Here is a 56,834-nt window from a genome sequence, read left to right on the forward strand (position 1 = left end):
AAGCGGCGGTTGGTGCGGAAGGCGTCGCCCTCGCCGGCGAACATGCGGGTCGGATCCTCGCCCTCGCGCTTGAACGCGAAGACGCCGGCGAAGAGGTGCTGCACCTCGATCACGCCGCCCTCGTCGGCCAGGATCACGCCGCGCTCGATCATGTTCTCCAGCTCGCGCACATTGCCGGGCCAGTCGTAGTCGTGCAGCGCGCCGGCGGCCTGCGGGCTCAGGCCCTGCAGCGTCTTGCCGAAGCGCCGGCTGCTGCGGGCCAGGAAATGCGCCACCAGCAGCGCGATGTCCTCCGGGCGCTGGCGCAGCGGCGGAATCTCGATCGGGAAGACATTGAGGCGGTAGAACAGGTCGCGGCGGAAGCGCCCGGCCGCCACCTCCTCGCGCAGGTCGACATTGGCCGCGGCAACGATGCGCACGTCCACCCGGCGCAGCTCGGTGCCGCCGACCCGCTCGAACTCGCGCTCCTGCAGCGCGCGCAGCAGCTTGCCCTGCGCCGCCAGCGCCAGGCTGGAGACCTCGTCGAGAAAGAGCGTGCCGCCGTGCGCGCGCTCGAAGCGGCCCGGGCGCGAACGCTCCGCGCCGGTGTAGGCGCCGCGCTCGACGCCGAACAGCTCGGCCTCGACCAGATCGGGCGGAATGGCCGCACAGTTCACCGCGATGAAGGGGCCGGCCGCACGCGGGCTCACCCCGTGCAGCGCACGCGCGAAGCATTCCTTGCCGACGCCGCTCTCGCCGCGGAACAGCACGGTCGAGTCGGTCGGCGCGACCTTGCGCACCAGATGCGCGACCGCGTTGAAGCCGGCCGAGGCGCCGACGAAGCCCGCCAGCCCGGGCGCGGCCGCGCCGGTCGTGTCCGGCGCGCTGACGAAGCTGTCGGCGCGCAGGTAGGCGCCGGGATCGGCCTCGGCGTCATGCGCCTGCCAGTCGGCCAGCGTGCGGCCCTCGACCCGGCAGCAGGCATGGCCCGTCGCGACGCACTCGACCTCACGCCAGTGGATCGGCACGCCGGTCACCGCGGTGCTGTAGCCGTCGGCATAGCCGGTCACCGTCCAGCAGGCCGGCTCGCTGCCCGGGCCGCAGTGCGCCAGATGCGCCTGCGCCTCCCAGCTGTCGTGCCACAGGAAGTCGCCCCAGAAGCGGCCGTGCTCGACATCGAGCTGCATGGCCTCGACCGGCTGGTGGCGCACGAAGCCCTCGATCTCGCGCAGGCGCGGCCCCATCGCCAGCGCCTGCGCCACCGCCTGCGGCGTGCGCGCGTCCATGCGCTGGCGCACCCGCTGGCCATCCTCGAAACCCTGCTGCCAGCCCATGCGCATCAGCAGCTCGCGGGCCTGCGCCAGCCCCAGCCGCGCCACCAGCTCGCGGCGCAGCCCGGCCAGCGCGTCGGCATGCATCAGCAGCATGCGCTGGTCGAACAGCCGGATGTGGCCGGACTCCGGCGCGAAGTGCAGATGGGCCGCCAGCGCGCGGGTGTCGTCGCTGGGCGTGATGGCTCGGATCATCGTCGGGGGGCCTTGCTTGGATTCATGAAACGCCGGCGGGCCGCGGCTGCGCCAGATCATGAAACGCGGCCGGCGCCGCGGCCATCCGCACTGCTCCTCATGTCCGGAAATCGACAGCGGCGGCCCGGCTCGCCCCGCTGGCCCGCGGCTTGCAGAAGAACGGACACACCGGAACACCGGGACCCCTGACGGAGACAAGCCCATGCCCCTCGATCCAGCGCAGACGCTGACGCTGCGCGTCAGCCGGCGCGAGCCGCTCTGCGACGGCATCGTCGCCTTCGAGCTGCGCGCGACCGACGACCGGCCGCTGCCCGCCTTCGACGCCGGCGCGCACATCGACCTGCACCTGCCACCGGCCCGGCCGGGCGAGGCGCCACGCCGGCGCAGCTACTCGCTGTGCAACCCGCCGGACGAGCGCGACCGCTACCTGATCGCGGTGCAGCACGAACACGCCGGCCGCGGCGGCTCGGCCTGGCTGCACGCGCAGCTGCAGCCGGGCGACCGCATCGACGCCAGCGCGCCGCGCAACCTCTTCGCGCTGCAGCCCGCGCCCCACACCCTGCTGCTGGCCGGCGGCATCGGACTGACACCGCTGCTGGCGATGGCCGAGACGCTGTGGGCGCAGGACCGCAGCTTCACGCTGCAGGTGCGGGTGCGCAGCCGCGCCCGGCTGCCCTTCGCGCGCCGGCTGCAGGAAGCGCCCTGGGCGCAGGCGGTGCAGGTGCTGGCCGACGACGAGGCACAGGCCGACACGGAGACGCTCGACCGGCTGATCGCCGCGCAGCCGGCCGGCACCCGGATCTGGACCTGCGGCCCGGCCGGCTTCATGGCGGCGGTGCGCGCGGCCGCGACACGCGCCGGCTGGAGCGCCGACCGGGTCGTCACCGAGCATTTCGCTGCACCGGCACCGGTGCCGGCGCTGGAGCCGCGCGACCGGATCGCGCCCGGCGGCTTCGAGATCGACTGGGCGCCGAGCGGCCAGCGCCTGGCGGTGGCCCCTCACCAGAGCGTCGCACGGGTGCTGCAGGCCGCCGGCATCGCGGTGGCGCTGAGCTGCGAGCAGGGCATCTGCGGCCAGTGCTGCGTGCAGCACCTCGACGGCCCGGCCGATCACCGCGACCTGGTCTACGGCGCGCACGAGCACCAGGTCGAGCGCCGCTTCACGCCCTGCTGCTCACGCGCGCCCGCCGCCAGCCGGCTGGTACTGGCGCCGCTCGGCTGGACCCCGGCCACCTGAATTTTCTCACCCCGATGTCCAGGAAGACATCACCCATCACGAAGGAGACAGACGATGACGACCCCCACCGATGCCGGCACCGCCACGGCGCGCATCCTGCTGCACCCCTCGGGCAGCCCGGTCGGCAAGCCGGACACGCCTTATCTGCTGAACTGCTGGTATGCGGCGGCGCTGTCGCGCGAGATTCCGGCTGAAGGCCTGCTCTCGCGTCAGCTGCTCGACACCGGCGTGCTGCTCTACCGCCGCGCCGACGGCACGCCGGTGGCGCTGCACGACCGCTGCCCGCACCGCTTCGTGCCGCTGTCGATGGGCCGACGCGAGGGCGACGAGGTGGTCTGCCGCTACCACGCGCTGCGCTTCGACTGCAGCGGCGCCTGCACCCACAACCCGCACGGCCATGGCCGCATCCCGGCCGCGGCCCGGGTGCGCAGCTTCCCGCTGCTCGAGCGCTGGGGCTTCGTGTGGATCTGGATGGGCGACGCGCCGGCCGATCCGGCGAAGCTGCCGGACTTCAGCCCGCTCGACGACGGACCGGCCAGCGGCATCGGCCACACCAGCATGTCGATGAAGGCGAACTACGAGCTGATCATCGACAACGTCATGGACCTCAGCCATGTCGACCATGTGCACGGCGAGATCATCTCCACCCGCGGCCAGCTTACGCCGCAGATCCCGGCGGTGAAGGAGGAGAACGGCAGCGTCAGCGTGCGCTGGGAATGGCAGCAGACGCCGCCGATCCTGATCCTGGCGAACTTCCTGCCGGAGCCGGCCGCCGCGGCGCGCCACTTCGTCACCGTGACCTGGCATGCGCCGGCGACCATCCAGCTCAGCATCGGTGCCACCCAGGACGCCGACGCTCCGCTCGACCTGGCCCACACCCAGGGCCAGTACGACCTGCACACCTGCACCCCGGCCAGCGCCACCGAGACGCACTACTTCTTCGCCACCCGGCGCAACCATCTGGTCGACGACGAGGCCTACAACCAGATGAAGATCGAGGCGATGCACGGCGCCTTCGTCGGCGAGGACGGCCCGATCATCGAGGCCGCCCAGCGCGAGATGAACACCCGCGACTTCTTCGCGCTCGACCCGGTGCTGATCACCAGCGATGTCGCGCCGGTGCGGGTGCGCCGGCTGCTGGCGCGCCTGATCGAGCAGGAGGGGCGCCACGCCTGACGGCGGCGCTCGCGCATCGCCGGGAGCAGGCCGCACGGCCGCGCAGGAATCCACAGCCGCCGCCCCCGGAACTGGCGGATTCCAGACACCCCGCCCTCGCTGCCGTGCCGCACACCGACGCCAGGGCGCCCACGCGCGGCCGCCACAGGCCGCCTGACTCGGGATCTACCCTGATCTCTGCCCGATTGGCGGCCTTCTCGCCACGTTCTGGCACGGCCTTCGCACAGGAAGGCCTTGCCGGGCGCGCTGCATCAGCTTCGACAGCCCCCCCGCCCGGCGTCCGAGACGACACGACCGGAACCCTGGAGACCCCCGATGCCTGACCCGATCGCCCCCGACCTGACCCGCTGGGTGCGGGTGATTGAGCGCCGACCCGACGGCTTCGTCGAGTTCGCGTTCTCGATCGGCGACCCGGCGCTGGCCGTCGAGCTGATCCTGCCCGAACCGGCCTTCACCGCGTTCTGCGCCGAGCAGCGCGTCCGGACCTGGAACCTGAACGACCACCGCGAGGAGACACGCCCATGACCGTCGAGATCCGGGTGCAGAGCGTCAAGCCGCTGCGCCACACCTTCGGCCACATCGCCCGCCGCTTCGGCGACAAGCCGGCCAGCCGCTACCAGGAGGGCACCTACGACCTCCAGTCGGAGGTCAACCACCACTACAAGCCGCTCTGGGATCCGGAGCGCGAGATCTACGACACCCGCCGCACCGCCATCGTGATGCGCGACTGGTACGCGCTGAAGGATCCGCGCCAGCACTACTACGGCAGCTGGACCATCGCACGCGCACGCCAGCAGGAATCGGCCGAGCGCCAGATCGAGCTGGTGCGCGAGCACGACTGGCTGCGCCGGCTCGGCGACGAGGCGCGCCAGGGCGTGATCCTGGGGCTGCTGCCGCTGCGCCATGTCGAGTGGGGCGCCAACACCAGCCTCGGGCTGGTCGCCGCCTACGGCTACGGCACCGCGCTGACCCAGGCCGCGGCCATGGGCATGATGGACCGGCTCGGGCTGGCGCAGCATCTCTCGCGCATCGGCCTGCTGCTCGACGGCCAGACCGGCGCCAGCCTGAAGGCCGCGCGCACCGCCTGGCTGGAGGACGCGGCCTGGCAGGACCTGCGCCGCGAGGTCGAGAACCTGTTCGTGCGCCGCGACCCGATCGAGGTGCTGGTGGCGCAGTCGCTGGTGCAGGACGCGCTGGTCGACGCGCTGGTGCTGCGCCGCTTCGAGCCGGCCTGGAGCGGCGCGGGCGGCGACGCCGCGGTGATGGCGATGCTGCTGGACTTCCCGCTGCGCTGGCACGAGGAATCGGCGCGCTGGGTCGACGCGGTCGTCAAGGTGATGGCCGCCGAGAGCGAGTCCAACCGCGCCCTGCTGCGCGGCTGGGCCGACGCCTGGCGCCGCGCCTTCGCCGCCGCGCTGCGCCCGCTGGCGCGCCGGGTGCTGGGCGAGGCGGCCGGAGATGCGGCACTGCGCCAGGCCGAAGACGCCCTGCAGACCCGGCTGGTCCGCCTGGGCTTGGCGCCGGGCGCCCGCTGAGCCGTTTCGAGGAGCCCTGATGGACACGCTCGCCCACCCCACCACCCCCGCACCCGACACCCCCCGCGCCCCGGTCTTCATCGCGCTGCAGGCCAACCACGACACGCTGCCGATCGTCGAGGCGATCCGCGCCGACAACCCGCACGCCGAGGTGCTCGAGTACCCCGGTATGGTCAAGATCAACGCGCCCGGCGTGCTGGTGATCCGGCGCGAGTCGATCGAGGAACAGATCGGCCGCGACTACGACCTGCGCGAGATGCAGCTCAACCTGATTTCCCTCTCCGGCGAGGTCGACGAGACCGAGGACCGCTTCACGCTCGAATGGAAGAACGCATGACCGCCACCGTCGCCCCCACCGCCCAGGCCACCCCGGCCGCCGCCCCCACCCGCAAGCTCGGCCTGAAGGAAAGCCACGCGCTGCTGACCCAGGACCTGGGCTGGACGCCGAGCTACCAGCCGCCCGAGGCGGTCTACCCGCTGACCGCCTTCGAGGGCATCCGCATCCACGACTGGAGCGGCTGGGAAGACCCGTTCCGGCTGACGATGGACGCCTACTGGAAATACCAGGGCGAGAAGGAGCGCAAGCTCTACGCCATCATCGACGCCTTCCAGCAGAACAACGGCCAGTTCAACGTCAGCGACGCGCGCTACATCCAGGCGCTCAAGCTCTTCGTCAACGGCGTCATCGGGCTGGAATACACCGCGCACCGCGGCTTCGCGATGATCGGGCGCGAGCTGCCGGGCACCGGCGCGCGCATCGCCGCGCAGATGCAGTCGATCGACGAGCTGCGCCATGCGCAGACCCAGATCCATGCGCTGTCGCACTACAACCGCTTCTTCACCGGGATGGCGGAGTTCCCGCACCAGTTCGACCGCACCTGGTACCTGTCGATCCCGAAGTCCTTCTTCGAGGACGCGATCAGCGCCGGGCCGTTCGAGTTCATCGTCGCGATCAGCTTCTCCTTCGAGTACGTGCTGACCAATCTGGTGTTCATGCCGTGGATGTCGGGCGCGGCCTACAACGGCGACCTCTCGACGGTGAGCTTCGGCTTCAGCGCGCAGAGCGACGAGGCGCGCCACATGACGCTGGGCATCGAGGTGATCAAGTTCCTGCTCGAGCAGGATCCGGCCAACGTGCCGATCGTGCAGGGCTGGATCGACAAGTGGTTCTGGCGCGGCTACCGGCTGCTGACGCTGGTGGCGGCGATGATGGACTACATGCTCCCGAAGCGCGTGATGAGCTGGCACGAGGCCTGGGAGATCTACTTCGAGCAGAACGGCGGCGCGCTCTTCAAGGACCTGGCGCGCTACGGCATCCGCATGCCGGTGCACTGGGAGGTCACCGTCGAGGAGAAGACGCACGCCAGCCACCAGCTCTGGAGCACCTTCTACCAGTACCGCCACGCGGCGGGCTTCCCGGTGTGGCTGCCTTCGGCCGAAGAGATGGACTGGCTGTCGGCCAAGTACCCGGACAGCTTCGACCGCCTCTACCGGCCGCGCTACGAGCACTGGGCGCGCATGGCCGCCGAGGGCCGGCCCTTCGTCAACGGCACGCTGCCGCAGCTCTGCCAGGTCTGCCAGTGGCCGATGCTGTTCACCGAGCCGGGCGACCCGACGCAGATCTGCCACCGCGAGGAGAAGTACCTCGGCGAGACCTTCCACTGCTGCTCCGACGGCTGCCGCGACATCTTCCGCCACGAGCCGGAAAAGTATGTGCATGCGCATCTGCCGGTGCACCAGATCTACCAGGGCACGCAGTTCCATCCGGACAGCGACCCCGGCGCACCCGACTTCAACCCGCATGTGGCGGCACTGCGCTACATGGGCATCGAGCCGGGCGTGGACGGCGGCGACTTCGACACCCACGCCGACGCGCGCCACTGGACCGAATGGACCGGCCGCCCGGCCAGCCTGCACGGACCGGCCGCCTGAGCGCCGCCCCGAACGACACGCCACCGACACGCCAGAAGGAGACACGAATGAGCGTCAAGGCGATCCGCCCCGACTACCACGGCGACATGAAGGACAGCGCCGACCACTACCGCGGCCAGCAGCTGCTCTACATCGGCTGGGACCGGCATCTGATGTTCGCCGCGCCGCTGTGCATTCCGGTGCCGCCCGAGATGCCCTTCGGCGCGCTGCAGGAGGCGGTGCTGCCGGGCCTCTACGGCCAGCACCCCGACTTCGCGCGCATCGACTGGGGCCGGGTGGAATGGCTGCGCGGCGGCCAGCCCTTCATGCCGGACCCGGCGGCCAGCCTGGCGGCCAACGGCATCGGCCACAAGACCTCGCTGCGCCTGCGCACGCCGCAGCTGCCGGGCCTGGCCGGCGCGGCCTTCTGAGCACGCGCAGGAGCCTGATCCATGAGCTTCGAGCTGCGCATCGAACCGACCGGCCAGACCCTCGAGGTCGCGCCGGACCAGACCGTGCTGGACGCCTGCCTGCGCGCCGGCCTCTGGCTGCCCCACGCCTGCTGCCACGGGCTGTGCGCCACCTGCAAGGTGCGCGTGCTCGACGGCGAGGTCGACCACGGCGAGGCCTCACCCTTCGCGCTGATGGACTTCGAGCGCGAGGAGGGCCGGACGCTGGCCTGCTGCGCGACGCTGCAGTCCGACGCGGTGATCGAGGCCGATCTGGAGGTCGACGCCGACGCGCGCGTCATCCCGGTCGAGGACTTCCGCGCCACCGTGCTGGCCCGCCAGGCGCTGACGCCCACCATCCTGGGCCTGACGCTGCAGCTGGACCGGCCGATCGACTTCCAGGCCGGCCAGTACATCAACCTGGCGATCCCGGAGCTGGCGTCGCGTCGCGCCTTCTCGATCGCGTCGCCGCCGTCGCTCTCGCGCGACGGGGCGCGCATCGCGCTGCAGGTGCGCCGCGTGCCCGGCGGCGCGGGCACCGGCTGGCTGCACGACACGCTGCGCCCGGGCATGGCGCTCGATCTCGCCGGCCCCTACGGCCGCTTCTTCGTGCGCACCTCGGCGGCACGGCCGATGCTCTTCATCGCCGGCGGCTCCGGCCTGGCCAGCCCGCGCAGCATGATCCTGGATCTGCTCGAACAGGGCGACGGCCCGCCGATCACGCTGGTGGTCGGCCAGCGCTGCCGCGAGGAGCTCTACGAGCACGAGGACTGGATCGCGCGCGCCGAGGCCGATCCGGCGCGGCTGCGCTACCTGCCGGTGCTCTCGCACGAGCCCGAGGGCAGCGCCTGGCGCGGCCTGCGCGGCTGGGCGCACGAGGCCGCGCGCGACCTGTTCGACGGCGACTTCCGCGGCCTGAAGGCCTATCTCTGCGGCCCGCCGGCGATGGTGGAGGCGGCGGTGTCGACGCTGATGCAGGGCCGGCTGTTCGAGCGCGACATCCACACCGAGCAGTTCCTGTCGGCCGCCGATGCCCAGCGGGTGCGCAGCCCGCTGTTCCGCTCGGTCTGAGCGGCATACCCGCCGGGCATCGCGGCGGACCTTTTCGGTATTGGACAGCCGGGAACGGATCTGGCTATCTTCCCGCAAGAAAAACAGACAGACAGACAGACAGAGACAGGAGACAAGCGCATGGCGATGAGCACGCCCGCGACCGCGCGCTTCGCGGTACGCATCGAAGACACCGGCGAGACCTACCGCTGCGCCGACACCCGCTCGCTGCTGGAAGGCATGGAGGCCCTGGGCCGCAAGGGCATTCCGGTGGGCTGCCGCAATGGCGGCTGCGGGGTCTGCAAGGTGCAGATCCGCGACGGCCGCTATGCCTCGCGCGTCATGAGCCGCGACCATGTCAGCGAGGAGGACGAGCGCTGCGGCCGGGTGCTGGCCTGCCGGGTCCGGCCCTGCAGCGATCTGAGCCTCAGCGTGATCGGGCTGATGCGCAAGAGCGTCTGCCGCAGCGATGCCGGCTCGGGCCGAGCGGCAGAATCGCCTCATGAACACCCTGCCGCCCGACCCGACTGCCCCCGCTGATCCGACCGATGCGACCGATGCGACCGATGCAGTCGATGCGATCGACCCGCTCGATCTGATCGACCGTCATCCCGAACTTCGGACCCTCCAGGCCCGCCAGCCGCTGCTCTGGGCCAACCCGCGCCAGGCGCCGGCCGCCCGGGCGCTGGCCGATGTCGGCCTGGGGCCGCAGGATGTGGCTGCCGCCAGCGCGCGCTTCAGGCGCTTCGCGCCGCTGATCGCCGAGCTGTTTCCGGCCACCGCCGCGGCCGGCGGCCTGATCGAGTCGCCGCTGCGCGAGGTGCCGCGGCTGCAGGCGGCGATGGCGCGCCGGCTCGGGCGTGCAGCCCTGCCCGGCCGGCTGTGGATGAAGCTCGACAGCCACCTGCCGGTGTCGGGCTCGATCAAGGCGCGCGGCGGCATTCACGAGGTGCTGCAGCATGCCGAGGCCCTGGCGCTGGCGGCCGGGCTGCTGCGGCTGGACGACGACTACCGCCGACTGCTGGCGCCCGACGCACGCGCGCTGCTCGGCCGCCACCGGCTGGCGGTGGGCTCGACCGGCAACCTCGGGCTGTCGATCGGGCTGATGGGCGCGGCGCTGGGCCTGCAGGTCACGGTGCACATGTCGGCCGATGCGCGCCAGTGGAAGAAGGACCGGCTGCGCGCCGGCGGCGTCACCGTGGTCGAGCACCGCGCAGACTACGGCGCCGCGGTCGCCGAGGGCCGCCGCCAGGCCGAGGCCGATCCGCAGTGCCATTTCATCGACGACGAGAACTCGCGCCATCTCTTCCTGGGCTACGCGGTCGCGGCCGAGCGGCTGCTGCCGCAGCTGACCGCTGCCGGCATCCCGGTGGACGCCGCACATCCGCTGCATGTGCATCTGCCCTGCGGCGTCGGCGGCGGGCCCGGCGGCGTGGCCTTCGGGCTGAAGCTGCTGCTGGGCGACGCGGTGCACTGCTGGTTCGCCGAGCCGGTGGCCGCGCCCTGCATGCTGCTCGGGCTGATCACCGACCGGCACGAGGCGGTCTCGGTGCACGACATCGGCCTGGACAACCGCACCGCCGCCGACGGCCTGGCGGTGGCGCGCGCCTCCGGCTTCGTCGGCCGGGCCTTGCGACGGCTGGTCGCGGGCGGCTTCACCGTGCCCGATGACGAGCTGTTCGCGCTCCTGGCCCTGGCCGAGCGCGAGGAAGGGCTGCGGCTGGAGCCTTCCGCGCTGGCCGGCGTGCCCGGCATCGCCTGGCTGGCCGGGCATCCGCCGCCCGCGCAGGCCGCGGGCGCGACCCACATCGCCTGGGCCACCGGCGGCAGCATGGTGCCGGACGAGGAAATGGCAGGCTATCTGGCGCGCGGACGGGCACACGGACGGTGACAGCCGGGCCGCCGGCCCATATACTGCCCGGGAGTACAGGAGAGCCCCATGCCCAACTCGCCGGAAGACCGTCGCAAGGCCGTGGCCCGGGTGCGCCGCATCCGTGGCCAGGCCGATGCGCTCGAGCGCGCGCTCGAGGCCGGCGAGGACTGCGCGCCGATCCTGCAGCAGCTCGCGGCGATGCGCGGCGCGGTCAACGGCCTGATGGCCGAGGTGATGGCCGCGCACATCCGCGACGAGCTGGCCGCGCCCGACGACCCCGAGGCGCTGGCGCGCGACCTCACCGCGCTGGTGCGCTCCTACCTGCGCTGAATCCCTCTCCCCCACCCGCCCCGAGCAAGGATCCCTGCCATGAAGTCACGAGCCGCCGTCGCCTTTGCTGCCGGCCAGCCGCTGCAGATCGTCGAGATCGATGTCGCCCCGCCGAAGAAGGGCGAGGTGCTGGTGAGAATCACCCACACCGGCGTCTGCCACACCGATGCCTTCACCCTCAGCGGCGACGATCCCGAGGGCCTGTTCCCGGTGGTGCTGGGCCATGAAGGCGCCGGCATCGTGGTCGAGGTGGGCGAAGGCGTCACCAGCGTGAAGCCCGGCGACCATGTCATCCCGCTCTACACCGCCGAATGCGGCGAGTGCCTGTTCTGCAAGAGCGGCAAGACCAATCTGTGCGTGAGCGTGCGCGCCACCCAGGGCAAGGGCGTGATGCCCGACGGCACCACCCGCTTCTCCTACAACGGCCAGCCGATCTACCACTACATGGGCTGCTCGACCTTCAGCGAGTACACCGTGGTGGCCGAGGTGTCGCTGGCCAAGGTGAACCCGGACGCCAACCCCGAGCAGGTCTGCCTGCTGGGCTGCGGCGTGACCACCGGCCTGGGCGCGGTGAAGAACACCGCCAAGGTCCAGCCGGGCGACACGGTGGCCGTCTTCGGCCTGGGCGGCATCGGCCTGGCGGTGGTGCATGGCGCGCAGATGGCCGGGGCCGGTCGCATCATCGCGGTCGACACCAACCCGGACAAGTTCGACCTGGCGCGCACCTTCGGCGCCACCGACTGCGTCAATCCGAAGGACTTCGACAAGCCGGTGCAGCAGGTGATCGTCGAGATGACCGGCTGGGGCGTGGACCACAGCTTCGAGTGCATCGGCAATGTGGGCGTGATGCGCGCGGCGCTGGAATGCGCGCACCGCGGCTGGGGCCAGTCGGTGGTGATCGGCGTGGCCGGCGCGGGCCAGGAGATCTCCACCCGTCCGTTCCAGCTGGTCACCGGCCGCAAGTGGCTGGGCACGGCCTTCGGCGGCGTCAAGGGCCGCTCGGAGCTGCCCGGCATGGTCGAGGACGCGATGGCCGGCAGGATCCGCCTGGAGCCCTTCGTCACCCACACCATGGGCCTGCCGGAGATCAACGAGGCCTTCGAGCTGATGCACTCGGGCCAGTCGATCCGCAGCGTGGTGCATTACTGAGCCCGGGGGAGCAGGCCATGGAACGCATCGAGCAGCACGCCAGCTTCGGCGGCCGCCAGGAAGTCTGGACCCACCCGTCGGAGGCGCTGGGCGGGCCGACGCGCTTCGGCGTCTACCTGCCGCCGGCGGCGCTGGCCGGCGAGCGCTGCCCGGTGCTGTACTGGCTCTCGGGCCTGACCTGCACCGAGCAGAACTTCATCACCAAGGCCGGCATTCAGCAGCACGCCGCCGCGCACGGCCTGATCGTGGTCGCGCCCGACACCAGCCCGCGCGGGACCGAGGTGCCCGACGATCCGGCCTACGACCTGGGCCAGGGTGCCGGCTTCTACCTGGATGCCACGCAGGCGCCATGGTCGACGCACTTCCGCATGGAAACCCATGTGGTTCATGAGCTGCCGGCCTGGATCGAGGCGCATTTCCCGGCCAGCGACCGGCGCGCGATCAGCGGCCACTCGATGGGCGGCCACGGTGCGCTGAGCCTGGCGCTGCGCCATCCGGGCCGCTACGCCAGCGTCTCGGCCTTCGCGCCGATCGTCGCGCCCAGCCAGGTGCCGTGGGGGCAGAAGGCCTTCGCCGCCTACCTGGGCGACGACCCCGCCGCCTGGGCCGCGCACGACACGGTGGCGCTGATCGCGCAGGCCGCCGAACGCCTGCCGCTGCTGGTCGACCAGGGCGAGGCCGACGACTTCCTGAGCGGCCAGCTGCGCCCGGAGCTGCTGCAGGCCGCCTGCGCCGACGCCGGCCACCCGCTGACGCTGCGCCTCCATCCCGGCCACGACCACAGCTACTACTTCATCGCCAGCTTCATCGGCGAGCATGTGGCCTGGCATGCGCAGGCGCTGGGCGCGGCTTCCAGGCAGCGAGTTTGAACGTTCAAACCGGTCGACCCTGACGCCCGACCAGCCAGGCCGGCGCGTCCTGCAGGCACACCGGGCGCAGGAAACGTGCGAGGGCCGCATCACCCACTGAGGTGCTCTCGGGGCGGGTGCTGCTCGGCCACGGGCCGCCGTGCTGCTGCGCGGCGGTCACCGCCACGCCGGTGGGCACGCCCGCGAACAGCACCCGCCCGGCGATGGCCATCGCGCCGCGCACCAGGGCGCGCGAGCGGTCGCCGTCCTGCTCGACGCCCCACAGCGTCACCGTCAGGCTGCCGCCCACCGCCTGCAGCACCTGCAGTGCCTGACTCAAGGACGCCGCGCGCACGATCAGGCTGCTCGGGCCGAAGACTTCTTCCCGCAGCGCCGCACGGGCGATGAACTCGGTGGCGCTGACCTGCGCCAGCACCGGGCGCGGCGGCTGGCCGGCCTCGGCGGTCTCGCGCAGCAGCAGCTCGGCGCCGGCCTCTTCCCAGTGCGCGACGCCGGCCTCGAAGGCACCACGCATCGAGCGGGTCAGCATCGCGTGCGGCTGCTGGCCGCCCAGCGCCTCGCGCAGCTGGGCGACGAAGCGGTCGTTCACCGTCTTGGCGGCCACGCCCGGCTGCAGCTCGTCGATCAGCACGATCAGGCCGGGATTGGTGCAGAACTGGCCGCAGCCCAGCGCGATCGAGCCCGCCAGCGTGGTCGCCAGCGCCGCGCCGTCGGTCGCGAGCCGGTCCGGCAGCGCGATCACCGGGTTGACCGAGCCCAGCTCGCCGAAGAAGGGAATCGGGCGCGGCCGGCTGGCGGCCTCGGCGGCCAGCGCCGCGCCGCCCTGGGTCGAGCCGGTGAAGGCGCCGGCGGCGATCGCCGGATGGCGGATCAGCCGCACGCCGATGTCGCGCCCGCCGCCCTGCACCAGCGCGATCAGGCCGGACGGCAGGCCCAGCTCGGCCAGCGCGTCCTGCACCAGGCCGAAGACGCGGTTGGAGAGCTGCAGGTGGCCGGTGTGCGCCTTGACGACCACCGGACAGCCGGCGGCCAGCGCCGAGGCGGTGTCGCCGCCCAGCACCGAGAAGGCGAAGGGGAAGTTCGAGGCCGAGAACATCGCCACCGGGCCCAGCGGCACCGACCAGCGCTGCATCGCCGGATGCCCGGCCGGCGGCGCACCGGCCACCGCCGGATCGTCGATGAAGGCGAAGGGCTCGCCCCGTTCCGCGATGTCCGCGAAGCGGCGCAGCTGGAAGGCGGTGCGGTCGAGCTCGCCGTTCAGGCGCACCGGGCCCAGCGCGGTCTCCTGGTCGGCCAGCGCCACCAGGGCCTCGCGGTCGGCCTCCAGCGCCGAGGCCAGCGCACGCAGCAGCGCGGCGCGCTCGGCGCCGGTGGCGGCCTGCCACAGCGGGAAGGCCGCCGCGGCCGCCTCGCAGGCGGCGTCGAGCTGGGCGGGCGAGGTCGCCGGCAGCTCGGCCAGCAGCGCGCCGGTGCGGGCGCAGAAGGAGGAAAGCAGGGTCGTCATCATGGGTCCTTGGGGAATCCGGAGATCAGCGCACCAGGCAGGGCCGCTTGTTGTCGAAGGTCCAGCCCGGGATCAGGTACTGCATCGCGATGGCATCGTCGCGCGCGCCCAGGCCGTGCTGCAGGTAGAGCTGATGCGCCTTCTCGACCTCGACCATGTCGAGCTCGACGCCCAGGCCCGGCTTCTTCGGCACCTGCACATGGCCGCCGACGATCTGCAGCGGCTCCTTCGTCAGGCGCTGGCCGTCCTGCCAGATCCAGTGGGTGTCGATGGCGGTGACCTTGCCCGGCGCGGCGGCGCCGACATGGGTGAACATCGCCAGGCTGACGTCGAAGTGGTTGTTGGAGTGGCTGCCCCAGGTCAGGCCCCAGTCGCGGCAGGTCTGGGCGACACGCACCGAGCCGGCCATCGTCCAGAAATGCGGGTCGGCCAGCGGGATGTCGACCGACTGCAGGCTCAGCGCGTGGGTGAACTGGCGCCAGTCGGTGGCGATCATGTTGGTGGCGGTCGGCAGGCCGGTGGCGCGGCGGAACTCGGCCATCACCTCGCGGCCGGAGAAGCCGCCCTCGGCGCCGCACGGGTCTTCGGCATAGGCGACCACGCCGCGCATGCGCTGGCCCAGACGGATCGCGTCCTTCAGAAGCCAGCCGCCGTTGGGGTCGAGCGTGACACGCGCCTCGGGGAAGCGCTCGTGGATCGCGGTGACCGCATCCACCTCGGCGTCGCCGGCCAGCACGCCGCCCTTGAGCTTGAAGTCGTTGAAGCCATACCTGGCGCGGGTGGCCTCGGCCAGGCGCACGACGGCCTCCGGGGTCATCGCCGCCTCGTGGCGCAGACGGAACCAGTCGTCCTCCGAGTCCGGCTCGCTGGCGTAGGGCAGATTGGTCTTCGTGCGGTCGCCGACGAAGAACAGATAGCCCAGCATCTCGACCGCATCGCGCTGGCGGCCTTCGCCCAGCAGGTCGCACACCGGCAGATCGAGGTGCTGGCCGAGCAGGTCGAGCATCGCCGATTCGACCGCGGTCACCGCGTGGATGGTGGTGCGCAGGTCGAAGGTCTGCAGGCCGCGCCCGCCGCTGTCGCGGTCGGCGAAGGCCTGCTGCACCTCGCGCAGCACCCGCAGATGGTCGCCCACCGCCTGGCCGACGACCAGCGCCCGCGCATCCTCCAGCGTCTGGCGGATCTTCTCGCCGCCGGGCACCTCGCCGACGCCGGTCCGGCCCGCGCTGTCAGTCAGGATCAGCAGGTTGCGGGTGAAGAAGGGCGCATGCGCGCCGCTCAGGTTCAGCAGCATGCCGTCGCGGCCGGCGACGGGCACGACGCGCAGCGAGGCGATGCGCGGCAGCGCGGACAGGCCGGAGGTCGAGGTGGGGGTCATCGTGAGGCGAGGAGTGGAAGTCGAAGAGAAATCAGTCGGCCGTGATCTTGCGGGTCTCGATCAGCTGCTTCCAGCGCGCGCTCTCGCGCTGCTGGTAGGCGGCGAACTGCTCGGGCGTGCTGGCGACGATCTCGAAGCCCAGCACGGTGAACTGCTGGCGGATCTTCGGGTCGTTCATCGTCGCGACCAGGGCCTCGTGCATCCTGGCGCGGATGTCGGCCGGCAGGCCCTTCGGCGCCGAGACCGCCTGCCAGGACTGCACGTCGGCGCCCTTGACGCCGGACTCCGACAGCGTCGGCACGTTCGGCAGCACCGGCGAGCGCTTCTCCCCGGTGATCGCCAGCACCTTGAGCTTGCCGGCGTTGATGTGGCTGAGCACCGAGTTGATGTTCATGAAGCCCGCATCCACCTGGCCGCCGAGCAGATCGGAGATCGCCGGGCCGCCGCCCTTGTAGGGCACATGGGTGCCGCTGGTGCCGGTCTGCAGCCAGAACAGCTCGGCCGTCAGGTGGTCGGACGAACCGTTGCCCGAGGAGGCGAAGGTCATCCTGTCCGGATGGGCCTTCAGGAAGCTCAGCACGTCGGCGAGCGACTTGTGCGGCGAGTTCGCCGGCACCACCAGCACATTGGGCGCCTGCACCAGCACCGAGATGTGGTCGAAGTCCTTGGCGGCGTCGTAGGGCACTGCCTTCATCAGATGCGGCGCGATCACCAGCGGGCCCAGCGAGGTCACCAGGAAGGTCTGGCCGTCCGGCGCGGCGCGCTTGACCTGCGCCGCGCCGATCGTGCCGGTCGCGCCGGCCCGGTTGTCGACCATGAAGGTCTGGTTGAAGCGCTCCTGCAGCTTGGTGCCGAGCGTGCGCGCCACCATGTCGGAGGCGCCGCCCGGCGGGAAGGGCACCAGCAGCGTGACCGGCTTGGCGGGCCAGGCCTGGGCCTGGGCGGCGGCGGCCAGCAGCGTCAGGGCGCAGGCCGCAAGGAGCTTCTTCGCGATCTTCATGGTCGGGTGTCTCCGGCAGGGTTCTTTGTGGTGGTTGAAGTGGTGGCAGGACGGAGGGAAGGATCAGCCGATCACGGCATCACTGCGCGCCCAGCGGGGCCATCAGCGCGCGCAGATCTTCCACCTCGGCGGGCAGCATGTCCGACAGCGGCGGGCGCACCGGGCCGGCCGAATGGCCGGCGATCGCGGCACCGGCCTTGACGATCGACACTGCATAGCCTTCGCCCTTGTTGCGCAGCGCGATGTAGGGCAGGAAGAAGTCGCGGATCAGGCGGTCGCAGGTGGCGGTGTCGTTCGCGGCGTGGGCGTTGTAGAACGCCATCGCGGTCTTCGGGATGAAGTTGAAGACCGCCGACGAGTAGACCGGGCAGCCCATCGCCTTGTAGGCGCCGGCGAAGACTTCCGCCGTGGGCAGGCCGCCCAGATAGGCGAAACGCTCGCCCAGGGTCTGGCGGATGGCGACGAACTTCTCGATGTCGCCCAGCCCGTCCTTGAAGCCGATCAGGTTCGGGCAGGTCTCGGCCAGCACCAGCAGGCTCTTCGGGGTCAGGCGGCAGGCGCCGCGGTTGTAGACCACCACGCCGAACTTCACGCTGCGGCACACGGCCTGAACGTGGGCGATCAGGCCTTCCTGGCTGGCTTCGGTCAGGTAGTGCGGCAGCAGCAGGATGCCCTGCGCACCCAGGCGCTCGGCTTCCTGGGCGTACTGGATCGCCACGCGGGTCGGGCCGCCGGCGCCGGCCAGGATGGGCGTGCGGCCGCGGCAGGTGTCCAGCGCCACCCGGATGACGTCGCTGTACTCGCCCGGCTCCAGCGAGAAGAACTCGCCGGTGCCACCGGCAGCGAACAGCGCCGAGGCGCCGTAGGGCTGCAGCCACTCCAGACGCTCGGCATAGCCCTTGGGCTCGAAGTTCAGCTCGGCATCGAAGTCGGTCAGCGGGAAGGACAGCAGGCCCGATTCGAGGACAAGCTTGAGCTCTTGAGGCGACATGGTGGTTGGCTCCGTGTGGGGGTGAGAGGAATCGCTGTCGATCAGCGTTGACAGTCATCGTACAACCAAGCCAGAAGAACCCCCTAGCAGTGGAAACCCTTATCCCCATGAATTCACGGCTCTTTCAGAGCTTTTGAGGCTTTCGCGAGGATTCGATGTCGAATCAATTGCATGTCATCGTACAACAAGGAACAATTCGGCATTCTCTCTTTCCCCTCCTGCCTGGCCATGAACGACAACGCCGACTCTTCCTCCCGGCCCGCGGCCCGCGCGCCGCTGACGCTGCGCATGCATCCCGATGACAACGTGGCCATCGTCGCCAACGACGGCGGCCTACCCGCCGGCACCGTGCTGGCCGACGGCCTGGTGCTGCGCGAGGCGGTGCCGCAGGGCCACAAGGTCGCGCTGCGCGATCTGGCCGAGGGCGAGACGGTGCTGCGCTACGGCGTACCGATCGGCTACGCGCTGCAGCCGCTGCCCGCCGGCTCCTGGGTGAACGAGCGCCGCCTGCGGATGCCGGCCGCGCGCGCGCTCGAGGGCCTGCCGATGGCCACCGTGCGGCCCGCGCCGCTCGAGCCGCTGGAGGGCTTCACCTTCGAGGGCTACCGCAACGCCGACGGCTCGGTGGGCACGCGCAACCTGCTGGCGATCACCACCACGGTGCAGTGCGTGGCCGGCGTGGTCGACCAGGCGGCGCGGCGCATCCGCGAGGAGCTGCTGCCGCTCTACCCCAACGTCGACGGCGTGGTCGCGCTGGAGCACGGCTACGGCTGCGGCGTGGCGATCGATGCGCCCGACGCGATCATCCCGATCCGCACGGTGCGCAACCTGGCGCTGAACCCCAACTTCGGCGGCGAGGTGCTGGTGGTCAGCCTGGGCTGCGAGAAGCTGCAGCCCGCGCGGCTGCTGCCGCCGGGATCCTTCCCGATCCACGACGGACGCGACCCGCAGGGCGGCCCCGACACGGTGTGCCTGCAGGACGAGGCCCATGTCGGCTTCATGTCGATGATCGACGGCATCGTCGAGCGGGCGAAGCCGCATCTGGCGCGGCTGAACGCGCGCCGGCGCGAGACGGTGCCGGCCAGCGCGCTGGTGGTGGGCGTGCAGTGCGGCGGCTCGGACGCCTTCTCGGGCGTGACCGCCAACCCGGCGGTGGGCTTCGCCGCCGACCTGCTGGTGCGCGCCGGCGCCACCGTGATGTTCAGCGAGAACACCGAAGTGCGCGACGCGGTCGACCAGCTCACCGCACGCGCGGCCACGCCCGAAGTGGCCGAGGCCATTCAGCGCGAGCTGGGCTGGTACGACCGCTATCTGGACCGCGGGCGCGTCGACCGCTCGGCCAACACCACGCCGGGCAACAAGGCCGGCGGCCTGTCCAACATCACCGAGAAGGCGATGGGCTCGATCATCAAGAGCGGCTCGTCGGCCATCTCGCACGTGCTCTCGCCGGGCGAGAAGCTGCGCGCCGACCAGCGCGGCCTGGTCTTCGCCGCCACCCCGGCCAGCGACTTCATCTGCGGCACGCTGCAGCTGGCCGCCGGCATGAACCTGCATGTCTTCACCACCGGCCGCGGCACGCCCTACGGCCTGGCGCAGTGCCCGGTCATCAAGGTCGCGACCCGCTCGGACCTGGCGCGGCGCTGGCACGACCTGATGGATGTCAACGCCGGCCGCATCGCCGACGGCGAGCAGACCCTCGAGGAGGCCGGCTGGGCGATGTTCCGCCTGATGCTGGAGGTCGCCAGCGGCAGGAAGACCTGGGCCGAGCACTGGAAGCTGCACAACGCGCTGGTGCTGTTCAATCCGGCGCCGGTGACCTGAGAAGGCGACCCGGCCTGCTCCGACCTCAGCCGCCGGCCAGCCAGCCGGCCGGCGGCTCGAAGCGGTAGCCCACGCCGTAGATCGAGCGGATCGGCTCCACGCCCGGGCTGACCTGCTCGAGCTTGCGGCGCAGGTTCTTGACATGGCTGTCGACGGTGCGGTCGCTGAGCGCGCGCTGGTCGTCGTGCAGCCGGTCGAGCAGCTGGTCGCGCGAGAACACCCGCCCCGGCGCGGCGGCCAGCGCCGCCAGCAGCCGCAGCTCCACCGGCGTCAGATCCAGCGCCTGGCCGTCGAAGCGCGCCCGGTGGCTGTCGAGATCGATCTGCAGCCGCGCGGCGGGCAGTGCCGCCGCCGGCTCCTCGAGCAGCGCAGCAGGCAGGGCAGCACCGCCGGCAGACGGCGGCACCGCCCGCCAGCGCCTGAGCACGGTGCGCACCCGCGCCACCACCTCGCGCGGGCTGAAGGGCTTGCAGATGTAGTCGTCGGCGCCGCTCTCCAGCCCGATCAGCCGGTCGACCTCCTCGACGCGCGCGGTCAGCATGATGACCGGCGTGTCGCCGTGCGCACGCAGCTCGCGGCACACCGCCAGCCCGTCCTGGCCGGGCAGCATCAGGTCCAGCAGCACCAGCGCGGGCGCGCGCTCGCGCACCGCCGGCATCACCTCTAGGCCGTTGTCGACGATGCGCGTGTCATAGCCGGCCGCGGCCAGATAGTCGGCCACCAGACGGGCCAGGCGGGGTTCGTCCTCGACGACGAGGATGAGGTCGGGGGAAGAAGACATCAGCATCGCGGTGAGGGGATCAACGGGTCGGGGTCGGGGTCGGGATCGGCGCCAGAGGCAGCACCACCCGGATCTTCAGCCCGCCCAGCGGCGAGGCCTCGGCCTGGATGCGGCCGCCGTGGGCCTCGACGAGGCTGCGGCAGATGGACAGGCCCAGGCCGGAGCCGCCGCCGGCGCGCCCGCGCGAGGACTCGACGCGGAAGAAGCGCTCGAACAGGCGCGGCAGCAGCTCGGGCGCGACGCCGGGGGCGGAGTCCTCCACCGTCAGCAGCAGCTGCGCAGCAGCCGGCTCATGGGCCAGGGCCACCCGCAGCTCGCCGCCGGCATCGGTGTAGCGCACCGCGTTGTCGAGCAGGTTGTGCAGCAGCTGGCCGAGGCGGTCGGCGTCGGCCAGCAGCGGCGGCAGCGGCGTGGTGGCCGCATCGGGCAGGTCGACGGTCAGCCGCAGCCGGCGCTCGGCACAGCGCGCCGCAAAGGCCTCGACCTGGGCGCGCACCAGCGCCGCCGCGTCCAGCGCATCGCGGCGCAGCCGCAGCGCGCCGACATCGGCCAGCGCGAGCTGGTGCAGATCGTCGACCAGCCGGGTCAGGGCACTGACCTCGCCATGCAGCAGGCCGAGCGCCTGCAGCGTCAGCGGGTGAATGCCGTCCTGCATCGCCTCGATCTCGCCACGCAGCACCGCCAGCGGCGTGCGCAGCTCGTGCGAGATGTCGGCCATGGACTCGCGGCGCATACGCTCGTTGCGCTCGAGCGTCTGCGCGAGCTGGTTGAAGTCCTGCGCCAGGCGGCCCACCTCGTCCTGGCCGCGCACCTCGACACGGGTGTCGTGGTGGCCGGCGGCCAGCCGGTGCGTGGCCTGCGCCACCTCACGCACCGGGGCCAGCAGCGCGCGCGCCACCCACCAGGCCACCAGCGCAGCCAGCAGCAGGGTCAGCACGCCGGCGGCCAGCGTGGCGCGCAGCTGCTCGGACTGGAAGCGCAGCGCGGCGGCATCGGTCACCGACTGCACCGGCGCCAGCACGATCCAGCCCAGCGTGCGCCCCTGCGCGTCGACGATCTCGCGCTCCTCCGAGTTGGCCAGGATGCGCGGGAATCCGATCACATGCTGACGCTGCGCGTCCAGCAGCGTCAGCCGCCGGCCGTAGCCCAGCAGGCTGGGCGCGAGCTGGGCGGTGTCGATGGCCACCGGATCCTGATGCGGATCGCCCCGCGGCAGATCGTTCTCCACCAGCCGGAACCAGGCCCCGGGCCGGCCGGCGACGAAGTCCCAGCTGCCATGCTCGGCATGGGCCTGACGCAGCCGGGGCACCGCCGCTTCCATGCGCTCGACCGCCTGGCGGTTCAGGTAGCCGAGAAAGCCGCGGTGAAAGCCCAGCTGCGCCGCCAGCCCGATCATCACCGCCACCAGCACCGCCACCGCCAGCACTGCAAAGAACAGCCGCACCGTCAGGCCGGGCCGGGGCCAGGGCGGGCGCAGGCGGGAGAGATTCAGCTTCATCATGACCCGACAAGGGTCGCACCGGACGCACACGAAGGCAAGCCGGCGCCGCCGCTCCGGCCCTGGGCGCGGGACTTCCAAATTTCCTGCACATTCGGGCGCGATGCTGCACGCCATCATGCCGACACGTCGAATACACCATGCCCTCGTCGCCCTGCTGGCGGCGCTCACCCTGCTGTGGCTGCTGGCCGAGCCGAAGCCCTGGCCGCAGCCGCTGACCTGGTTCTCCTTCCGCGCGGTGTTCGTGCAGTACAGCGGCGTCATCGCCATCGGCGCGATGAGCGTGGCGATGCTGCTCGCGCTGCGCCCGCGCCGGCTCGAGCCGCACCTGGACGGCCTGGACAAGATGTACCGCCTGCACAAGTGGCTGGGCATCGCCGCGCTGAGCACCTCGGTGCTGCACTGGTGGTTCGCCAAGGGCACGAAGTGGATGGTGGGCTGGGGCTGGCTGGAGCGCCCGGTGCGCGGGCCTCGCCCGGCCGGCGAGCAGCGCGGCTACCTCGAGGCGCTGCTGGGCAGCCAGCGCGGCCTGGCCGAGACGGTGGGCGAGTGGGTGTTCTACGCCGCGGCGATCCTGATGATCCTGGCGCTGGTCAGGCGATTCCCCTATCACCTGTTCGCCAGGACCCACAAGTGGCTGGCCGCGACCTATCTGGCGCTGGTCTTCCACTCGGTGGTGCTGGTGAAGTTCTCCTACTGGACGCAGCCGGTCGGGGTGGTCCTGGCGCTGCTGATGGCCGGCGGCACGGTCGCGGCGGCCCTGGTGCTGGCCGGCCGGGTCGGCGCGCGCCGCAAGGTGCGCGGCACCGTGGTCGAGACGAAGCGCTATCCCGGCGTCGACTCGCTGGAGACGGTGATCGAGATGGCCCCGGGCTGGCCGGGCCATGCCGCAGGCCAGTTCGCCTTCGTGACGGTCGACGTGAAGGACGGTGCGAAGGACGGCGCGCACCCCTACACCATCGCCAGCGCCTGGGACCCGCAGTCGCCGCGCCTGAGCTTCATCACCAAGGCGCTGGGCGACCACACCCGCGCGCTGCCCGAGCTGCTGCGCCCGGGGCGAGAGGTGACGGTCGAAGGCCCCTACGGCCGCTTCGACTTCGAGGATGGCCGCGAGCGCCAGATCTGGGTCGGCGCGGGCATCGGCATCACGCCCTTCGTCGCGCGGATGCAGCAGCTCGCCCGCCGCGGCGGCCCGCGCGCGCAGGTCGATCTCTTCCATGCCACCGCGCAGCGCGACGAGGCGGCGCTGGCGCGGCTGCGCGCCGACGCCGCCGCCGCCGGCATCCGCCTGCATGTGCTGGTCGATGCCGAGGACGGCCGGCTCGACGGCGAGCGCATCCGCCGCCTGGTGCCCGACTGGGCCCAGGCCAGCCTGTGGTTCTGCGGCCCCGGCGGCTTCGGCCGTGCGCTGCATGCCGACTTCGCCGCCCAGGGCCTGCCGGCCCGGGCCTTCCACCAGGAACTGTTCCAGATGCGCTGAGCCGGCCGCAGCCCGACCTTCGCCCCTCCTGCATCCGACGCTCTCCGGAGTTCCCGACCGATGATTCCCCACAAGAAGCCCTCCCGCCGCCCTGCCACGGCCCTGGCCGCCAGCCTGCTGGCGGCCGCACTGGGCAGCAGCCTGCTGGCCGGCTGCCAGAAGAACGATGCCCCGGCCGCTGCGCCCGCAGGCGCTGCTGCCGCAGGCGGTGCAGGCAATGCAGGCGGCGCGGGGGGCGCGAAGCCGAGTGCCGGTCCGACCGCGGTCGGGGTGGTGGTGCTGCAGACCGGCCGCGCCAGCCTGTCGACCGAACTGCCGGGCCGGGTCAGCGCCGCTCGGGTGGCCGAGGTGCGCCCGCAGGTGCGCGGCCTGATCCGCGAGGTCAGCTTCACCGAGGGCGCGATGGTGCGCGCCGGCCAGCCGCTCTACCAGATCGAGCCCGACAGCTACCGCATCGCGCTCGACAGCGCCCGCGCCAGCGTGGCGAAGTCGCAGGCGGCGGTCGAGACCGCCCGGCTCACCGTGCAGCGCCGCGCCGAGCTGCTGAAGATCGATGCGGTCAGCCAGCAGGATCTGCAGGATGCGCAGGCCACGCTGAAGCAGGCCGAGGCCGATCTGGCCAGCGCCCAGGCCGCGCAGGCCGCCGCCCAGCTCAACCTGAGCCGCACCACGGTCACCGCGCCGATCTCCGGCCGGGTCGATCTGTCGGCGGTCACGCCGGGCGCGCTGGTCACCGCCGACCAGACCGCCGCGCTGACCACCGTGCGCCAGCTCGACCCGATCCAGGTCGACATCAGCCAGTCCAGCGCCGAGCTGCTGCGGCTGCGGCGCGACCTGGCCGCCGGACGCTTCCAGAAGATCGGCAGCAACGAGGCCCGCCTGCGGCTGCTGCTGGAGGACGGCAGCAGCTATCCGCTGCCCGGGCGCATCGGCTTCTCGGGCGTCTCGGTCAACACCGCCACCGGCGGGGTGACGCTGCGCGCGCGCTTCGACAATCCCGAGGGCGTGCTGATGCCGGGCATGTATGTGCGCGCGGTGCTGGAGACCGGCACCGTCGAGCAGGCGCTGCAGGTGCCGCAGCAGGCGCTGCAGCGCGATGCGCGCGGCGCCGCCAGCGTGATGGTGGTCGACGCCCAGGACAAGGTCGAGCGCCGCGCGGTGGTCGCCACCCGCGCCTTCGGCAACGCCTGGCTGATCGGCGAGGGCCTGAAGGCCGGCGAGCGGGTCATCGTCGAGGGCCTGCAGAAGGTGCGCCCGGGCGACACCGTCAAGCCGCATGAGGTCGACCTGGCCGCGCCGGCGGCTTCCGCGCCCTCGGGCCCGGCCCGCTGAGCAGGAGCGCAACGCCATGGCCCGCTTCTTCATCGACCGCCCCATCTTCGCGTGGGTGCTGTCCATCATCGTGATGCTGGCCGGCGCGCTGGCGATCACCACGCTGCCGCTGGAGCAGTATCCGAACATCGCGCCGCCGCGCATCTCGGTCAGCACCACCTATCCCGGCGCCTCGGCCAGGACGCTGGAAGACTCGGTCACCCAGGTCATCGAGCAGCGCATGAAGGGCCTCGACGGCCTGCAGGCGATGTCCTCGACCAGCGCCTCGTCCGGCCAGGCCAGCGTCTCGCTGACCTTCAATGCCGGCACCAATGTCGATGTCGCGCTGATGCAGGTGCAGAGCAAGGTGCAGCAGGCGCTGTCGCAGCTGCCCCAGGCGGTGCAGAACCAGGGCGTCACCGTCACCAAGACCGGCACCGACTACCTGATGATCGTCGCGCTGTACTCGGCCGACGACAGCGCCACCAACATCCAGATCGGCGACTACATCACCTCCAGCCTGGCCGATGTCATCAGCCGCATCGACGGCGTGGGCGATGTGCAGACCCTGGGCACCGGCCATGCGATGCGGCTGTGGCTCGACCCGGCGAAGCTGGCCGCCTACGGGCTGATGCCCTCGGACATCGCCAGCGCGGTCAACGCGCAGAACGCGCAGATCTCCGCCGGCCAGGTCGGTGGCCTGCCGGCGCCGCCGGGCCAGCAGCTCAACGTGACCATCACCGCGCGCAGCAAGCTGCAGTCGGTGCGCGAGTTCCGCGAGATCGTGCTGAAGACCGCCAGCGACGGCAGCGCGGTGCGCCTGGGCGATGTCGCGCGGGTCGAGCTGGGCGGCGAGAACTACAACGTCGTGACCCGCTTCAAGGGCCGGCCCTCGGCGGCGATGGGCGTGCGCCTGGCCGAGGGAGCCAACGCGATCGCGGTGGCCGATGCGGTCAAGGCCCGGCTCGCCGAGCTGCAGCCGGGCTTCCCCCATCAGCTGCAGACCGCACTGACCTACGACACCAGCCCCTTCGTGAAGGTGTCGATCGAGGGCGTGGCCCACACCCTGCTCGAGGCGGTGGTGCTGGTGGTGCTGATCATGTATCTGTTCATGCAGAGCTGGCGCGCCACCCTGATCCCGGCGATCACCGTGCCCGTGGTGCTGCTGGGCACCTTCGGGGTGCTGGCGGTCTTCGGCTACTCGATCAACAGCCTGACGATGTTCGGCCTGGTGCTGGCCATCGGCCTGCTGGTGGACGACGCGATCGTGGTGGTCGAGAACGTCGAGCGCGTGATGGCCGAGGAAGGCCTGTCGCCGCGCGAGGCCACCCGACGCTCGATGCAGGAGATCACCGGCGCGCTGGTGGGCATCGCGCTGGTGCTGTCGGCGGTGTTCGTGCCGATGGCCTTCTTCGGCGGCTCGACCGGGGTGATCTACCGCCAGTTCTCGATCACCGTGGTCTCGGCGATGCTGCTGTCGGTCGCGGTGGCGATGAGCCTGACGCCGGCGCTGTGCGCCACGCTGCTCAGGCCGCTGCCGCCGGGCGCGCATCATGCGCCGCACCGCGGCCTGCTCGGGCGCTTCTTCGGCGGCTTCAACCGGGGCTTCGACCGCGGCACCCGCGGCCTGACCGCGCTGACCGGCACGCTGGTGCGCCGGGGCGGACGCATGATGCTGCTGTACGCGCTGATCGTCGCGGCGATGGCCTTCATGTACCGCCAGCTGCCGACCTCCTTCCTGCCGGCGGAGGACCAGGGCGTGCTGATGGTGGAGGTGCGCCTGCCCTCGGGCGCCACCAGCGAGCGGCTGATGAAGTCGATGAACGCGCTCGAGAACTGGCTGGGCCGCCAGGACGACATCGAGGGCTACACCACCATCCGGGGCTTCTCCGGCGACCAGGCCACCGGCCGCGCCTTCGTCCGGCTGAAGGACTGGAGCGAGCGCACCGGCGAGAACCAGAGCGCCGCGGCGATCGCGCGGCGTGCCAACCGCGAGCTCGCCAGCCTGCGCGACGCGCGGGTGATCGTGATGCAGCCGCCGACGGTGCGCGGCCTGGGCTCGAGCGGCGGCTTCACGCTGCAGCTGCAGGACCGTGCCGGCCAGGGCCACGACGCGCTGGTGCGCGCCCGCGACCAGCTGCTGCAGGCCGCGCGCCAGCGCCCGGAGCTGGCCCAGGTGCGCTCCAGCGGCCTGGACGACGCCGCGCAGCTCGGCATCCGCATCGATGACCGCAAGGCCGGCGCGCTCGGCCTGTCCACCGCCGACATCAACAGCACGCTGTCGGCGGCGCTGGGCGGCCAGTATGTCAACGACTTCATCGACCAGGGCCGGGTCAAGCGGGTCTACATGCAGGGCGACGCGCCCTTCCGCAGTGCGCCGGACAGCATCCTGCAGTGGCAGGTGCGCAGCAGCAGCGGCGCGATGGTGCCCTTCTCGGCCTTCGCCACCACCGACTGGACCTTCGGCGCGCCGCGCCTGGAGCGCTACAACGGCATGTCCTCCTACGAGATCGTCGGCGAGGCCGCCGCCGGCGTCAGCTCCGGCGCCGCGATGGCGGTGCTCGAGGAGCTGGTGGCCGCGCTGCCGGCGGGCTACGGCATCGAATGGGCCGGCCAGTCCTATCAGGAGCGGCTGTCGGGCGCGCAGGCACCGATCCTCTATGCGGTGTCGGTGCTGTTCGTGTTCCTGTGCCTGGCCGCCCTCTACGAGAGCTGGTCGGTGCCCTTCTCGGTGATGCTGGTGGTGCCGCTGGGCGTGATCGGCGCGCTCGGGCTGACCCAGCTCGCCGGGCTGTCCAACGATGTCTATTTCCAGGTCGGTCTGCTGACCACCGTGGGCCTGTCGGCGAAGAACGCGATCCTGATCGTCGAGTTCGCCAAGCATCTCCAGGACCAGGGCATGGACCTGATCGAGGCGACGAAGCAGGCGATGCGGCTGCGGCTGCGGCCGATCCTGATGACCTCGCTGGCCTTCATGTTCGGCGTGCTGCCGCTGGCCCTGAGCACCGGGCCCGGTGCCGGCAGCCAGCGCGCCATCGGCACCGGCGTGCTCGGCGGCATGGCCAGCGCCACCGTGCTGGGCCTGCTGTTCGTGCCGGTCTTCTTCGTGGTGGTGCGCCGTCTGATGGCGCGCCGCGCCGCGCCGGAGGTGCAGTGATGATCTCCATGACCTTGAACCCGACACCTCCGACATCTCCGACACCTTCGACTCGCATGCGCATGAAGACGATCCGCCCGGGTCTGCGGCCCTTCGCGCTCGCCGCCGGCGTGCTGCTGCTGGCAGGCTGCGCCTCCGCACCGCCGCGCGCCGAGCCCCCGGCGCTGGAGCTGCCCGCCGCACGCTGGAGCGATGCCGCGGCCGTGCCGGCCGACAGCGCAGCCGCCCTGCCCGCCTGGCGCGATCTGGTGCGCGATGCCCGGCTGCGCGAGGTGATCGCGCTGGCACTCGAGAACAACCGCGACCTGCGGGTGGCGCTGCTCGGCGTCGAGCAGGCCCGCGCCACCTACCAGGTGCAGGACGCCACCCGGCGCCCGACGCTCAATGCCACCGGCAGCTCCAGCACCTCCTTCACGCCGGCCGAGGCCAGCAGCTCGGGTCGCGACACGCTCAACCGCAGCTACAGCGTCGGCGTCGGCATCAGCGCCTGGGAGCTGGACCTGTTCGGCCGGGTCGCCAGCCTGCGCGACGCAGCGCTGCAGAGCTATCTCAACACCGAGGCGGCGCAGCGCGCCACCCGGCTGACGCTGATCGGCGATGTCGCCACCGCCTGGCTGACGCTGGGCACCGACCGCCGCCTGCTCGCGCTGGCGCGGCGCACCCTGGCCAGCCAGCAGGACACGCTGCGCCTGACCGAGCGCCGCCAGGCGCTGGGCGCCGCCTCCGGCCTGACGCTGGAGCAGACCCGCACCACGGTCGAGACCGCACGCGGCCAGGTGGCCGCGCTCGAGAGCCAGGTGCAGCGCGACCGCCATGCGCTGGAGCTGCTGGTCGGCCGCGCGGTGCCCGAGGCGCTGCTGCCGACCGACGCCGACACCGGTACCGACGAGGCTGCCGGGCTGGTCGGCCTGCCCGACGCGCTGGCCTCCACCGTGCTGCAACGCCGCCCGGACGTGATCGCCGCAGAGCACCTGCTGCAGGGCTCGCGCGCCGATCTGGAGGCCGCGCGGGCGGCGCGCTTTCCGCGCATCAGCCTGACCGCCTCGGCCGGCACCGCCAGCCGCCAGCTCGGCGATCTGTTCGCCGGCGGCGCCTGGAGCTTCGTGCCCTCGGTGAGCTGGCCGATTCTCGACGGCGGCACGATCGAGGCCGGCGTGGCCCGTGCCGAGGCCACCCGCGACCTGCGCCGCGCCAGCTACGACAAGACGGTGCAGACCGCCTTCCGCGAGGTGGCCGATGCGCTGTCGGTGCGCGCCTCGCTGGCCGAGCGGCTCGATGCGCAGCGCGCGCTGGTGCAGGCCTGGACACGCAGCCTGACGCTGGCCGAGGCCCGCTTTCGCGCCGGCGCCGACAGCTGGCTGACGGTGCTGGACGCGCAGCGCTCGCTCCACGCCGCGCAGCAGGCGCTGATCACGCTGGAGCTGACCGAGCAGAGCAACCGGATCACGCTCTACAAGGTGCTCGGCGGCGGGAACGCGGACCGCTGAGGCGCCGGACCGTGAAGGCATCGGCGCGCTACCGAACCCGCTCGATCCCGGACGTGGCGCAGCGCCCGGCGACGCAGTACAGCATGCACGTCTTTGGCCAGCCCCTGCGGCCAGTTCCACGGGCAGCTGATCAAGCTGGAGCAGGACGGCGTGCACACCGACGGCCAAGCTGCGCAACTTCGAGGACCTCGCCGACCACCTGCACGGCGACAAGATCGACGTCGCCAAGCAGATGATCCTGATGGCGCGCCAGCTCGACGCCAGGGTGCTGCTGACCTGCTCGTCGACCTCGGTGCACGCCAGCGCCGCCCCACGGCCTCCGCGTCGCCTCAGAGGCGCTGTCCTGGGGCCGCCTCATCAACGAGCACCTGCAGTCCTGGGAAGTCGTCGAGATGGCCGACTGCCCCAACCGCGGCATCGGCATCGACTCGCACCAAATCTTCGCCACCGACACCTAGGTCACTTCCGGGTCTTTCCTGGCGAGGGCGTGCTGCGCCGCTCGGTGCCGCTGCCCGGCACCATGCGACTGCGCCCGCGTGCGCAGGGATAATCCGCGCCGATCCGACGTCCTCTCACCAAGAAAGTGCTTCCGCGATGAAGAAGATCCTCGTCCTGAACGGCCCGAACCTGAACCTGCTGGGCACCCGCGAGCCGCAGATCTACGGCGCCGACACCTTGGCCGACGTCGAGCGCGGCCTCGTCGAGCAGGGCGCCCGCCAGGGCGCCGAGGTCAGCTGCTTCCAGAGCAACCACGAAGGCGCGCTGATCGACCGCATCCACGCCGCGCGCCTGGACGGCACGCACTGGATCATCATCAACCCGGGCGGCCTGACCCACACCAGCGTGGCGCTGCGCGACGCGCTGGCCGGCGTGGCCATCCCGGTGGTGGAAGTGCACATCAGCAACATCCACAAGCGCGAGGAGTTCCGCCACCACTCCTTCATCACCGCGATCGCCGAGGGCATGATCTGCGGCCTGGGCGTGAAGGGCTACAAGGCGGCGTTGCACTGGATTCTCGAGCGCGGCTGATCGGAGGAGACCTGCAGCGCCGCACGGATCGACCATGAAAAAAGGCCGCCGGTCGCAGGACTGGCGGCCAATCCTTTTCCAGGGAGCAACGAAAAGGAATCCGGCCGAGGCCGGATCAGCGAATCAGGCGTTCGGAAGTTCAGGCGTTCAGCTGCTGCTCGAGCTGGTGCAGCACCTGGTAGCACGGCAGCACCTGGGCCAGGCTGCTGTTGGGCTGGCGGCCTTCGCGGATGGCGGCGAAGAACTCGCGGTCCTGCAGCTCGATGCCGTTCATCGACACGTCGACCTGGGACACGTCGATCTTCTCTTCCTTGCCGTTGACCAGATCGTCATAGCGGGCAATGAAGGTGCCGGTGTCGCCGATGTAGCGGAAGAAGGTGCCGAGCGGGCCGTCGTTGTTGAACGACAGGCTCAGCGTGCAGATCGCGCCGTTGGCGGCCTTGAGCTGGATGCTCATGTCCATCGCGATGCCCAGCGTCGGATGGATCGGGCCCTGGATGGCGTTGGCCTTGACGATCGGCGAGCCGCACTGGTAGGCGAACAGATCGACCGTGTGCGCGGCGTGGTGCCACAGCAGATGGTCGGTCCACGAGCGCGGCTGGCCCAGCGCGTTCATGTTGGTGCGACGGAAGAAGTAGGTCTGCACATCCATCTGCTGGATGTTGAACTCGCCGGCCTCGATCTTCTTGTGCACCCACTGGTGGCTGGGGTTGAAGCGACGGGTGTGGCCGCACATCGCCACCAGGCCGCTCTTCTCGGCCAGCGCCACCGCTTCCTCGCCGTCGGCCAGCACGTCGCACAGCGGGATCTCGACCTGCACATGCTTGCCGGCCTTCAGGCAGGCCAGCGTCTGGCTGGCATGCATCTGGGTCGGGGTGCACAGGATGACCGCATCGACCTCCGGCATCGACAGGCTGTCGGCCAGGTCGGTGGTGACGTGGCCAATGCCGTACTTGGCGGCGACCTCGCGGGTCTTCTCCAGGTCACGGCCGATCAGCGAGACGACCTCGACGCCGTCGATGTTGCGGATGCCGTCCAGGTGCTTGATGCCGAAGGCGCCGGCGCCGGCCAGCGCCACCTTGATGGTCTTGCTCATGAGGAAAAGTCCTGTGCTGTGGAGGGCGAGCCGCGCGGCTCAGCCCTGGTTCTCGAGAATCGCGTGGCCGACGGCGGTGTTGCTCGCCGGCACATGGTAGAAGCGGTGCGCCAGGCGCGGCTTCGGTCCGACCGGGGCGCCTTCCGGCGCGCCGAAGGCCGGCACATCCGCCATCGCGCCGCGCGCGATCAGCCACATCACCAGCTCGATGCCCTCGCTGCCGGCCTCGCGCACATAGTCGATGTGCGGCGTGGCAGCGGCAGCCTCGGGGTCATTGATCATCTTGTCGAGCCAGGCGTTGTCCCACTCGCGGTTGATCAGGCCGGCGCGCGCGCCCTGCAGCTGGTGGCTCATGCCGCCGGTGCCCCAGATCTGCACGTTCAGGTCCTGGTCGAAGCTCTCGACCGCCTTGCGGATCGCGCGGCCGAGGTTGAAGCAGCGCCGGCCCGAGGGCACCGGGTACTGCACCACATTGACAGCGAACGGGATCACCGGGCAGGGCCAGGCATCCGGCTGGCCGCACATCAGCGACAGCGGCACGGTCAGGCCGTGGTCGACGTCCATGCGGTTGACGATGGTCAGGTCGAAGTCGTCCTGGATGACCGACTGCGCGATGTGAGAGGCCAGCTCCGGGTGGCCGATCACCTTGGGCACCGGGCGCGGGCCCCAGCCCTCGTCGGCCGGATTGAACTCGGCGGCGGTGCCGATCGCGAAGGTCGGGATCAGGTCCAGGCTGAAGGCGGTCGCGTGGTCGTTGTAGACCAGGAAGATCACGTCGGGCCTGTTGTCCTTCATCCACTGCTTGCTGGGCTCGAAGCCCTTGAACAGCGGCTGCCAGTACGGCTCGTGGGTCTTGCCCAGGTCGATCGCCGCACCGATGGCCGGCACATGTGAGGTGAAGACAGAGGCGGAAATGCGGGCCATGGTCAGGCGTCCTTCTTCTGATGCGATTGGCCCTGAGGCTGGCGATGCGCCTGCGCGTCGCCGTCCTCGCCGATGTAGCGGTTGCCTTCGGCCGAGCGACCGCCCGACAGCATCATCTGCATGTATTCCTCCTGCGTCATGCCGGTCATGGTGGCGGCCATGTACTGGAAGCTCTTGCCGTCGGTGGCGCCGATCTTGGCCAGGAAGTAGATGTTGCCGCCGGTGCGCATGCACCAGTTCAGGTCGCGCGCCAGCACGGCCTGCTTCTGCTCTTCCGTCATCGCCCACTCGTCGAGGTAGGCGCGCTCGTTGGCCTTGAAGCGCTCGCGGTTCTCGGCCTTCATCAGGCTCATGCAGAACTGGTTGAGCCAGTAGCCGCGACGCGACTGCTCGGCGTCGAAGATGATCGTTCCAGGAATGTCCTGGTAGGGCTTGTCGAGGGCCATGGCTCAGGCTCCTTGCGCTTCGTCGGGCCAGTACAGGCGCATCGGGTTGTCGACCAGCAGTTTTTGCTGCAGCTCGGGCGTCGGCGCGATGTGGGGGATGAAGTCGACCAGCAGGCCGTCGTCGGGCATGTGGTCCTTCAGGTTCGGGTGCGGCCAGTCGGTGCCCCACAGCACGCGATCCGGGAACTCCTCGACCACGCGGCGCGCGAAGGGCACCACATCCTGGTACGCCGCCTGCTCGCCGTTCAGGGCCTTCGGGCCGGTGACCGAGAGACGCTCCGGGCAGCTCACCTTGCTCCAGACGTTCGGGTGCTCGCGCATGAACTTCAGGAACAGCGCGAACTCCGGGCCGTCGATCGGCTTGCTCACATCCGGGCGGCCCATGTGGTCGACGACCACGGTGGTGGGCAGCGCGGTGAAGAAGTCCCAGAGTTCCGGCAGGTCGACCGCCTCGAAGTAGATGACGACATGCCAGCCCAGCTGGGCGATGCGCTCGGCGATCTCCAGCAGTTCGTCCTTCGGCGTGAAGTCGACCAGGCGCTTGACGAAGTTGAAGCGCACGCCGCGCACGCCGGCGTCGTGCAGCTGCTGCAGCTCGGCGTCGGAGATGCTGCGCTTGACGGTGGCCACGCCACGCGCCTTGCCGCCGCTGGACAGACACGCGTCGACCATCGCGCGGTTGTCCGCCCCGTGGCAGGTGGCCTGCACCACCACGTTGCGGGCGAAGCCGAGGTGGTCGCGCAGCGCGTAGAGCTCATGCTTGGACGCGTCGCAGGGCGTGTACTTGCGCTCCGGCGCATACGGGAACTCGGCGCCGGGGCCGAAGACATGGCAGTGCGCATCGACCGCGCCGGCCGGCAGCTGGAACCGGGGCTTGGCCGGGCCGGTGTACCAGTCCAGCCAGCCGGCGGTCTTCGTGAAGTCACCCGTGGTGGGCTTGCTCATGGGAATCAGTCCTTGGATTGATCTGCAGGCTTCGCGCTCAGTCCAGCGAGGCCTTGGCGCGCTGGATCACGCCGGCCCACTTGGTCGATTCCGACTGGATGAAGCTGCCGAACTGCTCGCGTGTCGTCGGGAAGAGGTCATAGCCGAAGGTGGCATAGCGCTGGGCGATCTCCGGATCGGCCAGCGCCTTCTCGAGGTCGCGCTGGATGCGATCGGCCACCGCCTTGGGCAGGCCCTTCGGCGTGGCGATGGTCGTCCAGCCCGAGACCTCGTAGCCGGCCGGGCCGCCCGACTCGGCCACCGTCGGCACGTCCGGGAAGGCCGGGTGGCGCTTCAGGCCGGTGGTGCCGATGAACTTGATCTTGCCGGCGCGCTGCAACGGCCCGGCGGTGGCCATCGTGCCCAGCGCGAAGTTCAGCTCGCCGTTGGCCACGCCGGTGTAGAGCTGCGAGGTCTCCTTGTAGACCACATGCTGCATCTCGGTGTTCGTCATCGCCTCCAGCAGCGCGGTGCCCAGATGCACCGGATTGCCGACCGACCAGGAGCCGTAGTTCAGCTTGCCGGGATTGGCACGGGCCTCGGCCAGGATGTCGCCGACATTGCGGTACTTGCTGTTCGCCGCGGTGGTCAGGAAGAAGTTGGCGCGGAACAGCGGCAGCACCGGCTCGAAGTCCTTCGGGTCGTAGGGCAGCTTCTTGAACAGGTGCGGATAGGCGACCAGATGCACATTGTCCAGATGCATCAGGTCATGGCCGTCCTTGGCCCCCTGGCGGAAGGCATCGATCGCGATGAAGCCGTTCGCACCGGGCCGGTTCTCGACGATGACCGGCTTGCCCCAGGTCTTCTGCAGCTTCTCGGCCAGCAGGCGCACCACGCCTTCCGGGCCGGAGCCGACCGGAAAGGGCGTGATGATGCGCACCGGCTTGGTCGGCCAGTCGGTGGCCGCGGCCGCCGAGGCGGCGGTCTGGGCCTGCGTCGGCAGCGCAAAGGCGGCAGCCACGCCAGCGGCGGCGGCCAGCTTCAGGAAGGCCTTGCGGCTCGGGCGGGTGAATCGGTCGGTCATCGTTGTCTCCTGGGAAAAGGCGGATCGCGCGTCGGGGCGCGATCTCAGTCGATGTAGCGCAGGCCGGCCTTGGCCAGCGGCTCGCGCATCTTGTACATGTCCAGCCCCAGCACGCCGCTGGCGAGCAGGTCGCGCTTCTCGCCCTCGAAGCTCTCGCGCCTGGCGGCGGCGGCGGCCACCTCGACCACGCGGGCGGCCGGCACGCAGCACACGCCGTCGTCGTCGGCGACGATCGCGTCGCCCGGGTTGACCATCATGCCGGCGCACACCACCGGAATGTTCACCGAGCCCAGCGTGGCCTTGATCGTGCCCTTGGCGCTGATCGCCCGGGACCAGACCGGGAAGCCCATCTCCTTGAGCGTCTTCACGTCGCGCACGCCGGCGTCGATGATCAGGGCGCGCGCGCCGCGGGCCATGAAGCTGGTGGCGAGCAGGTCGCCGAAGTAGCCATCGGTGCACTCGGCGGTGACCGCGGCCACGACGATGTCGCCCGGCTGGATCTGCTCGGCAGCCACATGCATCATCCAGTTGTCGCCCGGGTGCAGCAGCACGGTGACCACGGTGCCCGAGACCTGGGTGCCGACCTGGATCGGGCGCATATAGGGCTTGAGCAGGCCGACGCGGCCCATCGCCTCGTGCACGGTGGCCGAGCCCAGGGCCGCCAGACGGTCGGTGGCCTCGCGGTCGGCACGAGTGATGTTGCGGTAGACGACGCCGAGTTCGTACATGACGGAAAAGCTCCTGGGGTGATGAGGCTGCGCCGGATTCTGGCGGCGCCCGGCCATGCCGTACAGGCAGAGAATCGACTATCAGCTATCGCACAGCAGCATCACTCATGCGGGAATTTCCCGAGATCATCCGGCCTGCACAGCCAGCGTCCTGACAGGAAGACATGCGACATTGCGCGCCACGGAGACACTTCCCGCACTGTGAGAGACAATTTCACCCGGGAAAGAAAGACCCCGACAGAACTCGACCCGTGCAGAGCGCGGGTCGCGCTTCATCCGAAGCCCCCACAACGGAGATAGTTGAATGACCACGAAGCAGCCGACCATCGTCTACACGCTGACCGACGAGGCCCCCTTCCTGGCGACGGCCTCGTTCCTGCCGATCGTCCGCACCTTTGCCGCCCAGGCCGGCATCGACGTGACCACCAGCGACATCTCGGTCGCCGGCCGCATCCTGGCGAACTTTCCCGAGTACCTGACCGAGGAGCAGCGCGTCGCCGATCACCTGGCCGAGCTGGGCAAGCTGACGCTGCGCCCGGACGCCAACATCATCAAGCTGCCCAACATCAGCGCCTCGATCGCCCAGCTGAAGGCCGCGATCAAGGAGCTGCAGGCCAAGGGCTACGCGATTCCCGACTATCCCGAGAACCCGCAGAACGACGAGGAAAAGGCGCTGAAGGCGCGCTACTCGAAGTGCACCGGCTCGGCCGTCAACCCGGTGCTGCGCGAGGGCAACTCCGACCGCCGCGCCCCGAAGGCGGTCAAGGAATACGCGCGCAAGAACCCGCACAGCATGGGCGAGTGGAGCCAGGCCTCGCGCACCCATGTCTCGCACATGCACCACGGCGACTTCTATCACGGCGAGAAGTCGATGACGCTCGACCGCGCCCGCACCGTGCGCATGGAGCTGATCACCAAGTCGGGCCAGACCCTCGTCCTGAAGGAGAAGGTCGCGCTGCTGGACCGCGAGGTCATCGACTCGATGTTCATGAGCAAGAAGGCGCTGCTCGAGTTCTACGAGCGTGAGATCGAGGACGCCCGCAAGACCGGCGTGATGTTCTCGCTGCACGTCAAGGCGACCATGATGAAGGTCTCGCACCCGATCGTGTTCGGCCACTGCGTCAAGATCTTCTACAAGGACGCATTCGCCAAGCACGCCGAGACCTTCAAGCAGCTCGGCGTCAACGTCAACAACGGCATGGTCGATCTGTACACCAAGATCGAGAAGCTGCCGGCCTCGCAGCGCGACGAGATCAAGCGCGACCTGCACGCCTGCCACGAGCATCGCCCCGAGCTGGCGATGGTGGACTCGGCCAAGGGCATCACCAACTTCCACTCGCCCAACGACGTGATCGTCGACGCGTCGATGCCGGCGATGATCCGCGCCGGCGGCAAGATGTACGGCGCCGACGGCCGCCTGAAGGACGCCAAGGCGGTGATGCCGGAGTCGACCTTCGCCCGCATCTACCAGGAGATGATCAACTTCTGCAAGTGGCATGGCAACTTCGACCCGAAGACCATGGGCACCGTGCCGAACGTCGGCCTGATGGCGCAGCAGGCCGAGGAATACGGCTCGCACGACAAGACCTTCGAGATCCCGGAAGACGGTGTGGCCAACATCACCGACATCGAGACCGGCGAGGTGCTGCTGAGCCAGAACGTCGAGGAAGGCGACATCTGGCGCATGTGCCAGGTCAAGGACGCCGCGATCCGCGACTGGGTCAAGCTGGCGGTCAACCGCGCCCGCAACTCCGGCATGCCGGTCGTCTTCTGGCTGGACAGCTACCGCCCGCACGAGGCGCAGCTGATCCGCAAGGTCAAGATGTACCTGCACGAGCACGACACGACCGGCCTGGACATCCAGATCATGAGCCAGGTGCGTGCGATGCGCTACACGCTGGAGCGCGTGATCCGCGGCCTGGACACCATCAGCGCCACCGGCAACATCCTGCGCGACTACCTGACCGACCTGTTCCCGATCATGGAGCTGGGCACCTCGGCCAAGATGCTGTCGATCGTGCCGCTGATGGCCGGCGGCGGCATGTACGAGACCGGCGCCGGCGGCTCGGCCCCGAAGCACGTGCAGCAGCTGGTCGAGGAGAACCACCTGCGCTGGGACAGCCTGGGTGAATTCCTGGCCCTGGCCGTCAGCCTGGAAGACCTGGGCCTGAAGAACGGCAACGCCCGCGCCAAGCTGCTGGCCAGGACGCTGGACGCGGCCACCGGCAAGCTGCTGGACAACCGCAAGTCGCCGAGCCCGCGCACCGGCGAGCTCGACAACCGTGGCAGCCAGTTCTACCTGTCGATGTACTGGGCGCAGGAACTGGCCGCGCAGACCGAGGACGCCGAGCTGGCCGCGAAGTTCGCGCCGCTGGCCGAGCGCCTGACCGCCGACGAGGCCCGGATCGTCGAGGAGCTCAACAGCGTGCAGGGCCAGCCGGTCGACATCGGCGGCTACTACAAGCCCGACATGGCCAAGACCTCGGCGGTGATGCGCCCGAGCGCCACCTTCAACGCCGCGCTGGATTCGCTGGGCGCCTGAGCCCGGCACTGAGCGGCGGACACGCAGCCGCCGAGGCCTGCGCACCTTCGCGGCGCAGGCCGCCTGACCGCCCCGCCCGGGAGATCCCGGCCGGGGCTTCTCGTCGTGGGGCCACGATTCCTGACAGCGCTGTAAGCTGACAGGGTTAGGCTGGCGCCAGCCCAGGTGGCCCGACCTGATGCCGTGCAGGAGCAGCGGCAAGCCACCGCTGACCCACGGAGAAGACGACCATGAAATACGTCCTGATCGGCGCCGGCCCGGCCGGCGTGCGCGCTGCCGAGACCCTTCGCAAGGAAGACCCCACCAGCGAGATCACGCTGGTCGGCGGCGAGCCGGGCGCGCCCTATGCGCGCATGGCCATTCCCTATGTCCTGAACAAGTCGATCACCGAGTCGGGTGCGCTGCAGCGCAAGGCCGATCTGCACTACGACCTCCAGGGCATCCGCTACCTGAACCGCAAGGCGCTGAAGGTCCATGCACGCGCCGATGGCGGCACGGTCGACCTCGACGACGGCAGCACGCTCGACTACGACCGTCTGCTGGTGGCGACCGGCTCGTCGCCGTCGCTGCCGCCGATTCCCGGCACCGACCTGCCCGGCGTGGTCACCTGCTGGACGCTGGAGGACGCCCGCGCCATCGCCGAGAAGCTCCAGCCCGGCAACCGCGTCGTGATGGTGGGCGCGGGCTTCGTCGCCGGCGTGTGCATGAAGTCGCTGGTGGGCACCGGCGTCAAGCTGTCGGTCATCGCCGGCCGCGCCGGCCAGATCCTGCGCACGATGATGGCGCCGACCGGCAGCAGCATGATGCAGCGCTGGCTGGAGGAGCGCGGCGTCGACGTCATCACCCAGGGCCGCACCGAGCGCATCGAGCCCGGCCCGCGCCTGGTGATGGACACCCGCGTGATCGAGGCCGACCTGATCATCCTGGCCACCGGCGTGAAGCCGAACCTCTCCTTCCTGGAAGGCACCGGCGCGCAGATCGACCAGGGCGTCGTCGTCGACCACTTCATGCGCACCACCGTGCCGCATGTCTACGCCGCCGGCGACGTGGCCCAGGGCCGCGACTTCTCCACCGGCGAATGGGTGGTGCACGCGCTGCAGCCCACCGCCACCGAGCACGGCCGCATCGCCGCGCTGAACATGGCCGGCAGGACCATGCCCTACCGCGGCAGCCTGAGCATGAACGTGCTCGACATCGGCGGCCTGATCTCGCACACCTTCGGCCAGTGGCAGGGCGTCGAGGGCGGAGAGATGGTCGAAGAGGTCGACGAGGAGAACTTCCTCTACACCCGCCTGTGCTTCAAGGGCGAGCGCATGGTGGGCGCGATCACCATCGGCAACTGCAACCATGTCGGCGCGATCCGCGGCCTGATCCAGACCCGCCGCCAGCTCGGCGAGTGGAAGGACAAGCTGATGCACAACCCGCACCAGGTGATGGCGGCCTTCGTCGACCTGGGCCAGCACCGGGCGCTGCCCTCGGCCATGCCCGCATGATCGACGCGCGGGCCTGAGCGCTGGCGCCGGGCGGAGACGTCAGCGTGCGCAGGCCTGGCGCACCGCGCGCTCCCACTGCGCCATGCGCTCCTCGGCGCGCTCGCGCGGCAGTGTCGGGTGGAAGACGCGCTCGGCCTGCCACAGCGCCGCCAGCTCGGCCGGGTCGCGCCAGACGCCGGCCGACAGCCCGGCCAGGAAGGCCGCGCCCAGCGCGGTCGTCTCGATCACCTTCGGGCGCAGCACCGGAATGCCGAGCAGGTCGGCCTGGAACTGCATCAGCAGGTCGTTGACGCAGGCGCCGCCGTCGACCCGCAGCTCGCTGACCGGCTCGCCGCCGGCGGCCACCGCATCACGGCTCATCGCCTGCAGCAGCGCGGCGCTCTGGAAGGCGATGCTCTCCAGCGCGGCGCGGGCGATGTGGGCCATCGTCGTGCCGCGCGTCAGGCCGACGATGGCGCCGCGCGCGTCCGCATCCCAATAGGGCGCGCCCAGCCCGGTGAAGGCGGGCACCATCAGCACGCCGCCTGCGTCGGGCACGCTGGCGGCCAGCGCCTGCACCTCGTGGCTGGACTCGATGGCGCGCAGACCGTCGCGCAGCCACTGCACCACCGCGCCGCCGATGAAGACGCTGCCCTCCAGCGCGAACTCCGGCGCCGGCACCCCGCCGGTGCGGCAGGCGCTGGTGGTCACCAGGCCGTTCTCGCTGGCGCGGAAGCGCTCGCCGGCGTGCATCAGCATGAAGCAGCCGGTGCCATAGGTGTTCTTGGCCTGGCCCGGCGACAGGCAGGCCTGGCCGAAGAGCGCGCTCTGCTGGTCGCCAGCCATGCCGCCGACCGGAACCGACGCACCCAGCAGCTCCGGCAGCGTCTCGCCGAACACATGGCTGCTGGGGCGGACCTCGGGCAGCAGGCTGGCCGGAATGTCGAACAGGGCCAGCAGCTCCGCATCCCAGCGCTGGGTGCGCACGTCGAGCAGCAGGGTGCGCGCGGCATTGCTGACATCGGTGGCGTGCACCCGCCCGCCGGTGAGCTGCCACAGCAGCCAGCTGTCGACCGTGCCGAAGGCCAGCTCGCCGCGCTCGGCCGCCGCCCGCGCGCCCGGCACCTGGTCGAGCAGCCAGCGGATCTTGGTCGCCGAGAAATAGGCGTCGATCACCAGCCCGGTGCGCTCGCGCACCCAGTCGCCGTGGCCGGCCTCGCGCAGCTGCGCGCACAGCGGCTCGGCGCGGCGGTCCTGCCAGACGATGGCCGGATGGATCGGCCGGCCGCTGCGCCGCTCCCACACCAGCGTGGTCTCGCGCTGGTTGGTGATGCCGATGCTGCGGATGTCGCCGGCCTGCAGCCCGGCGCGCTGCAGGGCCTCGCGTGCGGTCTCGAGCTGGCTGTGCCAGATCTCCATCGGATCGTGCTCGACCCAGCCCGGGCGCGGGTAGTGCTGGCGGAACTCGCGCTGCGCCATCGCGCGGATGCGGCCGTGCTCGTCGAAGACGATGCTGCGCGAGCTCGACGTGCCCTGGTCCAGGGCCAGCAGATAGGTCATGGGAAAGTCTCCTCGGACGGTCGTTGTTGTGGGGTCGCGGCCCTCAGCGCGCGATGTCGAGCTGCACGCCGGCCTCGGCCAGCAGCGCCGCGTAGGGCGAGGGCGGCTCGACGTCGGTGAACAGGCGGTCGAGCTGCTGCATGCGCGCCATCTCGACCATCGCCGGGCGGTTGAACTTGGAATGGTCGGTGGCCAGCCAGACCTCGCGGCTCTGCCGGATGATGGCCTGCGCGACCTTGACCTCGCGGTAGTCGTAGTCGCGCAGCGTGCCGTCGGGCTCGATGCCGGAGATGCCGATGATGCCGATGTCGACCCGGAACTGATTGATGAAGTCCACCGCCGCCTCGCCGACGATGCCGCGGTCGCGATGGCGCACCACGCCGCCGGCGACGATGACCTCGCAGTCGGGGTTGTCCGCCAGGATGGCCGCGACGTTCAGGTTGTTGGTGATGACCCGCAGGCCGCGGTGGCGCAGCAGCTCGCGCGCCACCGCCTCGGTGGTCGTGCCCAGGTTGATCAGCAGCGAGCAGCCCTCGGGCACCGCCGCGGCCACCGCGCGCGCGATGCGCTGCTTGGCCTCGGCATGCAGGTCCTGGCGCTGGCGGTAGGCGATGTTCTCGGTGGTCGACATCGGCAGGCGCACGCCGCCGTGGAAGCGAGCGAGCAGGCCGGCCTCGGCCAGCAGCTTCACGTCGCGGCGCACCGTCTGCAGCGTCACGCCGAAGCGCTCGGCCAGCGCCTCGACCGTCATCACGCCGCGGGCGCGGACCTCGTCGAGCAGTTCGGATTGGCGGGGGTTCGGAGTCATGCGCGGGATTGTCGCGGCGCGGTGCCGGGCCGCGGCTGACACCGCGGCACGCTTCGCGGGATGATCAGAAGCGAACGTGGCCGAACTCTATTCGCATCAAAAACGAAATCAAACGATGGGAAACCATCTTGCAAACGAACTTCCAATCGCATAAAAAAGAAAAAGAACACCGCAGAACCAGAACGCGGCCACCGCCCGACGACCGGCGACGGCCCGCCCGAGGAGACCTTCTTGAATCCATCATCGCCAGCGCGCACGGCTCCGGCCGGCGCGACCGCGGACACCTTCGACGTGCTGGTCGTCGGCGGCGGCATCAATGGCGCCGGCATCGCCCGCGACCTCGCCGGCCGGGGCTGGCGGGTGCTGCTGGCCGAGGCCGAGGACCTGGCGCAGCACACCTCGTCGTCGTCGACCAAGCTGATTCACGGCGGCCTGCGCTATCTCGAACACCGGGAATTCGGCCTGGTGCGCAAGGCGCTGCAAGAGCGCGAGGTGCTGCTGCGCAGCGCGCCGCACATCATGTGGCCGCTGCGCTTCGTGATGCCGCACGACCCGTCGATGCGCCCGGCCTGGATGATCCGCATCGGCCTGTTCCTCTATGACCATCTGGCGCGGCGCGAGGTGCTGCCGGGCTCGCACGCGATCGACCTGCGCACGCATGCGGCCGGCGCGCCGCTGAAGGCGGGCTACACCCGCGGCTTCGTCTACTCCGACGGCTGGGTGGACGACGCGCGCCTGGTGCTGCTCAACGCGCTGGACGCCCGCGAGCGCGGCGCCGAGGTGCTGACGCGCACCCGGGTGGTGTCGGCCCAGCGCGGCGCGCAGGGCTGGCGCGCGGTGCTGCAGCCGGCCGACGGCGGCACGGCACGCACGGTCGAGGCGCGCCTGCTGGTCAATGCCGCCGGCCCCTGGGCGGAGAGCTTCCTGCGCAGCACCGCCCGTCCGGCCGCTGGCGAGACGCTGGCGACCAAGAGCCTGCGCCTGGTCAAGGGCTCGCACATCGTCGTGCCGCGCTGCTTCGAGCACGACCACGCCTACATCTTCCAGAACCCCGACCGGCGCATCATCTTCGCGATCCCCTACGAGCGCGACTTCACGCTGATCGGCACCACCGATCAGGAGATCGAGGGCGACCCGGCGCAGGCGCGCATCGACGCGGGCGAGATCGCCTACCTGTGCGAGCAGGCCAGCCGCTACTTCACCCGCGCGGTCGCGCCGTCCGACGTGGTCTGGCACTACGCCGGCGTGCGCCCGCTGCTCGACGACGACTCGGGCGATCCGTCGGCCGTCACCCGCGACTACCTGCTGGAGAACAACTCGGACGGCGGCGCGCCGCTGCTGAGCGTCTGGGGTGGCAAGATCACCACCTTCCGCAAGCTCGCCGAGGACGCCGCCAGCGAGATCGGCCGGCTGCTCGGCCAGAGTCGCCCGGCCTGGACCGCCACGGCGCATCTGCCGGGCGGCGATCTGAGCGCCTGGATCGGCCCGCCGCAGCGCCCCGACACCGACTTCGAGCGCTTCGTCGTGCAGCTGCGCGCGCGCCACGCCTGGCTGGAGGCGCCGCTGGCACGCCGGCTCGCACGCGCCTACGGCAGCCGGGTCGACGGCGTGCTGGGCACGGCCACCTCGCTCGCCGGCCTGGGCGCGGAGATCGCGCCCGGCCTGCACGAGGCCGAGCTGGACTTCCTGATCCGCCACGAGTGGGCGCGCAGCGCCGAGGACGTGCTGTGGCGCCGCAGCAAGCTCGGGCTGCACTTCAGTGCGGCCGAGCGCGAGGCGGTGGGGCGGTGGATGGCGGCGCGCGGCCTCGATCACTGACTTCCCTGACAACGACGACGAGAGAGACAACGCCATCATGAAGAAGGTGAACCCATGGAGCTGAGGCTCGAAGGCATCGGCCGCACCGTCGGCGCCGAGACCTGGCTGCATCCGATGGACCTGGCGCTGCGCCCGGGCACGGTCACGGTGCTGCTGGGCGCGACCCAGGCCGGCAAGACCAGCCTGATGCGCATCATGGCCGGGCTCGACCGACCTGACCGAGGCCGCGTCCGCGTCGACGGCCAGGACGTCACCGGCCTGCCGGTGCGCGATCGCAACGTCGCGATGGTCTACCAGCAGTTCATCAACTACCCGTCGATGACAGTGCGCGACAACATCGCCTCGCCGCTGAAGCTGCATCGCACGCCGAAAGCCACCATCGACAAGAAGGTGCGCGAGCTGGCCGAGCGGCTGCACATCGACATCTTTCTCGACCGCCTGCCCGCCGAGCTGTCGGGCGGTCAGCAGCAGCGGGTGGCGCTGGCACGCGCGCTGGCCAAGAACGCGCCGCTGATGCTGCTCGACGAGCCGCTGGTCAATCTCGACTACAAATTGCGCGAGGAACTGCGCGAGGAGCTCTCGGCGCTGTTTTCGACCGGCGACTCCACCGTCGTCTACGCCACCACCGAGCCCGGCGAGGCGCTGCTGCTGGGCGGCTGGACCGCGGTGATGGACCAGGGCGAGCTGCTGCAGTACGGCCCGACCGCCGAGGTCTTCCACCGCCCGGCCTCGCTGCGGGTGGCACGCGCCTTCTCCGACCCGCCGATGAATCTGCTGGCCGCCGAGGTGGCCGAAGGCGGCGCGCGCCTGCGGGACGGGGCGGTGGTCGCGGTGGATCTGCCCCGCCAGACGTCCCGCGCGCTGACGCTGGGCATTCGCGCCAGCGTGCTGCGGCCGGAGGCCCGGCCGGGCGATCTGGCGCTGCCCGGTCGAGTGGAGCTGGCGGAGATCTCCGGCTCCGACACCTTCGTGCATGTGCACACCGCAGTGGGCGAGCTGGTCGCGCAGCTCACCGGTGTGCATGAGTTCGAGCTGGGTACCGCGCTGACGCTGCATGTGCAGCCGACCCAGGTCCACGTCTTCGACGCGTCAGGTGCGCTGCTGGTGGCGCCGCAGCGCCGGGAGGTGCACTGACATGGCCCGCATCGATCTCGACCTCGCCCATTCCTACCGCCCGAATCCGGCGCAGGACAGCGACTATGCGCTGCTGCCGTTGAAGATGAGCTTCGAGGACGGCGGCGCCTATGCGCTGCTCGGCCCTTCCGGCTGCGGCAAGAGCACCATGCTCAACATCATGTCGGGCCTGCTGGTGCCCTCGCACGGCAGCGTGAAGTTCGACGGCACCGACATGACCCGCGCCACGCCGCAGGAGCGCAACATCGCGCAGGTCTTCCAGTTCCCGGTGATCTACGACACGATGACCGTGGCCGAGAACCTGGCCTTCCCGCTGAAGAACCGGCGCGTGCCGAGGGAGACCATCCGCCAGCGTGTCGGCCAGATCGCCGAAATGCTGGAGATGAGCCACCAGCTCGACCAGCGCGCCGCCGGCCTCTCGGCCGACCAGAAGCAGAAGATCTCGCTGGGCCGCGGGCTGGTGCGGCCTGACGTGGCGGCGGTGCTGTTCGACGAGCCGCTGACCGTGATCGACCCGCACCTGAAGTGGCAGCTGCGGCGCAAGCTCAAGCAGATCCATCACGAACTCAAGCTCACGCTGATCTACGTCACCCACGACCAGGTGGAGGCGCTGACCTTCGCCGACCAGGTGGTGGTGATGACACGCGGCCGGGTGGTGCAGCAGGGCACGCCCGACGCGCTGTTCGAGCGCCCGGCGCACACCTTCGTCGGCCACTTCATCGGCTCGCCGGGCATGAACTTCCTGCCCGCGACGCTGCAGGGCGAGGTGCTGAGCGTGGCCGGCCAGGTGCTGGGCCGCGCACCACGCGCGCTGCCGGCCGGCGCCGATCTGCGCCTGGGCATCCGCCCTGAATACCTGGCGCTGGACGCACCCGGCACCGCCGGCAGCCTGCCCGCCACCGTGCGCCAGGTGCAGGACATCGGCACCTATTTCCTGGTGACACTGGACCTGGCCGGCCAGCGCCTGAAGTCCCGCCTGCCGGCCGATGCCGTGCCGCCTGCGGCCGGCAGCCCCGTCGGTGCCCGGCTGCTGGGCGCCCACACCTGCTTCTATGCCAACGAGGAGCTGGTCGCATGAGCCCCCAGACCAAGCCCGTGAACCAGAAGGCCTGGTTCCTGATCCTGCCCGTGTTCCTGTGCGTGGCCTTCTCGGCCATCCTGCCGCTGATGACGGTGGTGAACTACTCGGTGCAGGACATCATCAGCCCCGAGCGGCGCGTCTTCGTCGGCACCGAATGGTTCGCCGCCGTGATGCGCGACGAGGACCTGCACGCCGCGCTGTGGAACCAGCTGTGCTTCTCGCTGGCGGTGCTGGCGGTGGAGCTGCCGCTGGGCATCGCGCTGGCCCTGTGCATGCCGGCCTCGGGCTGGCGGTCCTCGGCGGTGCTGGTGACGATCTCGCTGTCGCTGCTGATCCCGTGGAATGTGGTCGGCACCATCTGGCAGATCTTCGGCCGCGCCGACATCGGCCTGATGGGCCACGCGCTGCAGGCGCTCGGGATCGACTACAGCTACACCGGCAATGCCACGCACGCCTGGCTGACGGTGCTGCTGATGGATGTCTGGCACTGGACGCCGCTGGTGGCGCTGCTGGCCTACGCCGGCCTGCGCTCCATCCCGGACGCCTACTACCAGGCCGCGCGCATCGACGGCGCCAGCAAGCTGGCGGTGTTCCGCCACATCCAGCTGCCCAAGATGCGCGGCGTGCTGATGATCGCGGTGCTGCTGCGCTTCATGGACAGCTTCATGATCTACACCGAGCCCTTCGTGCTGACCGGCGGCGGCCCCGGCAACGCGACGACCTTCCTGTCGCAGTACCTGACGCAGAAGGCGGTCGGCCAGTTCGACCTCGGCCCCGCCGCGGCCTTCTCGCTGATCTACTTCCTCATCATCCTGCTGATGTGCTTCATCCTCTACAACTGGATGCAGCGCCTCGGCGCCACCGAGAAGGAGGGTGCCGACCATGCATGAGCACCGTTTCCACAAGCGCTCGCTGTTCCTCGTCGCCTATCTGGTCTTCGCGCTGCTGCCCATCTACTGGATGGTCAACATGAGCTTCAAGACCAACGAGGAGATTCTCTCGAGCTTCAGCCTCTGGCCGCAGCACTTCACCTGGGACAACTACCGGCTGATCTTCACCGACCCGAGCTGGTATTCGGGCTACATCAACAGCCTGATCTATGTCGGCATCAACACGGTGATCTCGATCAGCGTGGCGCTGCCGGCCGCCTACGCCTTCAGCCGCTACAGCTTCCTGGGCGACAAGCATGTCTTCTTCTGGCTGCTGACCAACCGCATGACACCGCCAGCGGTGTTCCTGCTGCCCTTCTTCCAGCTCTACACCACCGTCGGGCTGATGGACACGCACATCGCGGTGGCGCTGGCGCACCTGCTGTTCAACGTGCCGCTGGCGGTCTGGATCCTGGAAGGCTTCATGTCGGGCATTCCGCGCGAGATCGACGAGACCGCCTACATCGACGGCTACAGCTTCCCGCGCTTCTTCATGACGATCTTCCTGCCGCTGATCAAGGCCGGCGTGGGCGTGGCGGCCTTCTTCTGCTTCATGTTCTCGTGGGTCGAGCTGCTGCTGGCGCGCACGCTCACCAGCGTCAACGCCAAGCCGATCGTCGCGACGATGACCCGCACCGTGTCGGCTTCCGGCATGGACTGGGCCACGCTGGCGGCCGCCGGCGTGCTGACGATCGTGCCTGGCGCGATCGTGATCTGGTTCGTGCGCCACTACATCGCGAAGGGCTTCGCGATGGGCCGCGTCTGAGCCCCCCGCAACGGCCAAGGCGCCAGGCGCAAGGAGACAAGAGATGTTCGATTGGATGGTCTGGACAACGCCGGTGGCGGTGTTCTTCGGCTGCATCGTGCTGATGCTGGCGGGCATGACGATGTGGGAGATCCGCTCCCCCACCCGACTGCGCAAGGGCTTTCTGCCGATCGCCACCACCCGCGGCGACCGGCTCTTCATCGGCCTGCTGAGCGCGGCCTACATCAACCTGGCCTGGGTGGGCCTGGCCGGTCAGATCGCGCAATGGCTGTCGCTGGAGAACGAGCCCAGCATCTGGATCAGCTTCGTCGCGTCGATGGGCGTGCTCGGGCTGGTGATGCGCAAGGGCTGAGCGAGCACACGGCGAACACGACGACGAGGAATCCGGCCCGGGTGCTGCCCCGGGGCCGAGGGCCTCCACAAGAGAACGGGGCAGCGCCCATGAGGAGACAAGCGATGAAGATGCGATACCACGCCCTGGCCCTGGCTGCGCTGTGCGCGCTGGGAACGAACCTGGCTCAGGCTGGCGAGGCCGAGGCGAAGAAATGGGTGGACAACGAGTTCCAGCCCTCGACGCTGAGCAAGGACCAGCAGATGGCCGAGATGAAGTGGTTCATCGAGGCTGCAGCCAAGCTCAAGGCCAAGGGCGTCAAGGAAATCTCGGTCGTCTCCGAGACCATCACCACCCACGAGTACGAGGCCAAGACCCTGGCCAAGGCCTTCAGCGAGATCACCGGCATCACCGTCAAGCACGACCTGATCCAGGAAGGCGATGTGGTCGAGAAGCTGCAGACCTCGATGCAGTCGGGCAAGTCCATCTATGACGGCTGGATCAGCGACTCCGACCTGATCGGCACCCACTATCGCTACGGCAAGGTGCTGAACCTCACCGACTACATGGCCGGCTCCGGCAAGGAGTTCACCAACCCGGGCCTGGACCTGAAGGACTTCATCGGCACCAAGTTCACCACCGGCCCGGACGGCAAGCTCTATCAGCTGCCCGACCAGCAGTTCGCCAACCTGTACTGGTTCCGCGCCGACCTGTTCGAGCGCAAGGATCTGAAGGACAAGTTCAAGGCCAAGTACGGCTACGAGCTGGGCGTGCCGCTGAACTGGTCGGCCTACGAGGACATCGCCGAGTTCTTCAGCAACGACGTGAAGCAGATCGACGGCAAGCCCATCTACGGCCACATGGACTACGGCAAGAAGGACCCGTCCCTGGGCTGGCGCTTCACCGACGCCTGGCTGTCGATGGCCGGCACCGCCGACATCGGCACGCCCAACGGCCTGCCGATCGACGAGTGGGGCATCCGTGTGGGCGCCGACAAGTGCACGCCGGTGGGCGCCTCGGTCGAGCGGGGGGGGGCCACCAACTCGCCGGCAGCCGTCTACGCGCTGACCAAGTATGTGGACTGGATGAAGAAATACGCCCCGAAGGAAGCCACCGGCATGACCTTCGGCGAGGCCGGTCCGGTGCCGGCACAAGGCCAGATCGCCCAGCAGATCTTCTGGTACACCGCCTTCACCGCCGACATGACCAAGAAGGGTCTGCCGGTGGTCAACGCCGACGGCACCCCGAAATGGCGCATGGCGCCCGGCCCCAACGGCCCGTACTGGAAGCAGGGCATGCAGAACGGCTACCAGGACGTCGGGTCCTGGACCTTCTTCAAGGACCATGACGCCAGCAAGACCGCCGCCGCCTGGCTGTACGCGCAGTTCGTCACCGCCAAGACCACCAGCCTGAAGAAGACGGTGGTCGGCCTGACCCCGATCCGCGAGTCCGACATCCAGAGCAAGACCATGACCGACATGGCACCGAAGCTGGGCGGTCTGGTCGAGTTCTATCGCAGCCCGGCGCGCGTGGCCTGGAGCCCGACCGGCACCAATGTGCCCGACTACCCGAAGCTGGCCCAGCTCTGGTGGAAGAACGTGGCCCAGGCCGTGACCGGCGAGAAGACGCCTCAGGGCGCGATGGACAACCTGGCCAAGGAGATGGACGACGTGATGGCCCGCCTGGAGCGCGCCGGCATGGCCCAGTGCCCGCCGAAGCTCAACAAGAAGGAAAGCGCCGAGAAGTGGCTGAGCGACAAGCAGGCACCGTGGAAGAAGCTGGCCAACGAGAAGCCCAAGGGCGAGACCATCGCCTATGACAAGCTGCTGAGCGCCTGGAAGGAAGGCCGGGCGCGCTGAGTGCAGCGGCTCGCCAGCGCCGGCACCCACTGGACTCAGGCCGGGCATCATCCATGGGATGATGCCCGGGCATGAGCGCCGCCCCACGATCCCCCGACGACCTGGCCCCTGACGACGATCTCGCCGACCGCGCCGATCTGACCCGTCTCGCGCAGGTCGAGCAGGCGCTGCACGCGCTGCTGGACTCGGGCGATGCGGTGCTGGCGGCCGCGCTGCACGAACCGGCCCGCGCGCTGCGGCAGGCGCTGCAGCAGCTGCGCGACCGGGACCTGCTGCCGGGATCGGCCACCCACCGGGCGCTGCACCAGCACCTGCTCGAGCCGCTGACGCCGGTGCAGCGCGCGCTGGTCTGCGCGCCGGACCGCGGCCACCAGCTGGTGCTGGCCGGGCCGGGATCGGGCAAGACGCGGGTGATCGCGCACCGCATCGCCTGGCTGCTGCAGGCGCGGCAGGTGCAGGCGCGGCAGATCGTCGCGCTGGCCTTCAACCGGGGCGCCGCCGCCGAGCTGCGCCAGCGCCTGCACGCGCTGGCCGGCGAGCCCGCGCGCGGCGTGACCGTGCTGACCCACCATGCGATGGCGCTGCGGCTGATCGGCCGAGCGCTGGCCGGCAGCGAGCAGGAGGACGTGCCGCTCGACTTCGCCCGCATGCTCGACGAGGCGGTGGCGCTGCTGCAGGCCGAACCCGAGCGGCCGCGCCCGACGCATCTCTTCGTCGACGAGTACCAGGACATGAGCCCGGCGCAGTACGCGCTGGTGGGCGCACTGGCCGGACCGCACACCCAGCTGATGGCGGTCGGCGACGACGACCAGACCATCTACGGCTTCGGCGGCGCCAGCATCGAGTTCATCCGGCGCTTTCGCGACGACTACGCGCCGGTGCGCACCACGCTGCTGCTGGAGAACTTCCGCTCGACCCCGCCCATCCTGGCGGTGGCCGAACGGCTGATCGCGCCGGTGGCCGAGCGCATGAAGGGCGCGGACGCGCCGGTGCACCGGGCCGCCTCGCGTCGGGACGAGCCGCCGGGCGCGCCGGTGCGGCTGATCGACGCGCCGGCCGAGGTCGGCCTGCAGGCGGCGCTGGTGCTGGACGCGGTGCGCCGATGCCTGGCCGAGGATGCCGCGCTGCGCCCGGGCGAGATCGCGGTGCTGGCGCGCACCCGGCGCAGCCTGGCGGCGCTGCAGGCGCTGTGCCTGCTCGAGGGCCTGCGCTGCGAGATCGCGCCGCGCCCGCAGGCCACCAGCCGCCTGACCGTGCTGCACACACGCGAGGGCCGGCGGCTGCTCGACCTTCTGGGGTGTCCGGCCCGACCGCACCGCCGCGGCGCCGCACCGATGCGCTGGGCCAGTCTGCAGGCGCGACGCCGCCCGGCCCATCCGGTCTGGCAGGACCTGCTGCTGCTGGCCAACGAGCTGGCCCAGGTCGCGCCGGTGCGTGCGTCTGCGCCCGAGCTGGTCGAACAGCTGCACGCGCTGGCCCGCGAACCGCGCCGCGCCGGCAGCCCCCAGGCCCTGCGCCTGATGACCGCGCACGCCGCCAAGGGGCTGGAGTTCCGCCATGTCATCGTCATGGACTGCAACGACTGGCTGCCCGGCGACGACGAGCGCCGCCTGCTCTATGTCGCCGCCACCCGCGCGGTCGAGACGCTGACGCTGATGCGCGCACGCCCCTCGCGCCACGGCCTGCTCGATGACATCGGGCTGGAGGCGCTGCAGGAAGCCGGCCTGCTGGAGCCCCTGGCCGCGCCGACACCGGCAGAGCCGCCGGACGCACCGGTCTCGCACCGGCGCATGCTGCCGGTCAGCCCGGCCGACATCGACCTGGGACATGCCGGGCGCATGCCGCCGGGCCATGTGCTGCACGCGCGGCTGGCGCGGCTGGAGGCGGGCGACCCGGTGCGGCTGATCGGCCGGCGCATCGAGAACCTGCGCGGCGAGCCGATCGGCCAGCTCTCGCGCCGGGCCGGGGCGCTGGAGCGGCTGGCGCGTTCACCCGGCCTGCCCGGCCGGATCACCGCGATCCTGGTGCGCCAGCGCGCGCAGGCCGGCGAGGCCTTCCGCGCCGACCTGCACTGCGAGCGCTGGGAAGTGCCGCTGATCGAGGTGGTGGTGGACGCGCCGGACTGAGTCGCACGCCGCACCCCGCCGCGCTCATCTCAGAGCTGGCGCACCTTCACCGAGCGGCCCTTGACCTTGCCCGCGCTCAGGCCGCGCAGGGCCTGGGGCGCGATCTCGCGGGCCACCGCCACATAGGTGCTGAACTCGTTGATGCTGATCTTGCCGATCTGCGCGCCATCCAGGCCCAAGTCCTTGGTCAGGGCGCCCAGCACGTCGCCGGCGCGGATCTTCTCCTTGCGCCCGCCCAGGATCTGCAGCGTCACCATCGGCGGCAGCGGCGGCGGCGCGTCCTCGGCGGCCTGCAGCGCGGCCAGCGGCAGCCACTCGAAGGCGCGGCCCTGGGCATGCTCGATGTTGCCCACGCGGCCCATCTCGTCCATGCTGGCCAGGCTCACGGCCAGGCCACTCTCGCCGGCGCGGCCGGTGCGCCCCACCCGGTGGGTGTGCACCTCCACCTCGGGGCTGATGTCCACATTGATCACCGCTTCGAGCTGGGCGATGTCCAGGCCGCGCGCGGCCACGTCGGTGGCCACCAGCACGCTGCAGCTGCGGTTGGCGAAGCGCACCAGCACCTGGTCGCGGTCGCGCTGGTCCAGGTCGCCGTGCAGCTCCAGCGCCGAGATGCCCTGGGCCTGCAGCACCGCCACCAGATCGCGGCACTGCTGCTTGGTGTTGCAGAACGCCAGCGTGCTGACCGGGCGGTGGTGCTTGAGCAGCAGGCTCACCGCATGCAGGCGCTGGGTCTCGGTGACCTCGATGAACAGCTGCCGGATCTGCTCGGGCGCATGCGCCTCCTTGATCGTGACGGTCTGCGGCTGGCGCATGAAGCGCGTGGCCAGCGCCTGCACGCCCTCGGGATAGGTGGCCGAGAACATCAGCGTCTGGCGCTGCGCCGGACAGTGCTTGAGCACCTGCTTGATCTCGTCGGCGAAGCCCATGTCGAGCATGCGGTCGGCCTCGTCCAGCACCAGGGTGGCCAGCGCGTCCAGCGCCAGGCTGGCGCGGTCGAGGTGATCGAGCACCCGGCCGGGCGTGCCCACCACGATGTGCGCGCCGTGCGAGAGGCTCACCAGCTGCGGCTGCACCGGCGAGCCGCCGCACAGCGTCAGCACCTTGATGTTGTCCTCGGCCCGGGCCAGACGGCGCACCTCGCCGGCCACCTGGTCGGCCAGTTCGCGGGTGGGGCACAGCACCAGCGCCTGCACCGCGAAGCGGCGCGGGTTCAGGTTGGCCAGCAGCGGCAGCGTGAAGGCAGCCGTCTTGCCGCTGCCGGTCTTGGCCTGGGCGATCAGGTCGCGCCCGGCCAGGCTCAGCGGCAGGCTGGCGGCCTGGATGGGCGTCATCCGCTCATAGCCCAGGGCCTGCAGATTGGCCAGCGCGGTCGGCGACAGCGGCAGCTGGGCAAAGTCGCGGGCAGCGGGGGAGGTCGAGGAGGAGGCAGAAGGCGCAGCGGAGGCGGTGTTCGGTTCGGTCATGCCCGATTGTCGGTGCAGATGCGGCTTCAGCCCCCTGGACCGAGATGCTCGGCCAGGAAAGCCTCCTGCAGCGCCAGGAACTGGCGCATCGGCCGACCCGCCACCCACCGGTGACCGACCCCCGACTGCTCGACATGCTGCACCCGGCCGCCGGCGGCGCGCAGCGCCTCGGCCATGTCGCGGCTCTGGGACGCCGGCACGACCAGATCGTCGCTGCCGTGCACCAGCAGCACCGGCTTGCGGATGCGCTCGGCCTGCCGCAGCGGCGAGGCCTGGCGCAGTGCCTCGCGGTCGCCCCAGTAGCGGCCGATCATGCGTTCGGCGGCGGCCTGCCCGCCGAGAAAGCGGCTGGCGTGCAGGATGATCCCCGGCAGATCGAACACGCCCGCAAAGCTGATGGCGCAGCAGTAGCGCTGCGGCTCCTGCACCAGGCCCATCAGCGCGGCATAGCCGCCGTAGCTGGCGCCGGCGATGGCGATGCGGCGCGAGTCGGCCAGGCCCTGGGCCACCGCCCAGGCGGCCGCATCGCTCAGATCGTCCTGCATCTCGCGCCCCCAGCGGCGCAGGCCCGCCAGCAGAAAGCTGCGCCCGCGCCCGGTGGAGCCGCGGAAGTTGACCTCCAGCACCGCATGGCCGCGGCTGGCCAGGAACTCGCTCCACAGGTCGACCTCGTCGCCGCTCTCGGCCTGCGGGCCGCCGTGGGGCATCAGCACCAGCGAGCCCGCTCCGGTGCGGCCGGGCGGGCGTGTCAGCAGGGCCTCGATGCGCAGGCCGTCGCGGGCGACGAACTCGACCGGTCGCTTGCCCGCCAGCCGGTCGGTCAGCCGGGTCGGATACTGCTGCAGCAGCAGCGTCAGCGCAGGCGCGTCGCCGCGCTCGCCCAGGTAGTACTCGCCAGGCTGGGTGCCGCCGCTGCTGTGCACCAGATAGCGCAGGCCGTCGGCGCTGAAGGAGGTCAGCCGGTTGAACCGATCCGGCAGGGCCGCGTCCACCTCGCGGGCCAGCGCCTGCAGCGGCGCGTCCCACACGCCGGCCGCAGCCCCCAGCCGGCGGGCACGCCCGGCCGGCAGCACCCCGCCCAGCGCGCTGCGGCCCGGACGGCGCAGCGGCTCGGCTCCGAGATCGAAGCCGGACTGCGCCCGCAGCAGGCGCGGCTTCGGCGTCTCGTCATGCAGATCGACGCCGAAGACCGCCATGTGGTCCTGATGCTCGGCCAGCACCAGCAGCGTCCAGGGATCGTCGTCGAAGCCCAGCGGCTGCACCGCATCGACCTCGGTGCCCTCCAGCGACCACAGCGTGCGCCAGCGCCCGCCATCCGGATCGCAGCCCAGGATCTCCAGGCGCTCGTCGACCTGGCGCCAGCCGATGCGAACCCGGTGCTGCGCATCGGTCATCCAGCGCCGCACCTGGCGCTGGGCCGGATGGACCTCGACGAAGCCGCCCTCGACCACATCCAGCCGCACCACCGCCGGCTCGGACCGGCCCGGCACCGGCGGCCGCTCGACCAGCACATGGCGATCGTCTTCGGGCAGCAGATCGATGATGCGGCCCTGCATCTGCGCGTCGCTGCCGCCCTGACTGGCCGGTGGCGTCAGCAGCTTCAGGCCGCTGCCGTCCGGACGCACCGACAGCAGACGCCATTCGTCCAGCAGCAGGCCCTGGCGAGGCCGTGCCACCCGGGTGTGCACCAGCAGCCGGTCGGATCCGGACCAGACGATCCGCTCCATCGCCACGCCGGGCAGCTGGCGCAGCACCAGCACCGGGCGGTCACCGTCGACCGGCCGCGACACCAGCGCATTGATGCCGTCCAGATGCACCAGCCCGGCGAGCTGGCGGCCATCGGGCGACAGCTCGAGCTGGCTCATGCGCGGCGGCTCGGCGAAGGCGTCCAGCGGCAGCGGCTGCATGGCACCGGCCGCATCGGCAGCCACCGCCCGGGCCGGCCACAGGCCCGGCGGCAGCATCGCCGCGACACCCAGCACGACCATCCGGGCCAGGCCACGGCGGCGCCCCGGATCGGTGACAGAACAGGAGGGCAGATCAGACGAAGTCACGGCATGAAACGCAGAGGAGAGTCGGAGAACGCAGCCAGCCGGCGCGACAGCGTCTGCAGCCGCGCCGCGCTCGCATCATCGCCGACCAGGCTGCCCAGCCGGCTCATCGGACGGCTGCAGGAGGCCAGGCAGCTCATGCGCCAGGCCACCGGCAGCATCACGTCGTCGGCGCTGTCGAGCAGCAGACTCAGACAGCGATCATGCACATGCCAGGCGCGGCAGGCATCACGGGCGGCGAGCTGGTCGGCCAGATCCAGATGAATGCGGATCAGGCCCGGATCATCCGGATACAGGCCGAGCCGGATGCACATGCCCAGGCGCAGCCAGGGATCGGTCAGCGCAGCCCAGCGCGCCGGGCTGGGACGGGAGAAGGGCGAGCGGCTCATCAGATCAGGAACTCCAGCGATGGCGGGCCGGTACCAGCGCCGGCCCGTCGGGCGTGTCGACCCGGTGGAAATCGATGCGGTAGAGCGACTGCAGCGCCTGGCGCACCCGCTCGTCGCCCGCATCGGCCGGCAGGTCGAGCATGCGGCCGTCCGGCCCGAGCAGCCACAGCCGCCCGAAGTGACCGAGCGCGAGCTGCACGTCATGCAGCACCGCCAGCAGCGCATGACCGCGCCTGCGGGCGAAATCGGTGATCGCCGCCATCAGCTCGAGCTGCAGGCCGGGATCGAGCGCGGCCAGCGGCTCGTCGACCAGCAGCAGCCCGGCCTCGACATCCCAGAGCTGGGCGAAGACCCGCGCCAGCTGCACCCGCGCCTGCTCGCCGCCCGACAGCGTGTCGAAGCGCCGGCCGCACAGGCCGCGCCGCTGCTGACGCCCAGCAGCCCGGGATCGGCCAGCGGATTGCGGAACAGCGCCTGCGTCAGCGCGCCGCCCAGCCCCAGGCCCGCGCCGACCAGCAGCGCGAAGACGATGCGCGGCAGCCGCAGATGCCACAGCACATGGGCACCCGCGCCTGGGGTCTCGGTGCCCGGCGGCGCCAGCCAGTCGTCCAGCCCCACCGGCACCGCACCGAAGCGAGAGGCCAGCAGCACCGCCAGCACCAGCGCAGCCGCCACCGCGCCGGGCAGCCAGGCCGGGCGCGAACGCCCCTGCCGATCGAGGCGCGGGCAGCGCGCTCATGCCAGCGACCGCTGCAGCGCGGCATCGAGCTGGCGCAGCG

Annotated in this window: 50 protein-coding genes (1 of these 50 running past the window's edge); 29 read left to right on the forward strand and 21 right to left on the reverse strand. The window is 70.8% G+C overall.

All coding sequences use genetic code 11. The annotated features are described in order from the left end of the window. A partial coding sequence (locus tag HZU84_RS10830) for a sigma 54-interacting transcriptional regulator (RefSeq protein ID WP_180692901.1) occupies window positions 1-1,505 on the reverse strand: 1,505 nt, incomplete at its 3' end. A gap of 202 nt (window positions 1,506-1,707) precedes the next feature. Here HZU84_RS10830 and HZU84_RS10835 point away from each other — a divergent pair. The 13 genes from HZU84_RS10835 to fghA all read left to right on the forward strand — a co-directional run bounded on the left by HZU84_RS10835 (window position 1,708) and on the right by fghA (window position 13,084). Beyond that, window positions 1,708-2,742, forward strand: a complete 1,035-nt coding sequence (locus tag HZU84_RS10835; protein WP_149505617.1) for a PDR/VanB family oxidoreductase — start codon at window positions 1,708-1,710, stop codon at window positions 2,740-2,742. Window positions 2,743-2,796: 54 nt separating this feature from the next. Beyond that, complete coding sequence (locus HZU84_RS10840; protein WP_149505616.1) at window positions 2,797-3,918, forward strand: aromatic ring-hydroxylating oxygenase subunit alpha; 1,122 nt, start codon at window positions 2,797-2,799, stop codon at window positions 3,916-3,918. A 315-nt stretch (window positions 3,919-4,233) separates the two neighbouring features. Then, complete coding sequence (locus HZU84_RS10845; protein ID WP_149505615.1) at window positions 4,234-4,443, forward strand: phenol hydroxylase subunit; 210 nt, start codon at window positions 4,234-4,236, stop codon at window positions 4,441-4,443. Beyond that, a complete protein-coding gene (locus HZU84_RS10850; RefSeq protein WP_149505614.1) occupies window positions 4,440-5,453 on the forward strand; it encodes a ferritin family protein in 1,014 nt (337 codons plus the stop codon). Before HZU84_RS10845 ends, HZU84_RS10850 begins: the two co-directional genes overlap by 4 nt. 19 nt (window positions 5,454-5,472) lie before the next feature. Further along, the gene (locus HZU84_RS10855) at window positions 5,473-5,790 is read left to right on the forward strand and encodes an MmoB/DmpM family protein (RefSeq protein WP_149505613.1); all 318 of its coding nucleotides are present in this window, start codon (window positions 5,473-5,475) and stop codon (window positions 5,788-5,790) included. Continuing rightward, on the forward strand, window positions 5,787-7,385 hold the full coding sequence (locus HZU84_RS10860; protein WP_149505612.1) for an aromatic/alkene/methane monooxygenase hydroxylase/oxygenase subunit alpha: 1,599 nt from the start codon (window positions 5,787-5,789) through the stop codon (window positions 7,383-7,385). The genes HZU84_RS10855 and HZU84_RS10860 overlap by 4 nt, the downstream gene beginning before the upstream one ends. Before the next feature lie 47 nt (window positions 7,386-7,432). Beyond that, complete coding sequence (locus HZU84_RS10865) at window positions 7,433-7,795, forward strand: phenol hydroxylase subunit P4 (RefSeq protein ID WP_149505611.1); 363 nt, start codon at window positions 7,433-7,435, stop codon at window positions 7,793-7,795. A gap of 21 nt (window positions 7,796-7,816) precedes the next feature. Next, the gene (locus HZU84_RS10870) at window positions 7,817-8,884 is read left to right on the forward strand and encodes an NADH:ubiquinone reductase (Na(+)-transporting) subunit F (RefSeq protein WP_149505610.1); all 1,068 of its coding nucleotides are present in this window, start codon (window positions 7,817-7,819) and stop codon (window positions 8,882-8,884) included. A gap of 126 nt (window positions 8,885-9,010) precedes the next feature. Further along, entirely contained in the window at window positions 9,011-9,403 is a 393-nt protein-coding gene (locus tag HZU84_RS10875) for a 2Fe-2S iron-sulfur cluster binding domain-containing protein (RefSeq protein ID WP_149505609.1), read from the forward strand. Continuing rightward, window positions 9,366-10,754 carry a D-serine ammonia-lyase gene (locus HZU84_RS10880; protein ID WP_149505608.1) on the forward strand — a complete coding sequence of 463 codons (1,389 nt, stop codon included), beginning with the start codon at window positions 9,366-9,368 and terminating at the stop codon, window positions 10,752-10,754. Before HZU84_RS10875 ends, HZU84_RS10880 begins: the two co-directional genes overlap by 38 nt. Window positions 10,755-10,802: 48 nt before the next feature. Next, entirely contained in the window at window positions 10,803-11,066 is a 264-nt protein-coding gene (locus HZU84_RS10885) for a metal/formaldehyde-sensitive transcriptional repressor (RefSeq protein WP_149505607.1), read from the forward strand. 39 nt (window positions 11,067-11,105) lie between these two features. Further along, window positions 11,106-12,215: an S-(hydroxymethyl)glutathione dehydrogenase/class III alcohol dehydrogenase gene (locus HZU84_RS10890; RefSeq protein WP_149505606.1), complete on the forward strand. Its 1,110-nt coding sequence runs from the start codon at window positions 11,106-11,108 to the stop codon at window positions 12,213-12,215. A 17-nt stretch (window positions 12,216-12,232) separates the two neighbouring features. Further along, a complete protein-coding gene (gene fghA, locus HZU84_RS10895) occupies window positions 12,233-13,084 on the forward strand; it encodes an S-formylglutathione hydrolase (protein WP_149505605.1) in 852 nt (283 codons plus the stop codon). 4 nt (window positions 13,085-13,088) lie between these two features. Here the strand turns inward: fghA and HZU84_RS10900 are convergent, their stop codons facing one another. The 4 genes from HZU84_RS10900 to kdgD all read right to left on the reverse strand — a co-directional run bounded on the left by HZU84_RS10900 (window position 13,089) and on the right by kdgD (window position 17,957). Beyond that, on the reverse strand, window positions 13,089-14,588 hold the full coding sequence (locus tag HZU84_RS10900; RefSeq protein WP_149505604.1) for an aldehyde dehydrogenase (NADP(+)): 1,500 nt from the start codon (window positions 14,586-14,588) through the stop codon (window positions 13,089-13,091). 25 nt (window positions 14,589-14,613) lie between these two features. Continuing rightward, window positions 14,614-15,966, reverse strand: coding sequence for a glucarate dehydratase (gudD, locus tag HZU84_RS10905; protein WP_149505603.1), 1,353 nt, complete (start codon window positions 15,964-15,966; stop codon window positions 14,614-14,616). 31 nt (window positions 15,967-15,997) lie between these two features. After that, a complete protein-coding gene (locus tag HZU84_RS10910; RefSeq protein WP_149505602.1) occupies window positions 15,998-16,966 on the reverse strand; it encodes a Bug family tripartite tricarboxylate transporter substrate binding protein in 969 nt (322 codons plus the stop codon). A 79-nt stretch (window positions 16,967-17,045) separates the two neighbouring features. Next, window positions 17,046-17,957: a 5-dehydro-4-deoxyglucarate dehydratase gene (gene kdgD / locus HZU84_RS10915; RefSeq protein ID WP_149505601.1), complete on the reverse strand. Its 912-nt coding sequence runs from the start codon at window positions 17,955-17,957 to the stop codon at window positions 17,046-17,048. 228 nt (window positions 17,958-18,185) lie between these two features. Here kdgD and garD point away from each other — a divergent pair, with 228 nt between their 5' ends. Continuing rightward, window positions 18,186-19,778, forward strand: coding sequence for a galactarate dehydratase (garD, locus tag HZU84_RS10920; protein WP_149505600.1), 1,593 nt, complete (start codon window positions 18,186-18,188; stop codon window positions 19,776-19,778). A gap of 25 nt (window positions 19,779-19,803) precedes the next feature. On the opposite strand, the gene HZU84_RS10925 is transcribed toward garD, so the two are convergent. Beyond that, a complete protein-coding gene (locus HZU84_RS10925) occupies window positions 19,804-20,559 on the reverse strand; it encodes a response regulator (RefSeq protein ID WP_257644577.1) in 756 nt (251 codons plus the stop codon). A 19-nt stretch (window positions 20,560-20,578) separates the two neighbouring features. After that, window positions 20,579-22,057, reverse strand: a complete 1,479-nt coding sequence (locus tag HZU84_RS20960; protein ID WP_149505752.1) for an ATP-binding protein — start codon at window positions 22,055-22,057, stop codon at window positions 20,579-20,581. Between the two features lie 103 nt (window positions 22,058-22,160). On the opposite strand from HZU84_RS20960, the gene HZU84_RS10935 reads away from it, so the two are divergent. The 5 genes from HZU84_RS10935 (at window position 22,161) to aroQ (ending at window position 30,521) form a co-directional block, all read left to right on the forward strand. Next, complete coding sequence (locus HZU84_RS10935) at window positions 22,161-23,537, forward strand: ferredoxin reductase family protein (protein WP_375139033.1); 1,377 nt, start codon at window positions 22,161-22,163, stop codon at window positions 23,535-23,537. Between the two features lie 60 nt (window positions 23,538-23,597). After that, on the forward strand, window positions 23,598-24,869 hold the full coding sequence (locus tag HZU84_RS10940) for an efflux RND transporter periplasmic adaptor subunit (RefSeq protein ID WP_149505599.1): 1,272 nt from the start codon (window positions 23,598-23,600) through the stop codon (window positions 24,867-24,869). Between the two features lie 16 nt (window positions 24,870-24,885). Then, entirely contained in the window at window positions 24,886-28,005 is a 3,120-nt protein-coding gene (locus HZU84_RS10945; RefSeq protein WP_149505598.1) for an efflux RND transporter permease subunit, read from the forward strand. Window positions 28,006-28,067: 62 nt separating this feature from the next. Then, window positions 28,068-29,492 (forward strand): efflux transporter outer membrane subunit, encoded by a 1,425-nt coding sequence (locus HZU84_RS10950; RefSeq protein ID WP_257644578.1) that lies wholly within the window; start codon window positions 28,068-28,070, stop codon window positions 29,490-29,492. Window positions 29,493-30,086: 594 nt separating this feature from the next. Next, window positions 30,087-30,521 (forward strand): type II 3-dehydroquinate dehydratase, encoded by a 435-nt coding sequence (aroQ, locus tag HZU84_RS10955; RefSeq protein WP_149505596.1) that lies wholly within the window; start codon window positions 30,087-30,089, stop codon window positions 30,519-30,521. Window positions 30,522-30,660: 139 nt separating this feature from the next. On the opposite strand, the gene HZU84_RS10960 is transcribed toward aroQ, so the two are convergent. Genes HZU84_RS10960 through ligK form a run of 6 tightly spaced genes read right to left on the reverse strand, consistent with a single transcriptional unit; the run spans window position 30,661 to window position 35,723 of the window. Then, window positions 30,661-31,617 carry a Gfo/Idh/MocA family oxidoreductase gene (locus tag HZU84_RS10960; protein ID WP_149505595.1) on the reverse strand — a complete coding sequence of 319 codons (957 nt, stop codon included), beginning with the start codon at window positions 31,615-31,617 and terminating at the stop codon, window positions 30,661-30,663. A gap of 39 nt (window positions 31,618-31,656) precedes the next feature. Next, complete coding sequence (locus tag HZU84_RS10965; protein ID WP_149505594.1) at window positions 31,657-32,541, reverse strand: class III extradiol dioxygenase subunit beta; 885 nt, start codon at window positions 32,539-32,541, stop codon at window positions 31,657-31,659. A gap of 2 nt (window positions 32,542-32,543) precedes the next feature. Continuing rightward, entirely contained in the window at window positions 32,544-32,987 is a 444-nt protein-coding gene (ligA, locus tag HZU84_RS10970; RefSeq protein ID WP_149505593.1) for a protocatechuate 4,5-dioxygenase subunit alpha, read from the reverse strand. A gap of 3 nt (window positions 32,988-32,990) precedes the next feature. Next, window positions 32,991-33,932 (reverse strand): amidohydrolase family protein, encoded by a 942-nt coding sequence (locus HZU84_RS10975; protein ID WP_149505592.1) that lies wholly within the window; start codon window positions 33,930-33,932, stop codon window positions 32,991-32,993. 37 nt (window positions 33,933-33,969) lie between these two features. Next, window positions 33,970-34,995, reverse strand: coding sequence for a Bug family tripartite tricarboxylate transporter substrate binding protein (locus HZU84_RS10980; protein ID WP_149505591.1), 1,026 nt, complete (start codon window positions 34,993-34,995; stop codon window positions 33,970-33,972). 44 nt (window positions 34,996-35,039) lie between these two features. After that, a complete protein-coding gene (ligK, locus tag HZU84_RS10985; RefSeq protein WP_149505590.1) occupies window positions 35,040-35,723 on the reverse strand; it encodes a 4-carboxy-4-hydroxy-2-oxoadipate aldolase/oxaloacetate decarboxylase in 684 nt (227 codons plus the stop codon). A 304-nt stretch (window positions 35,724-36,027) separates the two neighbouring features. Here ligK and HZU84_RS10990 point away from each other — a divergent pair, with 304 nt between their 5' ends. Next, a complete protein-coding gene (locus HZU84_RS10990; protein WP_149505589.1) occupies window positions 36,028-38,265 on the forward strand; it encodes an NADP-dependent isocitrate dehydrogenase in 2,238 nt (745 codons plus the stop codon). Between the two features lie 230 nt (window positions 38,266-38,495). Continuing rightward, the gene (locus tag HZU84_RS10995) at window positions 38,496-39,758 is read left to right on the forward strand and encodes an NAD(P)/FAD-dependent oxidoreductase (RefSeq protein WP_149505588.1); all 1,263 of its coding nucleotides are present in this window, start codon (window positions 38,496-38,498) and stop codon (window positions 39,756-39,758) included. Between the two features lie 39 nt (window positions 39,759-39,797). Here the strand turns inward: HZU84_RS10995 and glpK are convergent, their stop codons facing one another. Beyond that, window positions 39,798-41,297 (reverse strand): glycerol kinase GlpK, encoded by a 1,500-nt coding sequence (gene glpK / locus HZU84_RS11000; RefSeq protein ID WP_149505587.1) that lies wholly within the window; start codon window positions 41,295-41,297, stop codon window positions 39,798-39,800. 43 nt (window positions 41,298-41,340) lie between these two features. Then, complete coding sequence (locus HZU84_RS11005) at window positions 41,341-42,105, reverse strand: DeoR/GlpR family DNA-binding transcription regulator (RefSeq protein WP_149505586.1); 765 nt, start codon at window positions 42,103-42,105, stop codon at window positions 41,341-41,343. 231 nt (window positions 42,106-42,336) lie between these two features. On the opposite strand from HZU84_RS11005, the gene glpD reads away from it, so the two are divergent. The 8 genes from glpD to HZU84_RS11045 all read left to right on the forward strand — a co-directional run bounded on the left by glpD (window position 42,337) and on the right by HZU84_RS11045 (window position 52,149). Next, on the forward strand, window positions 42,337-43,923 hold the full coding sequence (gene glpD / locus HZU84_RS11010) for a glycerol-3-phosphate dehydrogenase (RefSeq protein ID WP_244954582.1): 1,587 nt from the start codon (window positions 42,337-42,339) through the stop codon (window positions 43,921-43,923). 54 nt (window positions 43,924-43,977) lie between these two features. Further along, entirely contained in the window at window positions 43,978-45,057 is a 1,080-nt protein-coding gene (locus HZU84_RS11015) for an ABC transporter ATP-binding protein (RefSeq protein ID WP_149505585.1), read from the forward strand. A gap of 1 nt (window position 45,058) precedes the next feature. Beyond that, window positions 45,059-46,135, forward strand: a complete 1,077-nt coding sequence (locus tag HZU84_RS11020; protein ID WP_149505584.1) for an ABC transporter ATP-binding protein — start codon at window positions 45,059-45,061, stop codon at window positions 46,133-46,135. After that, window positions 46,132-47,028, forward strand: coding sequence for a carbohydrate ABC transporter permease (locus HZU84_RS11025; protein ID WP_149505583.1), 897 nt, complete (start codon window positions 46,132-46,134; stop codon window positions 47,026-47,028). The genes HZU84_RS11020 and HZU84_RS11025 overlap by 4 nt, the downstream gene beginning before the upstream one ends. Continuing rightward, window positions 47,021-47,833, forward strand: a complete 813-nt coding sequence (locus HZU84_RS11030; protein WP_149505582.1) for a carbohydrate ABC transporter permease — start codon at window positions 47,021-47,023, stop codon at window positions 47,831-47,833. Before HZU84_RS11025 ends, HZU84_RS11030 begins: the two co-directional genes overlap by 8 nt. Before the next feature lie 43 nt (window positions 47,834-47,876). Next, a complete protein-coding gene (locus HZU84_RS11035) occupies window positions 47,877-48,185 on the forward strand; it encodes a DUF2160 domain-containing protein (RefSeq protein ID WP_149505581.1) in 309 nt (102 codons plus the stop codon). 104 nt (window positions 48,186-48,289) lie between these two features. Further along, complete coding sequence (locus tag HZU84_RS11040) at window positions 48,290-50,023, forward strand: ABC transporter substrate-binding protein (protein WP_149505580.1); 1,734 nt, start codon at window positions 48,290-48,292, stop codon at window positions 50,021-50,023. A 71-nt stretch (window positions 50,024-50,094) separates the two neighbouring features. Further along, complete coding sequence (locus HZU84_RS11045; RefSeq protein ID WP_149505579.1) at window positions 50,095-52,149, forward strand: ATP-dependent helicase; 2,055 nt, start codon at window positions 50,095-50,097, stop codon at window positions 52,147-52,149. 29 nt (window positions 52,150-52,178) lie between these two features. Here the strand turns inward: HZU84_RS11045 and dbpA are convergent, their stop codons facing one another. The 6 genes in view from dbpA to HZU84_RS11075 are tightly spaced (at most 60 nt apart) and all read right to left on the reverse strand, a layout consistent with a single transcriptional unit that may run on beyond the window. Then, window positions 52,179-53,615: an ATP-dependent RNA helicase DbpA gene (gene dbpA / locus HZU84_RS11050; protein ID WP_149505578.1), complete on the reverse strand. Its 1,437-nt coding sequence runs from the start codon at window positions 53,613-53,615 to the stop codon at window positions 52,179-52,181. A gap of 26 nt (window positions 53,616-53,641) precedes the next feature. Then, window positions 53,642-55,669 (reverse strand): S9 family peptidase, encoded by a 2,028-nt coding sequence (locus HZU84_RS20965; RefSeq protein WP_149505577.1) that lies wholly within the window; start codon window positions 55,667-55,669, stop codon window positions 53,642-53,644. Further along, a complete protein-coding gene (locus tag HZU84_RS11060; protein ID WP_149505576.1) occupies window positions 55,666-56,055 on the reverse strand; it encodes a hypothetical protein in 390 nt (129 codons plus the stop codon). Before HZU84_RS11060 ends, HZU84_RS20965 begins: the two co-directional genes overlap by 4 nt. A 4-nt stretch (window positions 56,056-56,059) precedes the next feature. After that, complete coding sequence (locus HZU84_RS11065) at window positions 56,060-56,422, reverse strand: ATP-binding cassette domain-containing protein (RefSeq protein ID WP_149505575.1); 363 nt, start codon at window positions 56,420-56,422, stop codon at window positions 56,060-56,062. Next, window positions 56,317-56,730 carry an iron chelate uptake ABC transporter family permease subunit gene (locus HZU84_RS21110; RefSeq protein WP_338054801.1) on the reverse strand — a complete coding sequence of 138 codons (414 nt, stop codon included), beginning with the start codon at window positions 56,728-56,730 and terminating at the stop codon, window positions 56,317-56,319. The genes HZU84_RS11065 and HZU84_RS21110 overlap by 106 nt, the downstream gene beginning before the upstream one ends. A gap of 60 nt (window positions 56,731-56,790) precedes the next feature. Next, window positions 56,791-56,834 carry the 3' end of a heme/hemin ABC transporter substrate-binding protein gene (locus HZU84_RS11075; protein ID WP_149505573.1) on the reverse strand. Its footprint extends 823 nt past the window's final position, so only the last 44 of its 867 coding nucleotides appear in the window; the start codon falls outside the window, past its right edge — the gene reads right to left on this strand; the stop codon is at window positions 56,791-56,793.

The organism is Sphaerotilus sulfidivorans, assembly GCF_013426975.1.
Taxonomy (GTDB): domain Bacteria; phylum Pseudomonadota; class Gammaproteobacteria; order Burkholderiales; family Burkholderiaceae_C; genus Sphaerotilus; species Sphaerotilus sulfidivorans.

Bases quoted from the DNA above. Each gene is read 5' to 3' on its own strand.
- HZU84_RS11005 (WP_149505586.1), bottom strand. From the start codon at position 42,105: ATGACTCCGAACCCCCGCCAATCCGAACTGCTCGACGAGGTCCGCGCC.
- HZU84_RS11015 (WP_149505585.1), top strand. From the start codon at position 43,978: ATGGAGCTGAGGCTCGAAGGCATCGGCCGCACCGTCGGCGCCGAGACC.
- HZU84_RS10890 (WP_149505606.1), top strand. From the start codon at position 11,106: ATGAAGTCACGAGCCGCCGTCGCCTTTGCTGCCGGCCAGCCGCTGCAG.
- dbpA (WP_149505578.1), bottom strand. From the start codon at position 53,615: ATGACCGAACCGAACACCGCCTCCGCTGCGCCTTCTGCCTCCTCCTCG.
- HZU84_RS20960 (WP_149505752.1), bottom strand. From the start codon at position 22,057: ATGAAGCTGAATCTCTCCCGCCTGCGCCCGCCCTGGCCCCGGCCCGGC.
- HZU84_RS10965 (WP_149505594.1), bottom strand. From the start codon at position 32,541: ATGGCCCGCATTTCCGCCTCTGTCTTCACCTCACATGTGCCGGCCATC.
- HZU84_RS10990 (WP_149505589.1), top strand. From the start codon at position 36,028: ATGACCACGAAGCAGCCGACCATCGTCTACACGCTGACCGACGAGGCC.
- HZU84_RS11045 (WP_149505579.1), top strand. From the start codon at position 50,095: ATGAGCGCCGCCCCACGATCCCCCGACGACCTGGCCCCTGACGACGAT.
- HZU84_RS10845 (WP_149505615.1), top strand. From the start codon at position 4,234: ATGCCTGACCCGATCGCCCCCGACCTGACCCGCTGGGTGCGGGTGATT.
- aroQ (WP_149505596.1), top strand. From the start codon at position 30,087: ATGAAGAAGATCCTCGTCCTGAACGGCCCGAACCTGAACCTGCTGGGC.
- HZU84_RS11040 (WP_149505580.1), top strand. From the start codon at position 48,290: ATGAAGATGCGATACCACGCCCTGGCCCTGGCTGCGCTGTGCGCGCTG.
- HZU84_RS11025 (WP_149505583.1), top strand. From the start codon at position 46,132: ATGAGCCCCCAGACCAAGCCCGTGAACCAGAAGGCCTGGTTCCTGATC.
- HZU84_RS11020 (WP_149505584.1), top strand. From the start codon at position 45,059: ATGGCCCGCATCGATCTCGACCTCGCCCATTCCTACCGCCCGAATCCG.
- fghA (WP_149505605.1), top strand. From the start codon at position 12,233: ATGGAACGCATCGAGCAGCACGCCAGCTTCGGCGGCCGCCAGGAAGTC.
- HZU84_RS10925 (WP_257644577.1), bottom strand. From the start codon at position 20,559: ATGTCTTCTTCCCCCGACCTCATCCTCGTCGTCGAGGACGAACCCCGC.
- HZU84_RS10995 (WP_149505588.1), top strand. From the start codon at position 38,496: ATGAAATACGTCCTGATCGGCGCCGGCCCGGCCGGCGTGCGCGCTGCC.
- ligK (WP_149505590.1), bottom strand. From the start codon at position 35,723: ATGTACGAACTCGGCGTCGTCTACCGCAACATCACTCGTGCCGACCGC.
- HZU84_RS10900 (WP_149505604.1), bottom strand. From the start codon at position 14,588: ATGACGACCCTGCTTTCCTCCTTCTGCGCCCGCACCGGCGCGCTGCTG.
- HZU84_RS10835 (WP_149505617.1), top strand. From the start codon at position 1,708: ATGCCCCTCGATCCAGCGCAGACGCTGACGCTGCGCGTCAGCCGGCGC.
- glpK (WP_149505587.1), bottom strand. From the start codon at position 41,297: ATGACCTATCTGCTGGCCCTGGACCAGGGCACGTCGAGCTCGCGCAGC.
- HZU84_RS10980 (WP_149505591.1), bottom strand. From the start codon at position 34,995: ATGACCGACCGATTCACCCGCCCGAGCCGCAAGGCCTTCCTGAAGCTG.
- HZU84_RS10935 (WP_375139033.1), top strand. From the start codon at position 22,161: ATGCTGCACGCCATCATGCCGACACGTCGAATACACCATGCCCTCGTC.
- HZU84_RS10870 (WP_149505610.1), top strand. From the start codon at position 7,817: ATGAGCTTCGAGCTGCGCATCGAACCGACCGGCCAGACCCTCGAGGTC.
- HZU84_RS11030 (WP_149505582.1), top strand. From the start codon at position 47,021: ATGCATGAGCACCGTTTCCACAAGCGCTCGCTGTTCCTCGTCGCCTAT.
- HZU84_RS10850 (WP_149505614.1), top strand. From the start codon at position 4,440: ATGACCGTCGAGATCCGGGTGCAGAGCGTCAAGCCGCTGCGCCACACC.
- HZU84_RS11060 (WP_149505576.1), bottom strand. From the start codon at position 56,055: ATGAGCCGCTCGCCCTTCTCCCGTCCCAGCCCGGCGCGCTGGGCTGCG.
- HZU84_RS10975 (WP_149505592.1), bottom strand. From the start codon at position 33,932: ATGAGCAAGCCCACCACGGGTGACTTCACGAAGACCGCCGGCTGGCTG.
- HZU84_RS10945 (WP_149505598.1), top strand. From the start codon at position 24,886: ATGGCCCGCTTCTTCATCGACCGCCCCATCTTCGCGTGGGTGCTGTCC.
- HZU84_RS10885 (WP_149505607.1), top strand. From the start codon at position 10,803: ATGCCCAACTCGCCGGAAGACCGTCGCAAGGCCGTGGCCCGGGTGCGC.
- HZU84_RS10910 (WP_149505602.1), bottom strand. From the start codon at position 16,966: ATGAAGATCGCGAAGAAGCTCCTTGCGGCCTGCGCCCTGACGCTGCTG.
- kdgD (WP_149505601.1), bottom strand. From the start codon at position 17,957: ATGTCGCCTCAAGAGCTCAAGCTTGTCCTCGAATCGGGCCTGCTGTCC.
- ligA (WP_149505593.1), bottom strand. From the start codon at position 32,987: ATGGCCCTCGACAAGCCCTACCAGGACATTCCTGGAACGATCATCTTC.
- garD (WP_149505600.1), top strand. From the start codon at position 18,186: ATGAACGACAACGCCGACTCTTCCTCCCGGCCCGCGGCCCGCGCGCCG.
- HZU84_RS10940 (WP_149505599.1), top strand. From the start codon at position 23,598: ATGATTCCCCACAAGAAGCCCTCCCGCCGCCCTGCCACGGCCCTGGCC.
- HZU84_RS10880 (WP_149505608.1), top strand. From the start codon at position 9,366: ATGAACACCCTGCCGCCCGACCCGACTGCCCCCGCTGATCCGACCGAT.
- HZU84_RS11035 (WP_149505581.1), top strand. From the start codon at position 47,877: ATGTTCGATTGGATGGTCTGGACAACGCCGGTGGCGGTGTTCTTCGGC.
- HZU84_RS10875 (WP_149505609.1), top strand. From the start codon at position 9,011: ATGAGCACGCCCGCGACCGCGCGCTTCGCGGTACGCATCGAAGACACC.
- HZU84_RS10865 (WP_149505611.1), top strand. From the start codon at position 7,433: ATGAGCGTCAAGGCGATCCGCCCCGACTACCACGGCGACATGAAGGAC.
- gudD (WP_149505603.1), bottom strand. From the start codon at position 15,966: ATGACCCCCACCTCGACCTCCGGCCTGTCCGCGCTGCCGCGCATCGCC.
- HZU84_RS10840 (WP_149505616.1), top strand. From the start codon at position 2,797: ATGACGACCCCCACCGATGCCGGCACCGCCACGGCGCGCATCCTGCTG.
- HZU84_RS10855 (WP_149505613.1), top strand. From the start codon at position 5,473: ATGGACACGCTCGCCCACCCCACCACCCCCGCACCCGACACCCCCCGC.
- HZU84_RS10950 (WP_257644578.1), top strand. From the start codon at position 28,068: ATGAAGACGATCCGCCCGGGTCTGCGGCCCTTCGCGCTCGCCGCCGGC.
- HZU84_RS10860 (WP_149505612.1), top strand. From the start codon at position 5,787: ATGACCGCCACCGTCGCCCCCACCGCCCAGGCCACCCCGGCCGCCGCC.
- HZU84_RS10960 (WP_149505595.1), bottom strand. From the start codon at position 31,617: ATGAGCAAGACCATCAAGGTGGCGCTGGCCGGCGCCGGCGCCTTCGGC.